Genomic DNA, 47,266 nt, shown 5'->3' on the forward strand with positions numbered 1-47,266 from the left:
GGAGGCTGGTGCCGTCCAGTTCGGCCAGTACCTTCCGGGCGTGGTCCAGCAGTTGGCCGGCCGTGTCGATCAGGTCGGCGTCGGTGCCGGGCCGAGGTGGGAGGGAGGCCGGGCCTTCCGTGAGCAGGCTGTTCAGCAGTGCGCGCAGGTGTGGGGTGCCCGCTTCGCGGACGGTGAGGGACAGATGGGTCGAGACGGTGCCTTCGACCGCCACCGCGCGGTGCGCGAACCCGCGTGGCACGTACAGCACCTGGCCGGGCTCCAGGCGGGTGGACAGCCGCAGCGGGCCGGGGGAGTCGGTACGGTCGGGGGTCCAGTGCCCGTCGGCGGGCGGGCCGTCGTGGATGTACCAGTCCTTGGCCCCGGTGATCTGCACCGCGAAGACGTCGGCGTCGTCGCGGTGCACCGGGCGGCCCTGGGTCCCGGGCGGGGTGACGAAGTAGAACGCTTCCACCTTGCGGCGCAGCGCGGTCGCCAGGTGCGCGCAGAAGGCGGTCACCGGAGCGTGCCAGTGGTCCACGTAGCGGAGCAGCAGGGTGTGCTGGTCGGCGACCAGGTTCCGTACGGCCGCGGGGTCGGGGTAGCCGTGGACGGGACGGCCCTGGACGGTGCGGGGAGGGCAGAAGCGTGACGGGTCCACGGTGCGCTCGGTGGTGACGAGTTCCAGGTAGGGCAGCCGCAGCAGGCGGGAGTCGAGTACGGCGTCGAGGTCGGTGAGGGTGAGCAGGTCGGTGGGCGGATCGGCGGGGCGGAAGACGCGCGGTTCCTTCCGCCAGACCGCCTCGAGCGGGTCGTCGCCGGTCAGCCGGTGCAAGGCGTCGGTCACGGTGGCTCCTCGGGCTCAGCGGGGTCGGTGACTCGGGCCGGGGCCGAGCCAGGTGCGTAGCGCGGCCGTCAGGCCCTCGGGGTCGCTTTCGCCGTCGGTCGCCCAGGCGACCACGCCGTCCGGGCGGGCGAGCAGTGCCGCGGGCCCGGTGGCGCTGTGCGCGGTCACCCGGGTCAGGCGGTCGTCCCAGGGCCCGGCCGGCAGGAGGCTGCCGGTACGGTCCAGCAGCACCGCCCGGCCCGGGTGGAAGTGGTCGGCGAGCCGGGTGCCGTCGTCGAGCGGTAGTTCCGGCACGGGCCGGCCGGTCAGCGGGTGGGTGCCCGGCAGGTCGTAGGTCTGCCACACCCCGGCGACCTTCTTGACCACATAGGTGGTGCCGGTGACGCTGTCGAGCAGATCGGCGACGATGTGGCGCAGTGCCCGGATACGGGGCTCGGGGCGCAGCAGCACCGATTGCGCCATGGTCCAGCGCTGCACCCAGGCGCCGACCGGGTGGCGTTCGGCGGTGTAGGTGTCCAGCAGTCCTTCCGGGGCCCGGCCCTGGACCGTCGCGGCCAGTTTCCAGCCCAGGTTGACGGCGTCGCCGATGCCGAGGTTGAGGCCCTGACCGCCGTAGGGCGGGTGGACGTGGGCGGCGTCGCCGGCCAGCAGGACGCGGCCGGCGCGGTAGTCGGCGGCCTGCCGGGTGGTGTCGGTGTAGCGGGAGGCGGCGTGCAGCGCGGTGACGCGTACCGCGGTTCCGCTGACCCGGTGCAGGGCGTCCTGGAGTTCGGCGGGGGTGACCGGGCGGTCGCGGTCCTCGGGGAGCCGGTCGAATTCGGTGACGGCGACGAGGCTGGTGCCGTCGGGCATCGGCTGACAGCCGACGGTGCCGCCGTCGGTGAAGGCCCGTACCGGAAGCGGGGCGTCGAGCTCGGCCACGGCCTGGATCGCGGTGAACTCCGGGTCGATGCCCGGAAACGGGAAGCGGGCGAGTTTGCGGATCAGGCTGCGTCCTCCGTCGCAGCCGACCAGCCACTGGCCGCGCATCCGCTGCGTTCCGGCGGTGACGGTGACTCCGTCGGGATCGGCGGACAGGTCGGTGAGTTCCGTGCCGTAGTGGAGGGATACGCCCAGCTCGGTGGCCCTGGCGGCCAGCATGGCCTCGAACTCCTCCCGTCCGACGAAACCGCACTCGGCCTCGGGGAAGCGGCCGGTGAAGTCGGGGTCGGCGGTGTCGAGTCGCTCGGCGCGCAGGAGGATCAGGGAGAAGTGCCCGATCAGCCGGGGGGCGTCGGCCGGCGGGTCATCCGGCAAGTCATCCGGCAAGTCATCGGGCAGGTCGTCCAGGCCGTACGCCTGAAGGGTGGCCTGCTGGGCCTTGCGCAGGTGCGGCAGCAGGCCGCGCCGGTCCAGGGCCTCGACCGTCGGTACGGTCAGGACGCGGGAGCTGAGCGGCCCGGCGCGGCCCGCCTTCTCCGCTTCGGTGAGCCGCTCCAGTACGGCCACGCGCAGTCCGGCCAGGCCCAGTTCGCAGGCGAGCATCAGCCCGGTCGGCCCGGTGCCGCTGATGATCACGTCGTAGTCGAGGGGATGCACAGTGTCGCTCCGTATCGCAGGGATGGTCGTCGAAGGGACGTCACGACGGAAAACGCCGGCCCTCAAGGCCCTTATGGGAAGGGGTGTGGGTGCGGGTTGAGCGAGGCCGGTGCGGGGTGTCCGAGCAGGCGCGGTACGGTGCGCAGCCGGGACAGGCCCTCCACGCGGCGGAAGCGGTGCCCGAAGGTCATCGGCACCGTGCCGGGCACGATGACCTTCGCGCAGGCGAGGCCCCCGGCCCGGTGCTCCGGTGAGGTCTGGTCCACGAAGATCACGTCGAGGCCGGTGGCCAGATAGCGGCGTACGAGTTCGGTGAGGTCGTCGTTGATGTCGTCGTACTCGGGCCAGGGGTCGGTGAACAGTTCGGCCAGCGGCCGGGGAGGGCCGCCGCGGGTGAGGAAGTCCAGCCGTTCGTGGGCGTCCGGGTGCCCGTAGAGCAGGGAGTGGTCGTCCATGGTGCGGACCTGGCCGGGGTCGGCCAGCAGGCGGCCGGCCGCGGCGCGGTCGTGGGGGCCGTCGAGGACGGCCAGCAGCCCGGTCAGTTCGCTCAGGCCGCGCAGCAGCGCGTGTTCGGGGTGCGGGTGGGCGCCCGCCCCGGACAGGGCGGCCAGGCGTCCGTCGGAGGGGTCGAGGGATTCGGCCAGGACCCAGAGGCTGGGGATGCCCTGCTCCACGGTGGTCGCGAAGGCGCGCAGCCGGTAGCCGAGCCGGTCGCGGGTGTGCTCGGCCAACAGCGGTATCCGGCGGTCCACGGCGGAGGCCAGGGCGACCTCGGCGGCCGGCAGCCGGGCGTACCAGGTCATCAGGAACGCGTCGCGTTCGGCGACTTCCAGCAGGCCGTGCAGGACGGCCTCGGCCAGGCAGCCGCCCAGCGCACAGCCGTTGGAGGTCTCGAAGACCGTGCGGTCCGCTTCCCGGCCCGGCCCGAAGTAGGCGATGGTCTCGGGGACCAGGACCGGCTCGCCCCGGCCGAAGGAGTATCCCCAGACCCAGCCCGTCTCCCGGTCGGGGGAGAAGGGACGGAACGGGAAGCCGGGCGACCGGTAGTCGGTGCCATGGTGCGTGCCCAGGTCCCGCGGGTCCAGCGCGGGTACGTCCAGGTCGCGGTAGCGGGCGCGGACGTGGCTGTGGGCGCCCCGGGGAGAGAGCCCGCCGAGCCGTTCCAGCGCTTCCAGCACCGCGGTCAGCCGGGCGCCGGGAAGGCTGAACGCGCGGCCGAAGGCGGTGTCGCGCTGGAACGCCGGGCTGTAGGAGGCGACCGCGCCCACCAGGGCGGGCCGGGTCACCGTGCGCAGCCGGGCGACGAGACCGCAGTACGGGTCGCTGTACCGCTCCTCGACCTCGGCGGCGGTGAGCGTGCGGGTGCGCAGCCCGGTCCGGTCCGTCTTGGGCGCCGGGCCGAGTCCGGCCGTGACCCGCTGCGGCCCGTCGGCGGGGAGCGTGCCGCAGTCGGGGCAGTGCGGGTCGGGCAGGATGCGGTGGTGGCTGATCTCGCCGGTCTCCAGCGCGATGCGGAGCTGGGCGCGGTCGGTGCGGAGCGGGCGCCCCTCGGCCAGCGCCGCGCGTTCGGCGGCGACCAGGTCGGCAACCAGGTCGGCGACGAACGGGTTGGCGTGCAGCGCGTCGGCGACGGCCGGGGGAGTGCTCGCCCACTCGGGCAGCACGGCGCGGTCGGGCAGGCGGGTGTCGTTCGCCTCCCGGCGTCGGGCGGCACAGGACGGGCAGCCGGGCACCCCCGGCAGGGCGGCCGGGCCGATCACGATCGCGCCGGGTTCGGCATGGACGGGAACGGTGTCAGTCATCGGTGAGCACAATCTGGACGAGGAACGGCAGCACGGCCGAGACCTGCGGGTCGTGGTCGAGGAGTACGGCGGCGGCCCGCCCATGGGGCCGTAGCACCCGCACCAGGTCGTCGGCGGTGACCGGAACGCACCGCGCGTCGGAGAAGGCGGTGCCGTCGGCGAGCGGGGGGACCGTCGAGGGCGCGTAGGCGGGCTGACCACAGGTGCGCGACTGCCAGGCGAGCAGGGCGCGCTCCAGGGCCCGGGTGGCGGCCTCGGTCAGGGTCCGCCCGCAGGCCAGCACGGTGTCGCTGCCCAGCCGTACCGCGCAGGCGGGCACCGACAGCAGTCCGCTGAGGTCATGGGCGGTCGGCGTGCCGACCGCGCCGGCCTGCCGGGCCAGGTGCTCGACGGGCAGGCCGGTCAGGTCCAGCCGGGGCGGGCGGTGGCCACCGTCGGTCAGCATGGTGGTCAGCCGGGCCTCGCAGTGCTGTGACAGCCCGTCGAACACCGCCTGCGCCCAGCTCAGTCCGGCCGCCGCGCCGACCGGCGGCCATGCGCTGGGCGCGGTCAGCGCGGTCAGCGCGGTCAGTGCCGGGAACGCCGCCTCGGCGGGGACGGTCCGGGTGCGGCCGGTCCGCAGGTCCAGTGCGGTGGTGCCCGCGGCGAGCCGCCGCCGGTCCACGGCCAACGCGGCGTAGCAGGCCAGGCCGGCCAGCAGGGCCGTCAGCCGGGCGGTGTCGCGATCCGGCCCGTATCCGCTCACCCGTGGCGGCCGCTGCGGCAGCGCCCCTGAAGGACCGGAGGCGGGCAGCAGTCCGAAGGGGTCGGAGACGGCCGCGGCGCAGACCCACAGCGGGAACTGGACGAAGTCCCCTTCGTCCAGGGCGGTGAGCGGCCCGGTACGCGCATCCACCAGGGCGGTGGCCCGGGCCAGCAGCGTACGGGGGGTGACCGGCTCGGCCGCCGCCACCTCGGTGACGGAGGCGGCCGGAGCGGCCGGCCGGTCGGCCGGGTGCGGGACGAGCCGGTGACGGCCGGTACGCAGGGTCCGCCCGTCGACCCGCAGCAGCCCGGGGAGCGGATCCAGGCCGGTCCCCCGCCGGAAGTGCTGGTGCAGCAGCTGGGTGGCCACCAGCCCCGGAGGGGGCGGCGCGGCGTCCTGGTCCGTCGCCGGCGCGGTCACGGCACGCAGCCGCCGCCAGGCCGACGTGGCCCCGGCCGGGTTCAGCCAGGCCTCACCATCCGCCAGCAGGGCCTGCACCAGCGGCGTCCCGGTGGCGGAGCAGCGCTCGGCCACCGCGATCAGCTCCGCCTCGCCGGCCGCCGCGCACAACTGCACGACGGCGTCGGCCGGTGCGCTCTCCTGCGCCGCCGAGAGCCGCTGTGCCGGGTCGCGGCGGTGTTCTTGGCAGTGCTCCCGCAGCGCGGCCAGCGCGGGGCGGGGCACCTGGATGTGCCGGCAGCCCGCGCGCAGCGCCGCGCGCACGAGCCAGGGCAGCAGTTCGGTGCTCCCGGTCAGCAGCACCGAACGGTCGCGGTGCTGCTGGAACCGGTGCTCGGCGGAGTCCATCCGGCGGCCGACCAGTGCGATCTCGCCGGCGTACGCGGCGCGTTCGGCGGGGCCCAGGCCGTGCGGGAGGGCGGGGCGGGCGTCGGTGACGAAGCCGCGCCGCCAGAGCAAGCCCAGCAGGCGGTGGACCACTTCGCGCTGGTCGCCCGGGAGCGCGGCGGTCAGCTCGGCCACGGTCCGTTCACCCGTCAGGTGCGGGACCAGCCGGTCCAGCAGCCGGTGGGCCTCCTGCCCGGACATCACCGACTCCCCGGTGGCACTGCGCAGATAGACGCCCTCGGCGCACCGGGTGTAGCGGGCGTCGGCGGCCCAGCGCGGCCGGGCGGGCAGCGGATGGTTCACCTGGCACCGCCGGGATGGGCCGCCGTGAACTGCCGGGCCCGCTCCACCGCGGAGACACCGTAGAAGTCCTCGACGGTGTTGGCGACCAGGTGGGCCAGAAGGAACCGCTGGGACGGCACGATGCCGAGGCGCCCCAGATGGGAGTAGAGCTCGTTGACCGCCAGCCGGTGACTCTGGAACCAGGTGGTGGACAACACCTGCTGCCGGTAGTCCTCGTTGCGGCTGAGCAGGTCGAGCAGTTCGCTGCGCGACGGGGTCCGGGCGTCCCCCGCCGACGCCCGCCGGTCCAGAGCGGCCCCGCCGGCCAGCAGCGGCTCGGCCGCCGCCTTCAGCCGGAGGGTGTGCGCCGCCCATTCCCGTACGTACGGCACCCGCCCGGCTTCGACGGCGTGCATGCGCTCGGCGAGACGGTCCTTCTGCCGCCGGTAGGTGGCGTCGAAGGCGGCCCGGACCGATTCCGCGTCGGCGCACAGCACCAGGAAGCCCTCGGAGTGCGACCGGAAGGACATGTATCCGCGGGAGATCGGCGGCAGACTGGTGTGCGCGAGGCAGAACATCAGATCCAGTGCCAGGCCCAGCCGGTCGGCGGCGCCGGTGCGGATGTCCTCCAGCATCGCGAAGGCCAGCGCGCTGCTCTCGGCGTACGCCGTGCCCAGCAGGTCCACCAGCCTGCCGTCGCCGAAGATGTGCGCCCGGTCGTCGAAGGGCTCGGCCTGCACGGAGTTGTCGGGGAACCAAGGGGACAGCGGCCCGCGTTCCTCCTCCTGCCGGGCCATGGTCGCGTGCCGTCGCAGCTCGGCGGCCACGTCCGGCACCGCCGTGGAGGGATGGTCACGCAGATAGCCGGTGAGGACGCGGCGGGCGGTGGGGAGCACGGACCGCTCCCAGTCCGGGTCGGCGGTGCGGAAGTTCAGCCTCACGTGAGGGCCCTGCCGCCAGTGGCGCTGGAAGTACGGGCTGCGCACGCCGTCGCCGAGCTCGGCGAAGAGCGGCCGTACCGCGTCCAGGATCAGGTCGTCCTTGTTTTGCTCGTAGTAGCGCGCCTGCACACTGCGCCAGGTCATGGAGATTCCTTCCCGGTGGCGAATTCGATCAGGGCGGCCCGTGCGAACAGCAGCAGCGACCGCTCCCGCGCGGGCCCGAGACCCAGGCGGTTGTGCAGCAGGTGGACGCAGCGCAGCAGCGTCACCAGCAGCGCGTACTCGGCCGCGGTCGCCCCGGCGTCCGGGGCCACCAGCGCGGTGCCGACGCCCTGGGGTGCGAACCGGCCGTGCCGCTGGAGGTCCGTCAGCTCGTCGCGGAGCCGGCGGATCGACCGCAGCCAGGCGGCCACGACGTCGTCCGGTTCCTCCGGCACGGCGCCGGTGCCCAGCCGCCAGTAGCGGTCCACCTGCGCGAGGAGCCCGGCACGCTGCCGGGGGTAGCCGGCAGGTGTGCCGGGGGGCCGGCCCGTGGGTGCGGCGGTGCCCCAGCCGGTGGACGAGGCACTGATGAGGCCGGCCACCCGGGCCGGGTCCGGCTCCCATGCCGCCAGCGCCAGAACCAGCGCGGCGAAGGCGAAGCCGGTCCGCCGGCCCTGCGCGGCCCCGCGCGCCAGCAGCCCCAGAGCGATGTCGCTCGAGGCGGTGAAGTGGCGCTCGGAGGCGCGCACGGCCTCCCGGCCGCCGAACGCCCGCTCCTCGGGGCGGTAGAGGATGTGCTCCACGCCGGGCCGCAGGCGGACCCGCCGGTCGTAGTCGGCCAGCCCCTCGGCGGCGGCCAGCCGCCCGGCCAGCTCCCGGTAGGCGCCGGCGTCCGGCACCTGCGGGACGGGCCGGCCGTCCAGTGCGCCGGCCAGCCTGTCGTGGGCCAGCCGGCGCAGCGCCTCGGCCGCCGGCGGACTGCCAGCCCGCATCCGCAGCCGCACGTGCGGGCCGCCCTCCCAGTAGCGCAGGAAGAAGAAGTCCCGCATCAGCCCTTGTGACCGCAGCTCGGCCGTCAGCGGTGCGACGGCCTCCGTGAGCAGCGGATCGGCGGAATCCCAGTGGAACGCGTGCAGACTGACCCAGTCAGCCGTCATGGCGCACCTCGGGAGCGGACAGCTCCACCACGTACTCGGTCACCCGGCGCCCGGCGTCCGGGAACCGGGGGGCGGCCTCCGGCACGGGCAGCACCTCGTGGAAGACGACGAGGTGTCCGGGGTCCTGGAGCTGCCGCTCGAAGAGCGCCACCAGGCTCCAGGCGGCCAGGTCCAGATACATTGGCTTGGGGTCGCGCGGCTTGGGGTCGCGTCCCGCCACCGGGTCCGGGCCGCCCAGTGTCCGTACGAAGCACCGGGTGGGGATCCCGTTGTCGGCGAACCAGGCCGCCAGCCGCACCAGATAGCCGGCGTCGGCCTCGCCCGGGTGCCGGACCGGGACGCCGTCGGCCCGTACGCACCAGGAGGCGCGCGCCACGGTGACCCTGCCGATCGCCAACCGGGGCCTGGCCACCACCTTGCGCGGTGGTTCCGCGGGCAGGCCGGCGAAGACGCTCCAGGTCGCCGCGGCCGGGTTCGGCGTTTCCCCGAAGGTCTGCACGAGCAGTCGCAGCAGCGGCGGCAGCAACGGCCCCGCCATCGTTCCCAGATGCAGCGGACGTACCCGGGGCCCGTCCGGTCCGTGCGAGAGCCGCAGCGAACGGGAATCCTGGTCGTAGGAGACGACCAGCTCCCGCAGCGGGATGAGCTCTTCGGGCTTCCGGTCGCTCACCGCGCCGGGGCAGTCGAGTTCCACCGGCACGGCGGCGGGCCGGAGGTTGAGGTTGCTGCCGTGAATGCCGCCGCTCTCGGCCAGCAGCACCCCGTCCCGCCGGTGGCACGGCCCGGGCGCGGGTGCGCCCACCCTCGCCAGCATCCGGCGGACGCGGTTGGCGGCCTGCCCGTAGCCGGCGCCCACCCCGTTGAGCACCAGGGAGACCGGGCCGTTCGGCGCGGTGTCGGTCCGCTGGACGTAGAAGGCGACCGAGTCCGCCGGGGGCGGCCCGCCCGGCAGCAGCTCGGGGTCGATCCGTGCCGTCCCGTCCGGGCCGGGCGCGACTGCGCGCAGCGCGGCGAGCGTACGGGCGCGCAGCGCGGCCAGTTCACGGACGGCGGGGACCGCGCTGTCCGCCGGCGCATACTGGGCGTCCGGCGCGGGGAACAGTACGGTCCGCAGCTCGGCGAGGGCGGCGGCCGGCTCGTCGGCCAGCTCGCGGTAGAACCGCACGAGCGGAACGCGGGCCCCGGGGCCGAAGTGCTCCGCGAACGCGTGGGCGGCGACCAGCTTGACCAGGGTGTCGTGCTGGAAGACGGGCAGCAGCCGGCGCACCTGGTCAAGGTCGTCGAGGGCGTCCTGCCAGTGGTCCGGCACGCAGTGCAGCACCTGCTCGGTCAGCACGGCGTTCTCGTGGAAGAGGTTCCGCTCCGGAAGCTCCTGGCCGGGCAGCGCGGCGGCGAAGCCTGCCGCGATGTGCTCCCGTAACTCGGCGCGCTGCTCGGCGCAGCGTGTTTCCGGGTAGGCGGCCAGATCGGCGTGGAGCTGTCGCAGGGTTGCCCGTACTACTGGTGAGGGCGGGGTGTCGGCGGAGGGCTGGGCGTCCGCTGCGGGCTGGGCGTCCGCCGGGGACTGGGCGTTGGCCGGGTGTTCGGCCCACCGCAGCAGTTCGCCCAGGTGGTCGGGGGACTGGTCGGCGAACGGCGGCAGGAGTTCCAGCAGCCCCAGCCGCAACAGCCCGGCGACGTAGTCGCGGACCGTGCCCGCGTCACCATGGCGGCCCAGGAGCGCGTACAGCTCGGCCAGGGTTCCGTCGAAGGCCAGGCACTGCAGGACCGGCCCCCGGGCGTGCACCCCGGCGATCCGCTCCCCGACGAACCACAGCCGCTCCCCGTCCCGGGTGGTGCTGGGGTTGACCCGCACTCTGACGTGCTCGGCACGGCCGGGGCCGGTCAGCAGGTGGTGGGCCAGTTTCCGCACGAGCCAGGCGTTGGGCTCGACGGCGCTGCGCCATACCGGCGGCCCGGCGATCCTTACGGCCGGGCCGTGGCCGGTCCAGTGGCCGAGGCCGCTGAGCGTGAAGGTGGCGTAGGGGCTGGTCTTGACGGCGGCCCGGGTGAGGTATTTGGTCAGCCTGAGCTCGGCCTTGCGGCCGAGGGGCTCCCGGGGCGAGTGCAGCCACTTGCCCAGTTCGACCGCGAGGGCGGGGCTTCCTTGCACCAGACCGTGCCGGAAGGCGTCCTGGGCCGCATGGGCACGCAGGCTCCCGCGGACGTCCCGCAGGTCAGCTGTCAGGAGGCCGCCCAGGCCGTCCAGCAGTTCCCGGTGGCGGTCCCACGACCGGGTCCACTCCTCGGCCCGGGCCAGCAGGGTCCGGGGCAGGCCCAGCAGAGCCCGCTCCGACCAGATCGCCCGGTTGGGGCGGCGGCGGTTGAAGAAGGCCCGGCGCAGGGCCACCAGCCGGGGCCGGCGCACGGAGCCGGGCCCGGCCAGGGCGATCACCGGGTGCAGCTCATCGGCGAGGGCGCGCCCCTCGGCGGCCAAGTGCCGCCGGACGGCGAGTATTTCCTGGACGGCCCGCCACGTCGCCTCGCAGCGCAGGCCGTCGACGGCGGTGACCGGAAGTCCGGCCACGCGGACGACAATGGTTTCGGACAGACGGCAGTTCGGTCTCATGGACACTTTCGGCACCCCCGAGGCCATCGATCCGTCCTGCCCTGCTCGGCAGAACGGATCGGTTGGCGCGCGACAGATTCAGCGACACCCATGGGGCGATGTCAGATCACGTAGCTGCAGTGGTAGCAGAAGCGGAAACACGAGGCCCCGATCTCGCTGTGCGCCGAACCGTCGGCCAGCGAGTCGAAGACCTGCTCGTCCTCGGGCAGCTCGATGTTGGTGATGTCCAGCGCGTCGAAGTCCAGCTGAGGCAGCATGGCATTCCCTCCTGTATGCATCCGGCCGGATTCCGGCCGTACCGGCCGCGGCGGATCCGCGGGCTGTCGGTGGCATCAGGAAAGCGGTGCTTGTTCACCGCGGGATAAACGGGCGATCTATAGCCACGGGCGCCCGCTATCCCGCGCCCTGCAACGAGGTCAACTCGACGGCGGGCTCGCGCTGCATGCCGGGAGGGCGGACGGTCATCTGAGGCCGTCGACGAGCCGCTGTGCCTGCGAGGCTTCGGGCAGTCTGGCTCAGGCGAAGACCTCCAGCGCCTCCCGGGCACAGGCCCGCCCCTGCTCGGCGTCGCGGCGTCGGACAGGACACGTGCGTACACCAGCAGGGCGTAGCCTCGGTTCCCGGTGGTACTCCACGTCATCCCGGTAGGAGATCGTTCCGGGGGCGGGCCGGTCCTCTGATCCGGTCGATGCAGCCGGAGACGAACTAGGCGGTGCGGGCTTCGAGATCTGCGGTCTGCAAGCGGATGCCGTCGGGAACGGCGTACCTACTTGTCCATGTTCAACCCGATCACCACCATCGCGCCGAGTACCACGATGACGAGGCCCACGATCCAGGCCAGGCAGCCGGCGGTCGTCTTCACCGTCTTTCGTGCTTCGGCCCGGCGGCCCAATTCCTCTGGTGTCGCGGCCGGCCCGAAGGCCCGCCACAGCGCTCGGACGGACCAGAAGGGGCTCATGACGATTCCGTAGACCAGCAGGCAGAGGTAGTAGAGCAGCTCCAGGAACTGGGCGACGAACGCAACGACCGCCAGCAGGGGAAGCAGCAGAATGCCGACCAGCAGGCCCTTGTCGTCGAGGACCCTGTCGAGCTGCGGCTTGGGTATGCGACGTCGAGGTCGGCGCAGACCAGTCCTTCCGGCAGTGGCTGCGGGGACGTCCGTGGGTGGTGCGGTGGCTGGTGGTGCTGGGTACATGTGCTGCTGATCCATAGCGGGCGAGACTACCGGACCTGTCCGCTCCGCTCATTGACCACCAGGATGGTCCACGGGTCAGCTCTGACGTGCCCGGTCCCGGTGACGGGACGCGGTACGGCCCGGTTGCCCCTGCCCGTGCACCGCGACTGTCAGGCTGCCCCAGGGATGCGGCGGTTGGCTGGCTCCTCGGCCGGGGAGAGCCGGCTTTCGGCCCGTGATGGTGCAGGGCCGGACCGCTACTGCTTCGGCATGCTCTTGAGCATGTCCGCCATGGAGGCGACCTCATCGGACGGAGGCGCCTGGACCTTCACCTCGAGTCCGTACTCCAGGTACTCCATGATGGTGATGGTCTCGCCCTTGGAGCCCTTTGCCGATTCGCTGGTCTTCGCCGGCAGGCCCTCCTTGTCCACCCAGACATCCATCTCGAGCGACTTCACGTCGTCGATCTTGGAAGTACGGACGTAGGCGTCCCTCTGCTTCTCCGTCATCAGGTCGCCCTTGTATGCGGCGAGATCCGAGAGGACGACGGTTCCCTTGTAGTGGGTGGTCTTGCGTCCTCGGACCGATTCGTCACCGGCCTTCTTGAGGTTCTTGGAAGTGGTAAGGACAGCGGCCTGTAGGCCCGCTGAACGAAGGGAATCCCCCTTCGGAATCTCCGCCAGCTTGCCGCCTTGGAACTTCATCCACGTTTTTCCGCCGACGGGTTCACCGCTCTTGACGTAGAGGGTGTCGCCGATGTGCACCATGCGAACCTCGCCGCTCGGGTTGTCGGCCGTCTTGGGCCCGGTTCCCCTCAGGTCGGAGGCCGCGGGCTTCTCCGAATACGACGCCTCGATCGAGGTTTCGCCCTCATGGTCCTTGCTCAGGCCCTTGGCCTTGTACGAGTTCTGCTTCGCCGCCTTCTCGGCAGCTGCTGCCAGCTCGAAGACGGGATCCTGCTTGTCGCCCTCGTCGCCTCCACATGCCGTCAGACTGAGTGCGAGTCCGGCGACCAGGACCACCAGGGCGTTTCTGCTTAATATGTGCAAGACGCTGCCAATCTTTACTCGCTGCGAAGAAACTCGTCGACAATACCCCATGGACCGGTTTGGGCGATTGGTCAACGTTGGCTCGGGTCCGTGACGGTCACTCCTGTCGGGCCATGCTGTCTGGGCGCGTGGCACAGCCAGGGCCGGCCGCTACCAATACCAGTCGTCTCCGTCATCAGCGAGAGACCGGCCGAGGTAGTCCTGCAGATCCTGGGCGACCCACCGACGGCTGTCGTCCTCGTGCTCCCACACGACCACCTCCAGCGGTCCAGTCGCCTGGACGGCTGGACCACCGTGGCTGGCCTCCGTATCGCTGCCCGCCGACACGCCCACCGACGCCGCGACGGCGTGCCGCCCTGGCGCCCGGCCTTCGACCAAGCGCGGCAGTGGGCCCGTTGCACGAACTGATCATTCGACCCGCCAGGCTACGGCGGCGAGAGCCAGTACTGTCCCCTTTGTGTATCCATCGAGGGGACAACCCACCGAACGCCTGCTCCTCCTGGACCTCGACAACACCATCGTCAATCGCGAGGCGGGGCTGCATCGCTGGGCGGAGGAATTCACCCGGGAGCTCGGTCTCGGCGCAGACGCCGTCGACTGGCTTATCGCTGCCGATGGCGACGGCCTCAAACCTCGCGATCGCTTCTTCGCCGAAGTCCGGCAACGCTTCATGCTTTCAGGCACCCCGGACGAACTGCACCGCGCCTATCAAGCCCGGTACCCCCGGCACATGCACTGCCCCCAGACCGTCCTCGACCAGCTCACACAGCTGCGCCACTCCGGCTGGAAGGTCGGGGTCGTCACCAACGGCCTCACCGCGACCCAGGAGGCCGTGCTGAAACACACGGGCCTGGCTCGGCACCTCGACGGCTGGAGCATTTCCGAGGCCGAGGGGGTACGCAAACCGGACACAGCGCACTTTGATCGCGCGGCATCCCGCTGCGGATGCAGCCTCGCCGACGGAGGCTGGATGATCGGCGATTCGGTCCACGCCGACATCCGCGGTGCCGAGCAGGCCGGCCTGCACACCATCTGGATCCGCCGTGGACGCCCTTGGCCAGAGGGCATGCCGCCCCCTGACCAGACCGCAGACGATGTCGCTGAAGCGCTTCAGTTCCTCACCGGTTGAGGCCGCCGCCGAGCCCCAAGACGCCCCCGATGCCAGAGGCGCACTGCCGGGTCTGCACGCACGCGTTGGTGCGGCTGTGCGTGGCGTGAAACGTTGTGTCGCATGGCCATCGCGAAGAGGGGCACACGGGTAATCGTTGTCGACGGGGAACGCTATCGCTGGGTGGTTGCTCCCAATGACGAGCCCGGTCTGGCAATCGTCGTCCTGCACGAGGAGGTTGACGGACAGCGTCTGGTGACGTGGGTTGAGCACGGCGTGGTGATCGGACCCGGGTTGGTTGCGGGAGTCATCCGGGATGCGTTGCTTCACCATGGCTGGACACCTCGGCAACGTCGCGAGCAGCTCACGTTGCGGTGCCTGGACAGGAATCCGGATTCGGCGAATCCCAGGTTGGTCACCTGGCCGCCCACGGTTCAGGCGAGCGGCTCGTCGATGAGCTGAGCTCGGTCAGGCAGCAGCGGGCGCGGGCCGCTCGACCAGCTGACCGCGCTCGAAGCAAGCTCCGGCGCGGACGAGCGAGACGAGGTGGGCACCGTGGACGGCCCGCTGGCGCTCCTGAGCCGGACTCGATGGTCTTGAAGGCCATTGCGAGCCCGTCCGAGCGCGAGCCCGCGCCCTTGGTGACCGGATGATGCCCTCCCGGTGAGGCGAACGGCGCGGCCGAACCCGGCGAACCGGCCCCCGAGGCCGCCTCCTTCCCGGCAATGGGTTGGGCGGGCGATCGAGCCTGGTGATTTCCCCGCCCGGCTGACTGGTAGCACAGGCAGGAGCCGCGCCGCGGTCCGAGGCCTCGCACCAGCAGCCCTGCGCCGAAACAGTGAGAGAGCCTGTCTGTTGTGCCATGGTGTGGTCGCCTGTGAGATGGTGCGTATCTGACTTACGAAGGCTGCTTCGGGAAGCCGAAGGGACCTGTGCCGGGTTGGGGCCGTGACCGCTGCCACCCGGAAGGTTCTGGGCGCGTAGTGCCCTTGGCAGCGTTGATCCGTACTTGGAAGGGTGTAACAAATGGCTCGGGCTACCGCGCGTCACATCTTGGTCGCCAGTGAGGAAAAAGCGTCGGAGCTGAAGGCGCAGATCGAGGCCGGAGCGAATTTCGCCGAGATTGCCAAGGCGTTTTCCACGTGTCCCTCGGGGCGCCAAGGTGGTGACCTCGGATCGTTTGGGCCGGGCCAAATGGTCAAGGAATTTGACACGGTCGTCTTCTCTGCCCCGGTCGGCACAGTCGAGGGGCCGGTGAAGACCCAGTTCGGGTTTCACCTCATCGAGGTCACCAGCCGAGAGGACTGATGCGTGTGCCGGGCTGCGTCGTTGAGTTATGGCCCGGGTACGCCTGAGAACGGCGGCCAGAAAGCCGCTGTGATCCCCGCATCGGGACGGCGGCGTGTTGACTGATGCCTCCAGGAGCTAGGGGGTGTCCGGTGGGTCGTACGCGATTCACCGGACATGTCCCCCCCCCGGGGGGTGGTGGGTTCAGAGCTCGACCATTTCGAATTCTTCTTTGCGCGCTCCGCAGTCAGGACACGTCCAGTTGACAGGGACGTCCTGCCACCGAGTCCCCGGCGCGATCCCATCCTCTGGAAGCCCTGCCTCTTCCTCGTAGATCGATCCAGAGATCAGGCACATCCAACGCTTGTATTCCACGGAGCCTCCTCCTGCATCGTGATTGATCACGATCACGCGCGAAGGTAGCGTGTCAGCGCGTTCGAGCCGACCAATTCACACAATGGCGCCGACGTGTTTCGAATACGCCCATACCTCGTTGCGGAGCTTGTGCATCGCTCTGTCGAAGCCTACGGGTCGGCCGCCTGGGCTGCCTCGGCGCTCGCCAAGGGGCTCGTCGTCCCGGTGCTGCGCAGGCCGGCCTCTGCTCACCACGTATGGATGAGCTGGAACTGCGGGTCGCGGAGGCGAGGCCGGCGGGCGCCGCCAATGCGGTTGGGTGGCAGACGGGTACCACCGTACCGATGTATGGAGGGGGACCTGCCCTGTGCGAGACATGGAGGTGACTTGCATGAACTGCCCCGAATGCGGCGCTTCGACGGTCAATGGCCCGGACGGTAAGTCTTCCTGCACGCAGTGCTCATGGCAGTCTGGGTGACATGAGCCAGCATCGACAGGCCGAGGGTGTGCCGTACTACACCCGAGACACGTGCTCCGGGTGCGGGTCCATCGTGGATGGTCTGCACGGCCGGTGGACGTGCGCCGCATGTGGGACCTGTAGCCCGTACCAGGAACCCCCCGGGGGTTGGGCTACTGAGATCACAGCGGCTGAGCGGGAAACCAACACAGTGCAGTACGACGAGTAGGGCGACGCCCACCCGTGCGCATTCCCAGATGCGTGCGGGTGGGCTTGCGGTCCGCGGACGGGCGCGGGCAGGCGGCGCCGACCCATCGACAGCTGCGCCTGCGCGGCGTCCATAATCTGACACCGCCCCGGTGCCACCCTCCTCGCCAAGCGCCCACTCTCGCATCGGCGTGCGGTCGATGACGATGGCCCGCCCGCCGCGATCGGCCACACCAGACGTGATCAACTTGAGCAGAACGCTCTTGCCCGCTCCCCCTGGCCGGCGTCGCGCTGCCCGGCAGTGACAAGGCGAACAGTCGCGCTGCGCGCGGAGTACTGCTGTCCCTCACCTGCGCCGTTAGGGGGACGCCAGATCGCCCTGGCGGCGATCCCGCTGCTCTTTCCCCGCTCCGCAGGAGTCCGATTCCTCTCCGGTCTGAAAGCCGGGGCATCCTCGGTGTGCGCGTACGGGGAGAAGGCGGGTTCGAGATCGCGGACCATCGTCACGCATCTAGGGGCGTCGATGGCGTGGGCCAGAGCGGGGGAGCGAGTAGCGTTCTTACCAGGTCACCAGTCCTGCTGTGTGTTCACGCGGCTATGGAGTTGCATGGTCAGCTTGTGGTCCTCGCCCAACACACGTTGGGCGTCGGCCAGGGCCTCCCTGTAGTACGCGAGCGCGCTGTCGAAGTCGCCGGCTCTTCGATAGGCGCCGCCGAGGGTGCCCCGGGAGGTGATCGAATGCGGATGATCGCGGCCCAGTACGTGGACGCGATCCTGAAGGACCGCGTGCAGGAGGGGGATCGCCGTGTCCAGGTCGCCGGCTTCCGCGAGGGCGCAGGCGAGGTTGTTGCGGGCCATGAGCGTGTCGGGGTGGTTCGGGCCCAGGACCCTTGTGCGGTCGCGAAGGACTTCCTCGTACAGGGCTATGGCCTTACCCGTGGCTCCAACCGCGTCGTAGCAGCTGGCGAGGTTGTTGAGGGAGGTCAGAATGTCCGGGTGGTCAGTGCTCAGGACGCGCCGCCGGTCGGCGAGGACCGTTTCGGCCAGCGGGATCGCCCGCTCCCCGTCGCCGGCGTCCTGATATATGAGGGCGAGGTCGCTGCGGGAGGTCAAGGTGTCCGGGTGGTCCGGCCCCAGCACCCGTGCGCGGTCGTCGGCCGTCTTCTTGTACAGCTCCGTCGCCTGCGCCAGGTCGCCCAGTGACCTATAGGCGGACGCCAGGTTGTTGCCGGTGCTGAGGGTCTGTGGGTGGTCCGGGCCGAGCACCCGTTTCATGTCCTCGATGAGTTCGGTGTACAGCAAGATCGCCAGGTCCGGTCGGCCTGCCTCGCCACGCGCGTACGCGAGGTTATGGCGCGCGGTCATCGTGTTCGGGTGATCTCGGCCCCGAACGCCCTCGTGATCGGCCAGGACCTCGGTGTACAGCGGGATCGCCAGGTCCGGCCGGCCCGCCGAATCGAAGGCGTGGGCCAGGTTGTTGCGCGCCATCAGGGTGCACGGGTGGTTGCGGCCGAACACCCGCTCGGAGTCGTCAAGCGCCTGACCGAGCTGCTCGATCGCCAGGTCGAGCCTGCCCGCTGCCTCGTAGGCGCTGGCGAGGCGGACCCGGGACGTGTGGGTCTCCGGGTGGTCCGGACCCAGCACATCTCGGCGATCGGCGAAGGCCGTCTCGAACAGCGGGATCGCGTGCGCCAGGTCCCCGGACTCCTCGTAGGCCGAGGCGAGTGCGACGCGCATGGTCAGGGTTAACGGATGCTTCGGTCCGAAGTCCCGGGTGTGGGCCTGCAGGGCGTGCACCAGGTAGGGCACCGCGCGGTGCTGCTGGCTCTGCTGGATCAGGTATATGGCCGTGTTCATGAACAGGGCGTCCGCGAGAGGGAGCGGATCCTCGGCGGCCGATTGCGCGAACAGCGCGTCGATGTGGGGCAGCAGCAGGCGCCAGGTGGCCGCGTCCGCCAGGGCATCCTCTGCGGGGAAGGCGGCGGACAGCAGTGCGACGGCGTTGGTCCACCCTTCGCGGACGGCTTCGGGGCTGCGGTGCGGGTTCCCGGCTTCCGGCGTGCGGGTGACGGCCTGTACGAGGCGGTGCACCGAGATCCGGGCGCCGGCAGGGTCCCCGTCGTCGTTCTTCAGGGTGATCATGCTGTAGGCGTTCAGCCGACCGACGGCGCGGTTCGCCGCGGCCTGGTCGGGCATCGGGTCCAGCAGGCGTCGCGGGATCCCGGTCGGCGCGAACCATGCCAGAGCCCGCAGGAGTTCCACCGCGAGCGGTTCCTGCTCGGCCAGACGGTCCAGCGTCACCGACCAGACCGCGGAGACGGTCCGGTCCCGGGCCGTGCCGTTCGCGGCGTCGCGCAGCGTGTTGGCGCGGTCGTCGGCCAGTAGCTCGAGATATTTCCGGGCCTCGGTCCCGGTCTCCTCCAGATAGGCGCCGGCCTGATCCAGAGCCAGCGGTAGGTGTCCCAGCGCACGGCACAGCTCCTCGGCCGCGGCGTCGTCGAGCTCGGCACCTGCCCCGCGCAGCACTTCCGTGGCCGCCTCCGGCGCCAGCGTGCCCACGGCCAGGGTCTGGATTCCGCGCCAGCCGGTCGCCAGCCTTGTGGTGATCAGGAACCGGCCCTCGGGCAGTCGGGCCAGCAAGGGGGTGATGTGGCTTCGGTCGTTGACGTTGTCCAGGATCAGCAGCCACCCGCGATGCGCGCCCAGCCAGGTCGTGGCCCAAGCGGCCGCCAATGGCGGGGCGGTCTCCGCCCAGCGCGCGTCAAGCCGGGTGGCGAGACCCGCGAGGCCGGCCTCGATCGCGTCCGGGTTCTCCGCACTCAGCCAGTGGATCAGGGCGTGGTCGCCCCGGTGGACGTCGGCGTAGTGGTTGGCCAGCGTCGACTTGCCCACGCCACCGAGCCCGGTCAGCGCCCTGACGATCAGGCCCGGGCCCGCAGCCTCCGACAGCGCCGCGCGGAGCTCGGCGATCTCCGCCTCACGTCCCACAACCGGCACCCCTGCCACGTGAGCCGGGGACAGCGAGACCAGCAGCGACGGAAACCCGGTGTCGACGGGGCTCGGCGGCGGCCCGTCGAAGATCACCAGAACGTTGGTGGCGTCGTCACCGGTGGAGATGATGCCGTAGTTGTCCGCTCCGAGGGTCACGGCGCGAGCCGCGGCTCCCTCCGACTCGGTCATCCAGGGTTCGCGATGCCGTTGCGGACGTTGTCTCCCAGCGACACGATGCCGTGGTTGGTCGTCATCCACACCGACCGGTCCCCGGAGACCGTCGCCGGGCGGATGCCCGACTCGGCGAGCAGCGCAGCCAGGTCGCCGGCCAGACCGTCCTCGCGACCGAGAGCCTTCTCGACCTTGGCCCGCAGTACAGCTGTGTAGTCCTCGTCCTCCGGATCGTCGGCAACCGCCAGGACCGCTCTGGAGATCTGCGCGTCGGAGTCGGGATTCCGCCGCAGCCGCTCCAGCAACCGCCGCCCCAGTCGTACGGTGGCCTGTTCCGCAGCTACCTCGCCGTGGCCAAGAACATTCTGACCGTAGGTCGCCGCAGCGGCGCTCACGGCCACGACCACTCCGTCAATCATCGAGCCGTCCATCGAACCCCCCAATGCCCTCGGACACCGGCAGCACGCCGTGGTCGGAATATTATTAATGAAGAGCCCCGGCAGAAGGGGCGTCTTGGTGATTCCGGCGCCGGCCGGTTCCGCCGGTTCTCGCCGGTTCTCGCCGGTTTCCGGGCCGGGAGGGCGTGCAGCGTCTGGTGATCCCGGTCCGGAGACTCGCACCGCCCGCTGTGGGCAGTGCCGCTCCTGCGCCGCGTGCTGACTGGCTACGACCCGACCCATGTCCGTGAGTACGCCCCCCGCTTCAACAACGCCGACCAGTCCCAGTACTGGGAGCCCGAGACCACCTGACCGGCTGGCCGCTGCAGGCACTACCGATCGCCACCTCCGGGGCCCAAGCACACCAAGGCTTGGGCCCCGGCCCGGAAAAGAGTGCGCGGTGCCCGGCAAGGCGGACCTCGAGGTGATACGGACGGCCAGGACCGGCCCCGGCACGACTGAGTACCTCGCTTTCGACGCCCGGTCCTCCAGACGGCATGTGCCCTGCGACGGGCAGGACCCGCTCGACGGGCCGGCCGGGCGCAACCCCTCACTGAGAGGCTGACCAGAGCGGTCCGTCGTCCGGGCAGTCGCTCGGAGGCGCCGGGCGCGTGGGCTGGCTCGGCCAGGTGGTGTACTCGTGGTTCTCCAGATGGATTCGGTACTGCCAGGAGGCGGCAGGGACCTGTCCCTGGACGAGCAGCATCCTGGCCAACACGGCTACCGTCTGCTGGTGGCCTGAGGGCCCGGCGTCACTTCAGGTGTCGGGTGAAGAACTGGGCCGCGGCGTCCCCCGCGAACTGCGGGACTCCGATGTGCCCGCCCATATTGGCGTGCAGCGTTTTCTCCTTGGAGCCGAAGGCGTCGAACAGGTCCAGGGCCGCCTGCCGGTCGTTCCCTTCGTCGTCCCACTGCAGCAGGACGTGCAGAGGAATGGTGACCTGGCGGGCCTCCTCGAACATGGCGCGAGGGACGAAACTCCCGGCGAACAGAACAGCGGCCGAGATGCGCGGCTCGACCACCGCCAGCCGGGTCCCGATGGAGATCACTCCCCCCGAGTACCCGACCGGGCCGCCGATCTCGGGCAGCGACAAGAGGGCGTCCAGGGCGGCCTGCCATTCCGGGACCGCCTTGTCGACCAGGGGGAGGATGAGGGCGTCGATGATCTCGTCGCTGACCGGCTCGCCGGCCTCCATGGCCCGGCGCAGGTCGGCGCGGGCCTGTTCGGCGGCGGGCCAACGGGGCCGGTCGCCGCTCCCGGGGAGCTCGATGGTGGCCGTGGCGAAGCCGTCCGCCGCGGAGTGCCGGGCGCGGGCCACCAGTCGGGGGTACGTCTTGCGCAGCCCGAGAGGAGGGGGGCTGAGCAGGATCAGCGGCGCCGGTGCGGATGCGGATCCGGGCGTCCATAGGATGCCGGGGATCTCGCCGAGGGTGAATTCGCGCTCGAGGACAGCGTTGTCGAGACGCCGTTCAGAAGTGAATTGCATGGTCGTGCCTTTCGGGAGTGCCATTGAACGGCGCTCCCGGACGACCTATCGCCCGACCGTGACCCCGGAGGGGAGCACCCATGTCGATACGTTCACGGGTACCACCTCCTCGCTCTCTCGCACGGCCTCCGGAAACGTAGCAGTGGCTGCCGTGGTTCCGCCAACGGGTTTTTGCGGAGGCTCTGTGGCCGAACACCACGCCCCCCAGCGCGGACAGCAGGACGCAGCCGACCGCGCCCAGGGCGACCGACGTCGGCTGCCTGTACCCGAAAGGCTCCAGCGCCAGGCAGCGTGACGCTCCTTGCCGGGCGGACCACGCCGCCGGACGCTGTTCTTCGGATCGATCACCCGCAGCGTCACGAACCAGGTGGCTGCGCCGGATCCCCGGGCGTGCTGAATTTCAGCAGCTCCCGCGCAGTCGCACTCGGCCCCCGCCCACTCCCGGCCGAACCTCGAACCTGTGCTGTTGTCGTTGCCATCCGCTGGTCGGCAGGTTCTCGAGGCCGGGATCCGGAGCCATGCCGTTATCCTGAATTCTTTTGCTGGGAGGCATTGGGCAGATGGAATTCCGGTTGCTCGGAGCGGTGTCAGTCGTCACCGAGGCCGGCGGTCTGCCGCTCGGTCCTGTCAAACGGCGCAGTCTGCTGGCCGCCCTGCTGTTGCGCCCCAATTACCCGGTGATGGTCGATCAGCTGACGGCCGCTCTGTGGGAACAGGAGCCACCGGCGCGCGCCCGCGGTGTCATCCAGGGCCATGTGTCGCAGCTGCGGACCTTGCTGGTCAGTGCCGACGCCGGGGCATACGGGGTCGAGTTGATCACCCAGGGCACGGCGTATGTCCTGCGCATGCCGAAAGCGCTGCTGGACGCGCACCGCTTCGAGGATCTGGTGGCTCAGGCTCGTGATCAGCGCGGCCCGGCCGCGGCTGTGACGATGTACCAGGAGGCGTTGTCGCTGTGGCGGGGGCCCGCGCTGGCCGGCGTCTGTCCGAGCCCACCGCTGCAGGCCGCCGCGCAGGCGATGGAGGAGCTCCGGCTGGCCTCGGTGGAGCAGCTGGCGGCGGGCTACGTGCAGTTGGGCGAGCATGCCCGGGCCGCCGCTGTCCTGCGCGCCGAGGCGGTTGCCCACCCGCTGCGCGAATCGCTGTCCGCCGCCCTCGTGACGGCGCTTCACAGGGCGGGCCGCCGGTCGGAGGCGGTCGACTGGTTCCACCGCACCCGGCGTCTGCTCGCCGACGAACTGGGGATCGGCCCGGGCCACGAGCTGGCGGACGCCTACGCGATGGCCCTGCGCGAGGAAGCGGACGACGCGGCGACGGAGGCAGCGGCTCCGTCCCGTGCCGCCACGGTGGACGCCGCGCCTCTCCCGCCCGTAACACCGACCATCTTCCACTCCGGCGCGGCCGACCTGCTCCCGCGCGCGCCACGTGGCTTCCACGGGCGGGCGGCAGAGCTCGCCGCCCTGTCCCGGGCCGCCGCGGGCGAGGGGCCCGTCTGTCTGGTCACCGGGCCTGCCGGGGTCGGGAAGACGGCGCTCGTGCTGCAGTGGGCACACCACGGCCGTGCCGGTTTCCCCGACGGGCGGCTCTACGCCGACCTGCGCGGCTTCGGCGACACGGGCGAGCCGGCCCTCATCGAGGTGCTGCGCGAGTTCCTGCTGGCGCTCGGTGTCGCGCAGCGCCGGATACCGGAGTCGGCGAACAGCGCGGCCGCGCTGTTCCGGTCGCTCGCCGCCGACCGCCAGCTCCTCGTCGTACTGGACAACGCACGTGACTCCGAGCAGGTCAGGCCGCTCCTGCCGGGCGGTCCCCACTGCGTCACCGTCGTCACCAGCAGGCACCGGCTGCCGGGGCTGATCGTCACCGACGCCGCCCGGCCCGTTCCCGTGGACGTACTCACCCCGGAGGACGGCACGGCGCTCCTCGCCGGGGTGCTCGGCGAGGAACGGGTGCACGCGGAGCCGGTGGCCGCGCGACGACTGGCCGAGCTGTGCGACGGGCTGCCGCTCGCGCTCCGGGTGGCCGCCGCCAGGCTGGCGCAGCGCCGCGGCTGGTCGCTGGGCGCGATGACCGCCGAGCTGTCCGACGAGACGCGCCGACTGAGCCTGCTGGACGTGGAGGACACCGGCGTGCGGGCGGCGCTGCGCCTGACGCTGCAACAGCTGCCCTGGCATGTCTCCCATCAGTTCGCCCATCTCGGCCGCCACCCCGGCACGCACGTCGACCGGTACGCGGCGGCGGCCCTGGCGGGCACGGACCCGGCAGCCGCCGAGACCGCCCTGGAGCGGCTGGCCGTCGCGCACCTCGTCACGGAGACGACGCCCGGCCGCTGGACGCTGCACGACCTCGTACGGCTCTACGCGCGTGGCCTGGACTCCGGGCCTGATGCGCTCAAGCGCGTGCTGGACCACTACATCGCCACCGCCCTCGCGGCTGTGGCGGCGGCCGAGCCCGGCAACGAGGAGTGCTTCCCGCTGCCGGCGGATTTCCTGCCACCCGCCGCCGTGCGGGAGTTCGGCGACCGGTCCGCCGCCGTGGCCTGGTACGCGGCCGAGAGGGACGACCTCACGTTGGCGGCGGCCGCGGCGCGTGCCGCCGGACTGCACGGCAGGACCTGGCGGATCGTCCTGACGCTGTGGCCGCTGATGGTGTGGCGCGTGCGGGACGGCTGGGTCCCGCTTCTGGAGACCGCGCTCGAGGCGGCCCGGGCCGACGCCGACCAGTACGGCGAGTCGCGGGTGCTGAACGTGCTCGGCTGGGTGCTGATCGAGGAGGGGCGCATCGAGGATGCGCTGACTCACCTGGGCGCCGCCTCCGCGCTCGCCTCCCGGGCGGGCGACCTGGTCGCCGAGGCGAACGCGCTGATCGTCCTGGCCATGGCGCAAGCGGCGCTCGGTGGCCCGGACGAGGCTGCGCAGGTGTGCGAGCGGGCGGTGGAGCTGGCGCGCAAGGCCGGCGACCGGACCAGCGAGCGACTGGCCCTGCAGCACCTCGCCCGGCATCAGGTCGACGCCGGGGAATGGCGCCCGGCCCTCGACACGGCGACCGAGGCCCTCGCCTTTGACGAGCGATCGGCCACGGCCGACGTGCCCCGGATACTGCTGCTCATCGTGAGGGGAGAGGCCCTGATAGGGCTCGGGGACGAGGCCGAGGGCATCCGGCAGCTCGACCTGGCGGCCCGGGAGGCGGAGTCCTCCGGCTACGAGGACGGCGCGGTACGGGCACTCGGTGCGCTGCTGCGGGTATCGGCGGACGAGGGGTTCCGGGCACGGTACGACACGGCGCTGGGGCGGCTCACGGCCCGTCCGTGACCGTGCGTCGGCGGGAATCCCGATCAGCGGCTCCAGCCGCAGCCGGAAACGGTGTGGCTGTGCGTCAGCGTGCCGTGCGTGCCGCGTCGCGCAGCTTGCGCCACGTGCGACGGACGGACGCCGGCCCGGCGCGCCTGGCGCCGGATCCACCGGCCCCCCAGTTTTGGGCCGTCTCGGTGAACGTCTCCGCCCTCGTCGTCGCGAACGGTTGCCGCGCCTGCGCGGCTCGTGCGGCGAGCCGCAGGTCCTCCGGTTCGATCGTGTCGAGCTTCGCCCGGACGTGGCTGAGCAGCGTGGCGCAGGCGTCGGCGATCGCGGCCTCGCCCAGCGGGCGCGCCGGGAGGTCCAGACCTTCGGACAGCCGCTGCTCCAGGGCCGTGCGCAGGTCCTGCAGGGAGATGTCGCGGATCGTCAGCGACAGGTGGGCGGACAGTCCGGCGGCGCCCACCGCGCGGTGCGCGAAGCCGCGCGGCACGTAGAGCACGCTGCCGGACTCTAGGACGCTGTGCAGGAGTAGCGGGGAGTGCTCGTTCTCCGGGAGCTCTCCCAGCGACCAGTCCGCCACCGTCGGTGCGTCGTGGACGTACCAGGTCTTGCGTCCGGCCACCTGGAGGACGAACACGTCGGCGTCGTCACGGTGCACCGCGAGGCCCTGACCGCCGGCGGGTGTGACGAAGAAGAACGCCTCTACGCGCCGGCCGAGCTCCTCGGACAACCGCGCCACCAGCTCGCCCGTCGGGCGGTGCCACTGGTCGACGCATCGCAGGAGCAGCGTCGCCCCGGCGCGCAGGAGTGCGACGACTTTCGCGCGATCGGCGAAGCCGTGGTGCGTTGTGCCGTTGACCACGCGTGATGTGGTGTAGGCATCGGCCGGGACGACGACCTTGTCGGAGCGGACCATCTCCAGGTAGGGGGTGCGCAGCAGCCCTCCGTCGAAGGCGGTGTCCAACTCGGCGAGGTCGAACGGCGAGGCGAGTGTCTCCGGCGTGAAGAGCGCAGGCCGGCGCTGCCACTGGTGGCCGGTGAAGCTCTGGACGTCGCCGACCCAGGCGGCCAGCGTGGGCGATTCCATGGTGTTTCCCGTGGTGTCAGGGTGTTCGGTGTCCGGTGCTCGCAGCCGGCGGCGACTGTCCGGGACGGGCGTGGGTGGCGGGTTCCGGGGCGGGAGGTTTCCGCGTGGTGGTCACACTGTCCTTGTCCTTGTCCGGGTCGCCGGGAAGGGCGGGCGGCGCAAGGGCGCTGCGCCAGGTCACGCTGCGGCTTCCGCGTCGAACCGTACGGAGAGCAGGGAGCGCAGGGGGACGTGCGCCTCCTGCCGCGGGCTGCGGATGACGAGTCCGTTGTCGAAGGCGACGGTCAGCAGGCTCTCGGCCAGGGGCACGACCAGGTGTTTGGCCCAGCAGCGGGCACCGTCGAACCCGAACGGCATGAACGCGGGCGTCTTCTCCGGGTCCGCCACCCCGGCCCACCGCTCGGGTCGGAACTCCAGGGGGTCGGACCAGTAATCCGGGTGACGGTGCATCAGCAGCGGGAAGAGCGCGACGTTGTCCGTGGGACGGATTTCGGGGTGCAGTCCGGTATACGCCTCTCCGCCCTTGCGGAACAGCATCCATGCGGGTGGGAGCAGTCGCAGCGTCTCCCACAGGACCGCGGTGAGGTCGTCGCGGGCTCCTTCTTGTTCCCGTGCCGGCCCCATGAGCCACAGGGCGTTGCCGGCCAGTGCGGCCACGCCGTCGCAGAGGGTGGCTGTCGCTCGCCGGTACAGCGCGATGGCCTGCTTCCTGTCCCGGGTGCCGGAAGCGCCGCGTATCTGCTCGGCCAGCGCGGTGCACTTGCCCTCGGCGTCGGATCCCGGCCAGAGCGTGACGGCGCGGTCGACGATCCGGGAGACCGTGTCGGAGCGTGTGACGCCGCGTTTCGACAACAGGGAGACCGGCAGGGGGTCGGACGCGAAGAGCCACCGGCGCAGGTAGGAGGTGGCCGCGTAGGGCCAGGCGCCCGACAGCGCGCGTGCCGGGGGCGGCGGAGTCCGGACGCCCGCCATGACGTCCTGCCCCAGCGCGCGGATCGTCCGTGTCGCGCTGTCGTGGGGGATGTCGGCTCCTGCAGCGGGCTTGTAGACCGAGCGCTCCGTCGCCAGCACAGGGCGCCCCGCGACGATTTCGGCCATCAGGTGGCAGTCGGAGACGCCGACCGTGGTCGCGTCGATCCGGAATACTTTCTCTTCCCTGCCAAGCAGGTCCTGCATCCGCGGGGCGTACACGACAGAATGGTCGCGCACCACTGCCGGCACCATTTCTTCCACGAGAATCCCGCCTCCATTGGAATGGCGATGAAATGCGTTCCCCGCGGCAGGAGGAGAACTCCGGGCAAGGAGCGGGCGGGACCGCCACTCCACGCCGCGGTCCGGCCTGCGGCGGAATCCGACACGGTCGTGGCCGCCGCGGACCGCGGCAGCCAGGAGTACTCTGCGGCGTCGGCGGAGGCAGCGGCATGACCGCCTCCTCCGCCGACGCCGATGCGTCAGATGACGTGCAGCACCCACGCGTGGTTGGCGAGGTCCTCGTCCTTCTTGAACCGCTTCATGAACGCCTTGACCATCTTCATGATTTCTCCATTCCAGAATTGCGGGTTCGATCACGTGGCGCCGCAGTACCAGCCGGCCTGCGGCGACCCGAGCCATGCTGGCTGCCTCTGCTCACGTTCGGCTCACGTTTCGCTAACGCCTGCAAGCTGTGCAGGGCGTGAATGGCAGCCCGAACCGCCCCGGCTCGTCGATTTCGGTGCCCCAGAGCGCACGCGACGGCGTTGCTGATTTCGTTCCGCTGAGGGGGGCCAGTCAGGCCTCCTGCATGCACAGGGCCAGCAACCGCAGCAGTTCGCAGCGGTCGGCCTTTTCAGCCTGCGCAGTACAGCTGGCTGTTCCGGACCCTTCAGCTGCTTGGATGCGTCGTCCCAGCCGGACACCAGCGGGTCCACGGCGTGCCCGTACACGCCCCGCCGGGTGGCGGGGCAGCTCCTGCCGTCGTCCGGTGATCGACAGGATGGTGAGCAGGATGGGGTTTCCGGCGAGTTCGCGTACAGGCCGGGAGGAAGCCGCGGCGTCGTTGAGGCGTCTGCGCAGGTGTGCACGGCCGACTCCGGGATCGCCCAGCAGCACCACCCATCCCTGCTCCGGATCGGAGAGCACCTGCAGGAAGCTTGACCGGCGGCCGGTCGCGGTAGGCCTGGCCCACTGGCTCCAGCCACTCCTCGTCGACCCCCGGCCCGTGATCGGGGGCTGGGGCGCGCACACGCGAGGCGCGAGCTCATGCCTCGCGGACGAGGTCAAGGTGTCGGCCCCTCTTGGTGGTCGAGAAGGAAGGCAATGCCGCGCACCGCAGGGTCCGTGCCCGCGTCGAGCACGCCTTCGCCCACATGAAGAACTGCAAGATCCTCCGTGACTGCCGACAGCGAGGCGACAAAGATCAGTCACCGCACGATCTATCAAGGCCGCGGAGGTGACAACAGGAGTCGAGCCATGAAGCCAGACCGCAACGAGCGCATTGTCCCGAACTTTATCGCTACGACACCGGTCGATCGCTTCAATTATCGAATCTGAACCAGACTCTGCCAGGGCAATAGACCGAATATGCTCATAGAGCAAGATAAATGTTTCGGCAAGGCGCTGGTAACTGGCGATTTTTTGGCCACGGTGCCATCGAGAAGCTTCGGACCAGCGGTCCCAAAGCCTACCCAACGCGATACCAACAACTCCCGCAACGGCAGCCATAAATGCCGCTCCCATATCGCCCCCCTACGCAACCGCCGGTCCAGCTGCCACTTCCTGCCCCGACACGCCGACGAGCAGAACATCGCATCAGGCTGGGCTCCGTCCGAAGCCGGTTCACCGACAAGCCCGACAGTTCTCTCCTCAGCCCGCCCGGCGCCCTCGGGCACCCTTCCAGCCTAAAGCGCTCAAGCCACTCAGAAGCGGGATCGGAAACATCCCAGGGTCGAACGATGAGCTGTTGAAGAAGCGGCTCAGGTCCTCGCCGCCTACGCCGGCCTCGCCCCGGCGACCCGCAGCTCGGGTTCCTCGATCCGGGGCGAACAACGGACGGGGATGCGCCGATCGGTGCGTGATCGCGGTGGGATGCGCGACGGACGGCGGGTGACCCACCGGGTGACGACCGTGAGGATGGTCGTCATGGATCCCGAGCTCGAAGCATTCATCCCGTTTCTTCCGCAACTCGACATGAACGACCCGGTCACCTCGCGCAAGAACTTCTCCGAGCGTGCCGCCGCGGCGCCGCCGCCCGACACCTCGAACATGGAGGTCGAGGACCGCACGGTGCCTGCCGACCTGGACGTGGCGGTGCGGGTCTACCGCCCGCACCAGGCGCAAGGCGCCATCGTCTGGCTGCACGGCGGCGGCGGAGTCTCGGTGACCTGGACACCGAGCATCCCTGGGCCGCCCGGATCGCGGACCTTTCCGGAGCGACGGTGATCTCGGTGGGCTACCGCCTGGCGCCCGAACACCGTTTCCCGGCCGCCCTCGACGACGCCTATGCCGTACTGACCTGGACGGCCGAGCACGCGGGTGAACTCGGCATCGACCCGGCGCGGATCGCGGTCGGAGGACACAGCGCCGGCGCGAACATCGCGGCCGCGGCGGCCCTGCGGGCGCGCGACGAGCAGGGACCGGCGATCCACTTCCAACTGCTCAACCAGCCGGGACTGGACGACCGGCAGGAGACGTGGTCGGCGCGGAACTTCACCGACACGCCCTGGTTCAACCGCGACAAGCTCGCCGCCGCGTGGTCCCAGCCCGCCACACCGTACGCCGCCCCGGCTCGGGCCGCAGATCTCTCCGGCCTGCCACCGGCCTACCATCGCCACCGCCGAGTTCTGCCCGAACCGTGACGAGGGCATCGCCTACGCGCTGCGCCTGATGCAGGCGGGCGTGTCGGTCGAACTCCACCAGTGGCCCGGCACCTTCCACGGTTCGCAGGCGCTCCTGTCCGCCGAGGTCTCACAGCGGCAGAACGCCGAACTCGGCGCAGCCCTGCGCCGTGCTCTGGCCAAGTGAGCCGTGGATACCGAAAGACACGGGGAGAGTCCCCGTTGCACTCATTGATTACGAAAGGACGGATGTCTTGAAGATCCGACTGGCGATATGTGGAAGCGTGGCCGCGCTGAGTGTCTGTGCGGGCACGCTGGCGGCAGCTCCCGCGCCCGACGCGACCAGGGCCGCGCCGGCCGCCGGCACGAGCCCGGCAACCGGCCTCGATCCCGTAAAGCTCAAGGCCGCCATGGACGGTGTCCACCGCGCCGGCGTGCCGGGGGTGTACGCCGAGGTACGCGATGCCGGCCGGACATGGCGTGGTGCCTCCGGGGTCGCTGATGTCACGACCGGCCGTCCCGTCACGCCCGACATGCGCCAGCGCATCGGCAGCGTCACCAAGACCTTCACCGCCGCCGCAGTCATGCAGCAGGTCGAGCAGGGGCGCATCCAGCTCGATGCACCGATCGGCGGCTACCTGCCGCAGCTGGTGCCGGGGGAGCGCGGCAAAAAGATCACGGTGCGCATGCTGCTCAACAACACCAGCGGCCTCCCCGACTACATCCGCTATGCGTTCCCGTCTCTGCAGGACATGTCGCCCAAGAGCCTGGACGACAACCGGTTTAGGCAGTTCCGCCCGGCCGAGCTGATCGAGATGGGGGTCAATGCGCCTCCCGCAGGCGAGCCCGGAGCCACTCCGGGGGTGTACTCCAACACCAATTACCTGCTCCTCGGTCAACTCCTCGAGCAGGTGACCGGTACAACGGCCGAGGAGTACATCACCCGGAATGTCATCAAGCGTGCTGGGCTCCGGCACACCGAGTTCCCGGCCGGGCCGCGTATCGAGGGACCGCACTCGCGGATGTACGAGGCTCTGTGGGGCCTGAACGACCCGCCGCGCGACTACAGCGTCTACAACATGTCCTGGACGGGGACGGGGGCCGCTCTCGTATCGACCATGGAGGATCTCAATCGTTTCTACGGCAAGCTGCTCGACGGCGAGATCGTCAACCAGTCGTCGCTGGCGCAGATGCAGCGCACGGTTCCGGTCGTCGCCCTGGACGGATCGATGATCGAATACGGCCTCGGTCTGCACAAGGTCGACATTCAGGGTTGCGGCACCTTCTGGGGTCACGACGGCACGGTGTGGGGGGCCGGAACCATCTCCCTGACCCGGGCCGACGGCAAGCGCCGGATGTCCGTCGCGGTCAACCTTCAGAGGTGGAACAAGCCGGACTCCTCGGGGAAGCCGCAGCGCCACCCCATCGACGACGCGCTGAAGACGCTGTACCGGCAAGCGATGTGCGGTGACGTAAACACCCAGGCCAAGAATGCCTCATAGGTCCCGGCATTCGTCCCGTAGCCGGCTTGCCGCACGCTCGCTGACCAAGGACGCTGGATGAACGGCGGCAAGGCCGCCGCGGTGGGGGCGGCACTACCTGGGCTCCGCTTCGGCCTCGCGGTACGCCGTCCCGGCTCGGGCCGCGGCCCTGCCCAGCCTGCTACCCGCCTACATCACCACCGTGGAGTTCTGTCCGAACCACGACGAAGGCATCACCTACGCGCCGGCCGAGTGAGGTAGCCGCGGTCGACCAGGCCGACACCCCATGCCACAACTCATCAGATGCAAGACCACCGCAGGAAGGACATCTCGGCATGACTGTTACCCCGATCGATCTCTTCGCGTCCTTCATTCACCTTCACCAAGGCGGTCAGGTGCACGCCGAGCAGCCAGTGTTCGACCCCGAGTGGGACGGCTGGCAGCTGATGGCCTTCCACGTGGAGACCGATGCCGACGTCCATGCCGACCACTGGGAAGTCCATCCTCACGCGGATGAACTCGTCTCCGGCCTCACCGGCGGAATACGCCTCTACCTTCGTCCGGAACAGCCGGAAGGAGAAGAGGAGGAGATCAAGCTGGCGGCCGGAAATGCGGTCATCGTGCCGCGCGGACGGTGGCACCGCATCGAACTGGACACGCCTGGCGACATCGTGTCCATCACCCTGCCACGTGGCAGCCGCCTGGAGAAGCGGACCGAAGGGTCTGCCGAGTCAGACGTCAACCGCAGACTAACCGCTGGGTAGCTTTCGTATTGCCACGGAACGGTGCCCCGGCCGGGTCAGGATGGCCCGTCATGGGAGACCGGGATGCGTGCGGGCACGCTATCTCGGGCTGGATGCTTGGGGGTTCTGCCCGGAGTTCCGTGAATCCGCAGGTCGGGCTCCAGGGAACGTCGCATGCGCCGGAAGATCGCCGCAGGAAGGGGCCAGGTTAGAAAGGCAGTTGCCAGCCGCCCCAGTGCGTCTTGTGGCCGGGCTGGGGCCAGGATCCCGTTTCACCTGGATGAGGCCACAGACGGCCCACCCATTCGCACTCCGGGATCGGGCCTTCCCAGTCATCGGTGCACCGGTCGGCCCAGGTCCGGCCCACCATGACCGGCCGGGTCACCACGACACTGGCAACCTCCTGCACCCGCACCACCAGACCGAGCCCGTTGACTCCAGGGTTCCCCCGCGGACCGTAGGACATCTCGAGCACCCCACACCCGTCAGCGTGCCAGAGGAACCGTTCTAGGGCGTGTATCGAAAGCACGGACAGGCCGGGCGGGGTGATGCCCGGTCCGGCCCGTCCGCTCTCTGCTAAAGGTCGAGCTGATACTGGTGTGTCGTGTGCGTGGGTGTGTAGCCGAGGCCGTCGTTGACCCGTCGCATGTACGCGTTGCTGTCGGCGGTGTACGTCAGGGGGCCACCGAGGTCCGGATAGTCCCTGTGGGCCTGTCGGATCGACTCGGCCTTCATCCATCGGCCGAGGCCGTGACCTCGGTGCTCGGGCAGCACCCCCGTGCCGTAGTGCTGGCCGTCACCTGTGCCGTTGCCGGGGATGACGAGTTCGGTGAAGGCGGCGATCGAGCCGCAGAGTTGAGCTCGGCCGCCTCTTGACTGACCCCTGACCTGACACGATCTCTGAGACGGCGAAACGCCGCGGCGTGCCGGGGCGTTTCGTGCGTGTGCTCAGTTCAGCGCAAGCCGTCTGTGTCGTCGTGCTCTTCGCCGACTGGGAGTGGCCGACGGTCCTCCACCGGGTCATCGCTGTAGATGACCGCGGAGACCGCGCTGTCGTAGGCATCGTCGAGGCCGTTACCGCTTGCGCCGAGCATGTTCTCCCAGTCAATTCCCATACCTACGAGCCTACCCGTAGTGTTCGAGGAACCGAGCGATGTGGGCGTTGAGCTCGTCCGCCTGGGCAAAGATCGCAGCTTCCTCTTCTGGGAGGATGGGCGGCGCGCAGGGCCTCGCCGAGCCCTAGGTGTTCTGCCTCGGGAGGTTGTGGACGGCTGGGCAGTTGAGTCCTATGGGTCGGTACAGTCGCGTGCATGCTGAAGCCAGTGCTGCGTGTAGTTGAAGCGGGCGGTCGTACCGTGGACGATCCGACCGAGGAGGTTCTGCACGACCTGCTGTCTGAGATGATGGCGGGAGGCGTTGCCGTGGACCCCGATGCCTTTTCAGTGAAGGATTACAGCCACTCGTTGATCGCCGCGACCAGGACTGTCGCCTCGTAGCGGACAGCGAGCTTGTCGTACCGCGTGGCGACAGCGCGGTTCCTCTTGAGGCGGTTGATCCCACACTCGACCGCGTGGCGCTCGCGGTAGTCGGCCGGGTCGAAGCGCGGCGGCCGGCCGCCGCGGGAACCGAGCCTTCGGCGGTTGCGGGCCTGGTCGGCCTTGTCCGGGATGGTGCAGCGAATCCCGCGGCGGCGCAGGTAGCCGCGGTTCCTGCGGGAGGCGTACGCCTTGTCGGCCCGCACGCGGTTGGGGTGGACGCGTGGCCGTTCCGGACCGATGCGGGGCACGCGAACCTTGTCCAACACGGGTTCGAACTGCGGCGAGTCGCCGCGCTGCCCGGCCGTGATCACGATCGACATGGGTTTCTGACCCTGCTCGACGGCCAGGTGCAACGTGGTGGTGAACCCGCCGCGTGAGCGACCCAGTCCGTGATCCTCGGGTTCGGTGAACACACCGCCTGGCGGTTCCTTCTGCAGGTCACCCTGTTGCCTGCGGGCCCCAGCCGCATGCTGATGAGCACGACAGACCGTGGAGTCGACGCTCAGGTCCCACATGATCCTCCCCTTCGCGTCGGCCAAGGACTGCAGCCGGGTGAAGACCTGATGCCAGGTGCCGTTCCGCTGCCACCGGCGGAACAAGTCGTAGACCCGGCCCCACGGCCCGTACTCGACGGGCACGTCCCGCCACGGAACCCCTGTACGGACCCGAAACCGTATGCCATCGATCAACCGCCGCCGAGGCCAGACAGGTGGCCGACCCGCCTTCGAGCCCTTCGGCAACAACGGCTCCAGCACCGCCCACTGCTCGTCCGTGAGATCTCCCCGACCCATGAACCGTGATCATCCACAGCACAAGATCCACTTTCGACACACAGCCTAGATCCGCTGGGACGCAGGCGGTCAACTCCCGGCCCCAGAGCGTCACCTGGGGTCCGTGGACCGCGTCGACTGCGATGCAGAACAATCGGCCGTCGACGAAATAGGCGTAGACGGCAGGCTCCCCACGCCCTGTGCCGAACTCCACCCCGAGGGTCTCCCGAAACGAGGGGTCAGCCTGGAACCGACGCAGCTCGGTCATGCCTGGCAGCACTGCGGCGACCTCAGTGATACGCATGCCGAAACCCAGCGGCCCGACGCCTTCCAGGGGCATCAGCTCCCAGTCCAATCGCGCCGGCCCTTCGCGACACGACGAAGCGCTGCTGCCGCCATCTCTCCACCCGTCCTGTCCACCACCGAACCGCGACGATTGCCGACGCTCAGCATCACTCTGGTATTACATCAAGCTCAAGATCGTTCACGGAACTCCGGACAGAGCCGATTCCAGAGGTCCTCGTCACCCACAGTGGATTCGAGGGGGGATGGCGAAATCCTGCCGATGGGCCTATCGGCGTTCTCATCCCGCGCGCGAGGAGCCAGACTCCGGCCATGAGACGACTCGTCAGAGCGTTCGCCGCAGCGACCCTGCTCTTCGGGGCGCTACAGGCGACTCCCGCAGCCGCGGCCGACGGAGGAAACGTACCGAGCGCCGCCTTGGCGGTCGGGGCCGGGGCTCCAGCGGCCCGCACCCTGCCCGCAGCCCGTCCGGTGAAGGTGACCGGACAGGACCCGACCATCGCCACAGCGGTCGCTGCCCTGAAGGGCGCCGCCAACCCCGGCCCCAACCTGCGCATGGGCCGGTTGTACATGCACACGCCGCAGCTCCAGGCGTGCACCGCTGCCCTGGTGCCGAGCCCGGGGCACAACCTGGTGGTGACGGCAGCCCACTGCCTGCACCCGGGACTCGGGGGGAAGTACTACACAGGATTCAGCTTCATCCCGGGGTATCGGAAGGGGCAGGCGCCCCCGTTCGGGGTGTTCGAAGGCAGGCAGCCTCTGGTCAATCAGGGCTATGCGGCGAAGGAGAAGGGCGACGGTGAGTTCGACTTCGGGTTCCTTGTCCTGAAGCCGAACGCGCTCGGGCAGCAGGCCGGCGACGTCGCCGGCGAGAACACCATCGCCTTCGGGGAGCCCGTCGTGGCGTCCCGGACGGTCTGGGCCTATCTGCTCAACGACACGCCCGCCGAGTGTTTCGGGCAGACCCAGGCGTATCTCTTCCTCTTCGACAGCAGGATACGAATCGACTGCAGATTCGAACCCTCATCCAGTGGCGGCCCCTGGCTCGCCGATTACGACGCCATCACCCAGAAGGGCACCGTCAACGGCGTGATCAGCGGTCCGGTCCCCGGCCACGAGACCGAAGCCGCCGTACTCTCGCCTTATTTCGGCATCTACGCCCAGTATCTCTACCAGCAGGCTCTGGCTGAGTCATAGGCGGCAGGTGAGCACTACTGACGGTCGGTCGCCTGCGGTCCGACCACACCACGCTTCGCTACTGCCTCGCCGGAGGCAGTTGGCCCGCTCGTCATCTGGTTTGATGATGGCCGCCTTGATGTGGTGTTGCGCAGGTGGCTGCGGTTGGCGCGAACCGGTACGCCTTGCCGACTGGGATCAGTCCGGGCGGGTGCGCCGTCGCCCCCTGTCCGGAACCGGGCGAGGCCAGTCAGGGTGGTCGGTAGCGGTCATCGGACAGCAAATGGATCAGGCTGCCATACCGCCGAGGTCACAGCCGCTGACGGCGACCAGCACGCAGCGCTGGAACGGGACTTCCATCGCGCCGACACCCTCAATGCCTTCCCTACCTTCACCAGCACTTGGATCGCCTACCGCGCCGGCTCCGGCGCATCCGCATCGAGGGGACGACATCACCTCCAAGCCGCGGTCGGCGACCCGGTTGTTGCCATAGAAGGTGACCATCAGCGAGAAGAAGGGCACCTACCTGTTCAACTGCCAGGTGACCGAGGGCGTCAGCTATCCGGCCGAATCTTCGAATACGGCGCGCAGCCCTTGCGCCTCGAGGAAACCCTCCGGCGGCAGGCCGGCCGCTGCCCACGTCGCCGTTGCCTGCTCGGTGCTGCCGGCCAGCCGGACCGCCATCTTCTGAGCCGCGCGGGTGTCTACGGGGCCGATGTCCTCTATGGCAGACACCACCCTGACTTCCTTCCACCCTCCCCGGCGCATGGTCACTCTCAGCAGGATGGCCGGGAACGGCTTGGCAGTCCACATGCTGCTGAGCCACCACCGCGGGCCGGATGTCAGCCGCAACCTTCTGTGTCACATTGTTGGGCAGGCCTGCGAGCGCCTGTACGCGGTTCGCCCATATGGGGACGCTGGCCGGGCAGGCGTGGTCGTCCAGTCACCGAAGCCGGCAGAACTTGGAGCGCACATGGCGCGGGGCGGGGTTGGGCAGCGCGCCGGCGAGTGGGGGCATTCAGCGCATGCTCCATGCGCTGAACCACGGACAGCGGCACTCGGAAGAACTTGCCCAGCATGATGGGAAGGCTGCTGGCCCCCGAGACCAGTCGGCATCTGTCCGGCTGACCACCGTCCCCGCCGCCAGCCAGACCGGCTATCTGGTCACTATGACCGGCGCCATCACCCAGGAGCCCGGCCCGGTCGGCTTGTACGCCTCCGCGCTGTACGGCTGGGCCCAAGCGGTGGCACGCACGGGCCGTAGCCCTGATCGGCGAGCGGACGGTGACCATCGCCGAGCTGCCGCCCCGCCACTGAACCTGGACACCGTCGAGGCATGGTGCCCGTGCAGACGACGAGCTGGTGCAGGTTCGGCTCCGGTGTTCCTCTCGGATGACCTCTTGCTGACAACGGATAGCCGCCGCCCGATTCGGATAAGGCAGAACGCCGACGCGCCTTACGGTTTCGAAGAAATCGGCGTTCTGGAGGCGTACATGGACAGCTATCGCGGTGCGCGGACGGCCGTGATCGTGGGTGCGGGCGTGGCTGGTCTGACAGCGGCCACTGCCCTGGCACGCAGCGGATGGCAGGTTGAGATCGCCGAGATCGGGCCGCCGGAGGCACCTTCCGGATGGGGGTTGTGCCTGACCGGTCCTTCGCTGCGCGCGCTGGACGAGCTGGGGCTTTCGGGCGCATGTCTGGCCGAGGGCTACGGCATGAGCACGATCACCTACGTGGACGTGAACGGCGAGCCCGCGGGCGAGGTCCGGTTACCGCGCCTGATCGGTGCGCGGCGGCCGGCGATGGTCGGTATCGCGCGCCCCGTACTGCACCGCATCCTGCACGCGGAAGCCGAGCGGTGCGGCGTAGCGGTACGCCACGGAGTGACCGTTGCCGCGGTGGATCAGGAGGGGGAGCTGGTCCGCGTGCGGTTGTCGGACGGGACGGTCCGCAGGGTCGCGCTGCTGGTGGGCGCGGACGGGATCCGCTCGTCGACGCGGGGCCTGCTGGGGCTCGAGACCTCGCTCGACTTTCACGGGCAGATGGTCTGGCGGGCTCTGGTGCCCCGCCGGCCGTGGGCCACCGGGATCCATCAGTTCGCCGGGAAAGCCCACACGGCCGGCCTCGTACCCCTCTCGGACAGGCAGGCGTACGTGTTCCTGACGGAGAACGCAGTGGAACAGAGCGTCCTGCCCGATGCCGAACTCGCCCCGCGCCTGCGGCAACTGCTGGAGACCTTCCCGGGCCGGGTGCAGGAGATCCGCTCCCTGGTGTCCGAGTCGGAATCGGTGGTGCGCCGCCCGGTCTTTACGGCGCTCCTGGAGGGCGCCTGGAACCGCGGCAACGGAGTGGTCATCGGTGACGCCGCGCATGCGCCCGCACCACAGATGGCCAGTGGCGCTGCCCTGGCCGTCGAGGACGGGCTCGTGCTGGCCCAGGAACTCGGGCGGCACGTTTCCGTCGGGGCGGGGCTCCGAGCGTTCGTCAGCCGGCGCACGCAGCGGTGCCGAACGCTCGTCGAGACGTCGGTGGCGATCGTCGGCCGGGAGCAGGCGCAGCGTCACCACGAGGCGTATCCGCTGGCCGATTCCTGCCACCGGCTCATGGCCGAGCCCGCGTAACGCTCATGGCCGAGGCCGCGTGACCATCCGGCGCGAAGGGCGGCCCCGACCTGCCGCTCGTGCGACGGACAAGGAGAGACACATGCCCGCTACAACTTCCCGAACACGAACCCTGCCCGAGGCACAGACTTCGCGACCCGGGCGCGCCGGGCCGAGGAGAGCGGCGATCGCGAGGAGGCCCTGGAGAACTGGTGGCAGGCGTACCAGTTCGCGTTCCTGGGCCGCTATCCCTCCCCGCTGCACCCGGCGAAGCTCCACGCGTACGACCAGGCCGTGGAGTACTGCGGCCGGGTGCCCGCGCCACGCGGACCGGGTGGCGGCACTGGGCCTCTCGTTCGGCGGCTACTGGGCGATGAAACTCGCCCACACCCACCGCGAACAGCTGGCCGCCGCCGTCAACTGGGGAGGAGGCGGCCACCTGACTTTCCAGCCCGAATGGCAGGAGCGCAGCCGCGACACCTCGTCCTACCTGATGGACCTGATGCCGGCCAGGGCCCGCATCTTCGGCAGCAGCACCTTCGAGGACTACGTCGACTGCTGCCCCGGGCTGTCCCTGCTCGACCAGGGCGTCCTGGCCATGCCGTGCTACCCGCTGCTTCTGGTCAACGGCAAGGACGACCAGCAGAACGCCTCGGCCGACTTCTGTTTGGCCCTCGAGCACGGGGCCCCAAGACGGCCCGGATGTTCCCCGGCGGCCACATGGGCGAGGGCCCCGTGCTGCCCACCGTCCTCGACTGGCTGACCGAACGACTGAGCTGACCAGCGCAGCTGTGCAGCTGTGCAGCTGTGCAGCTTAAGGGAGTGCACCATGAGCAACAGCAGTCTGATCACCCACCTGCGGCACATCGACATCGCCATGCCCAACTTCGCCGAGCAGCGCCGGTTCTACACCGAGCTGTGGGGGCTGACGGAGACCGCCGGAGACACCGGTGTCTCCTTCCTGGCGGCCGAAGGCTCCCCGGAGCAGTACGTGCTGCGGTTGCGCGAGGACGCCCGCAAGCGCACCGACCTCATCGCCTTCGGTGCCGCCGGCGCCGACGACGTCGACACCCTGGCCACACAACTGACCACTCAGGGCGTGCGGTTGGTCCACGAGCCGAAATCGCTGGACACTCCCGGGGGCGGCTACGCGGTCCGCTTCTTCGACAACGAGGGCCGCGTGGTCGAGGTCTCCGCCGACGTCTCCGCCCGCCGGCACCGCAAGGTCGCGGCCCGCGAATCGGTCCCCGTGCGTCTCTCCCATGTGCTGATGAACTCTCCCACCCCCGAGGCCACGGTTGCCTGGTACATCAAGCACCTGGGGTTCCGTCTCTCGGACACGATGCGGCTGGGCGACCGCGGCGAGATCATGTGGTTTCTGCGGTGCAACGCCTTTCACCACAGCTTCGGCATCGTGCGCGGGCCGCACGCGGCCTTCCACCACGCCTCCTTCGAGATGCGCGGAATCGACGAGTTCATGCGCGGCACGGGCCGGATGCGGCGCCTGGGCATCGAGCGGCTGTGGGGACCGGGGCGGCACCGGGCCGGTGACAACTCCTTCAGCTACTTCCTCGACCCGGCCGGCAATACCGTCGAGTACACCACCGAGCTGGAGATCCTGGACGAGGACACCTGGCACCCTCACATCTTCGACCTGCGCGAACCCGCCAACGCGGATCAGTGGGGCACGGCCGAGGAGATGAACGAGTTCATCGCCGCCAAGTCCCACAACGACGTCGACCCGGGGCTGTTCAGGGCCCCGCCGATGTGATGTGAGCGGAGAGCCCCGTGGAGCGTCTGCGCACCCGGCAGCTCGATGTGTACGCCCGCCACGGAACCCGCCGACCGCCATGGCTGACAATGGGCCCCAGGCCCCAGGCCCCTAGGGACGTGACCCCACCATCGTGCCGACGCCGCTGCGCAACCACCTCATCACCAGATCTCGGAACCCCGCCGACCTGCTCAACGCCGCCACCCGCCTGTTCGGCGGCTCGATCGCCGCATCGCCCCTGGACGAGCTGTGCGGCGGCGATCACGAACTGCGCGGCGTCGCCGCACACGGCTTCGCGGTGGGCTACTTCGTCTCGCCGCTCGATGTGCGCGTCGTCTCGGCCGAGTGCCGTAACCGCGGCTCCTACTTCGTCAACATCGGTGTCTCCGGTGCCATCTCGGCATCGCGCGGCGAATCGTGCGGCGACCTGAGGGCGACCCTCGACGAGGCGACGGCGGGAATCGCCAACCCCGGAGACACCCAGGAACTGCGGCCCCTGCGCAGCCGGAAGGCGCGGTTCCTGGGCCTGCGGATCGACGCCGTCCTGGTCGACCAGGCATTCGCCGCGCTGACCGGGCATCCGCCGGTGTCCACCGTGCGCTTCGATTTCGCCCTCGACCTGGCCAAGCCCAAGGGCCGGGCGGTGCGGCTGCTGTTCCGTTCCCTCCTCGAACAGCTGGACTCGGGAGACCCCCTGTTCCAGCACGCGGAGCTGCAGCGCAGCCAGCTGCGTTGCCTCGTCACCGCCCTGCTCCTGGCCCAGCCGCACTCGCACACCGGCGAGCTGCACGACGGTCCGCAACCCGGCTACCCGCGCTCCTTGCGGGCAGCCCTCGCGTTCATCGAAGCGAACCTCGCCGAGCACATCAGCCTCGGCGGCATCGCCGATGCCGCAGGCTGCAGCCCGCGGACCCTCAGCTCCGCATTCCGCGGCCGGCTCGGCCTTTCGCCCATGTCCTACGTCCGCAACCTGCGGCTCGACCGGATTCGTGAGGACATCCTCGCCTCCACCGACCCCATCGGCACGATCGCCTACCGATGGGGCGTTACGCACCTCGGCCGCTTCGCCGGCGAGTACCGCGACCGCTTCGCCGAACTGCCCTCCGACACCGCAGCCCGCAGGTAACCGGGCCCCCGGTGTCCTCCCTCGCCCGCCTGCACGTAGGTCAAGTCAGGCGCTGGGCATAGGCTGCATCTCGATTCCGTGCCGCTTGCCGATCTCGATGAGGCGATCAACGTCCGGGGGCGCCTCCGACCTGGGTGGCAGCTCACGTCGTTGGGCCGGTTCGCCTGCCTCGGCGAAGAATTTGTCGACGTCGCCCGGAGTGTAGGTGACCAGGAGCCGTACCGTGCTGGTGGGCTCGAACCGTTCCAATGTGCCCTCGGGGATGTGGAAAAAAGACCCCGGGCCGCCTTCGACTGTTTCGTCACCGATGTGGTAGCGCAGAGTCCCCTCGATGACATAGACGCTCTCGGTTCCGGGGTGGGTGTGGGGCGGTGGGCCCATCCCTTCCGGGATGGTCATCTCCATGACGGTCATCGCACCGTTGGTCTCGTCACTGGATGCCTTGACCTCGTAGAGGCCGTTCAGCATCCAGAATGCCTTCCCGTCACCGCTGTGACGCACATGGGCGTTCTTCGCCATGGGCCCGCTCCCTTCTGTTGCTGACCTTCTCAGGTGTTCCCAGCAGCGGGGAGACGGAAGGCGACCATCCGGGTGTGTCTCCCGGAGGTCGCGAGTGCACCATGAGTCGTGAGGCCCCAGCGGTGCGGAGCTGGGAAAAGGTTCTCAAACGCGGACTGTGTGTCGGGCCTTGGCCATGAATTCCCCTGAGATGGACATGGTCAACGTCACTGCAAGTGAGTGAAGTGTTCCGCCATGCCTCCGGAGAAGAAGTTGAGAGTAGATCCGGAACGTACGGCGCACTCGGACGGAGCATGATCGAGCTCTCCTTCACCGCAGACTCGCCGGCGAAGACCCGCTTCGAGATATCCCCGCTGATGCAGGCGGGAGTGTTGCTCTACCCGGGCCACCCCGCCGCTCCGGAGCCGCGGGAACGGCGGCTGTATCTCCTGGACGCCATGCGCCGTGACGTCGGCATCTATGCGCCGGACTTCCTGACCCCGGCCCTGGGGCCGAAGCCGGCCGGATTTCCGGACATCGACGCGGCCGGCCCTGCACCGGGTCGCCAGTACACCCGCCCACGTCGTCGCCCGGCAGCTGAGAAGACTCGTCGATAGCCGGGGCGGCGAGGACGGCTCGGCGGTGTGCCGGTATCTGGAGCTCGGCGAGCGTGAGTTCGCACAGCGGATCGCCGGCGCAATGGAGGCCTTCTGGAAGCTCGGCATCGGCCCCCGGTGGGCCTCCATCGTGGCGCGGGCGGAGGACGACATCGAGCGCCGGGCGGCCGTCATCGTCCGGCACGGGCTGAGCGCGGTGCTCGACGCCCTGCATCCGGGGATCGCCTACCGCGACGGTGTACTGACCCTCGAGAGAGTGCCCGCCGTCGCCGGAACGCCGGCGGTGGGGCCGGTCACCCTCTTCCCCTCGCCGGTGGCGACCGGCTGGCTGGTCAACGTGGACCCGTGGGGAGAGCGCGGCCCCTACCTCGTCTTTCCGGTACGGCGCCCCGGCCGCGGCCCGGCTTCGCCACCGTCTCCGCCGCCGGCGCTGGCGAATGTCATCGGCCACTCCCGGCTCGCGCTCCTGGCCGACCTCGGCGCGGCCGCCCGTACGACCACCGAGCTTGCGGAACTCCACTGTCTGAGTGTCTCGACGGTCTCCTACCATCTGGGGCAGTTGCACCGGTCCGGCCTGGTGAGTCGGGCCCGGTCCGGCAAGCGTGTGTACTACCGGCGTACGGCCAAGGCGAACCTGCTTCTGGAACGGCCCTTCAAGGAGCGGGAGTTCGCATAGCCCGTCGCGCTCGTAGTGGGCCTGTACGCCGCACCGCGCACAGGCGGCAGCCGAACGCGACCGGCCCCACGGCCGCGCCACCGCCGTGGCTGCAACGTCACGCGGGGGCGGCTGCGTCACTTCGAGGGCGTCGGCCACCTTGCGCGCCATCGCCGCTACCGGGGGCGGGAGATAGTTGTCCCGCGCTGCCCAGCAGCCCGGCCAGGTGCGCCCGCTCGTCGTCCTGGGGCCCGGCTGCCCGGCTGCCCGGTTCTGCTGCTGGCTGGTCTGCAGGTACGACCGGAGCGTGTTCTCGCCCATGCCCGCATGCCCGCATGCCGGCAGTACGCGGCGATGAGCAGGGACACCATGTTCGAGCGGGTCTTTCCGGTGTCACCGCCAAGATCGAGCCAGCTCTTCCAGTCCCTCGTGGCCCACGTTCGGGGCGCTCATGGCCAGCCAGCCGTGGCCGCGAATCTCGGTGTCGGCGTCCACCGGGCTCGGGTGTACGGACAGGTACTCGCACGCCGTCATGGCGTCGGCTGTGCCCTCGTTGGGCTCCGCCTCGTCGAACTCCGGGTCGAAATCCTCGTCGTCGACAGCCAGCGTCTCCCACGGCAGGGGCTCGCCCACCCACTCGGGGTTGCTCTCCCGCGCGTACCGACGCCGGATGCGACCCGCTTGAGCGACCACCCAGATATCCGCGCCGCCCGCGATGTCCTCGAAGAACATCTGCGCCTGGCCGCACCGGGCACTCAGCCGCTCCACGGCCCCCATCATGTCGTCCCAGCCCCAGCCGATGACATTGTCGAGGTTTCCGAATATCAGACGCCAGCCGTCGATTTCGGGCGTGACGAAGACGGGGTAGGCGTCCGGCCGGGCCGACAGGTCGGCCACGTCGAGTCCCTCGCGGAAGGTGACCGGGACCCGGTCGTGGAGGTCCAGCGCCGCGAACAAGCCCTCGTAGTTCTCACCCGGTACCACGTACCACCAACTGGTCGGAAGGTAGAACGGCGGCTTCTCGCCCATGCCCTTGAGTGAGGCGCGGCGCGCCAGCAGCTTCCTGTCCCGCTGTCCCAGCCGGTCGGTGAATCCGGCCTCCAACAAGGCATCCAGTCGGTTCTCGCGCATGATCGAGAAGCTTACGGTGGACTGTGAGGCGGCGATTCCCAGGCCTTCGCGGGTCCGGTGGAGGAGCTGGGGCTCTCCCGGTCCCGGAAGACCTTGGCGGCATCGGCGGAGAGCCGCGCATGGTGGCCGCGCATGGTGATGGAAGTCGATCCGTCCCTGCTCGTCGCCCGCTGTGCTCGCGGGTCCGCTCGAGGAGGAACGCCGCACCGCGATCTCGCCGGTTACGGTTCCTCGGGCTCGATGCCGCTGCGTCGGGCCAGCACCCTGGTCCCCGGTCCGGAGGCGGCGCCCGGGCCGGGCAGTGCCGTCACATTGGCGGTGGTCACCGGTTTCGCGCACGCCGAGCAGCACACCTGTGGCGTGAATTCCGCGCCGCATTCGTGGTGCATCAGGCGCACCGGCGGACCGGCCTCCGGTGTCGCCCATTTGTCGCCCCAGGCCATCAGCGCCATCAGTACCGGCACGAGTTCACGGCCGGCCTCGGTGAGGTGGTACTCGTACCGCAGGGGCCGCTCCTGATACGCCCGGCGCTCCACGATGCCGTCGGTGATCAGCGTCCCGAGCCGGCGGGTGAGCAGGTTGCGGGAGATGCCGAGGTTCTCCGCGATGTCGTCGAACCGGTGCAGGCCGAGGTTGATGTCCCGCACGATCAGCGGCGTCCACCACTCGCCGACGCGTTCCAAGGCCTGCCCGATCGAGCAGTGCATCTCCGCGAAGCTGGTCCGTTGCATGGCTCCAGTGTAGAGGGTTGATTGATTGAACTCACAGTTGTACGTTGCAGACAGCGAGAGTTCAATGAAAGGACTGACTCGTGCCGTTCGTGGAGTTGTTCGTCCCCAAAGGCTCGCTCGATCAGGAGCAGCGGGAGAAGATCGGTGGGCAGCTGGTGCTGGAGGTGATGATCGCCGAGGGTGCCCCGGACACCGAGGCGGCCAGGTCCATCTCGTGGCTGGTGGTGAACGAGATCGATGCCTGGTTCGTGGGCGGCCGGCAGCTGCCGGCCGGGGAGAAGCCGAAATACGTGGTGCGGGTGGGGGTCCCGGCCGGTTCGATGAACGACGACAAACGCCGTGACATCGTGCGGCGCGTCACGCGCGTGCTCGCGGACGCTGACGCGGACCCGGGACGGTTCACCCAGGCCGGCGCCGCGTGGGTGCACATCAACGAGGTTCCCGAGGGTAACTGGGGAGCCCGTGGGGAGATCGTGCGCATTGAGGACATCGAGGCCTTGGTGACCAGCAGCTAGCTCGTACCTCGATCGACAGCCCGCTCCTGTCGGTGCTTGTGATGGCGGGCTGCGGGGGCCCTGGCCCGCGTCGGCCCTCCCGCGGGGAGGTCGGGAGGGACGACGCGGCCCCGCCCACAAGAGCCAAAGAATTTCGGACGACGATGTCGAGAACCCGTGGCTGGCTCCGTCCCCGCAGTGAACGCGACCACAATGGGTCGCACCAGCACCGAGGAGAAACACGATGGCCAAGTACCTGCTGCTCAAGCACTACCGCGGCGCCCCGGCTGCGGTCAACGACGTGTTGATGGACGAGTGGACGCCGGAGGAGATCTCGGCGCACGTGCAGTACATGAACGACTTCGCGGCCCGGCTCGAGGGGACCGGCGAGTTCGTCGACGGTCAGGCGCTCGCCCCCGAGGGGATGTGGGTCCGGTACGACGGCGAGGGTCGCCCGCCGGTCACCGACGGCCCGTTCGCCGAGACCAAGGACCTCATCGCCGGCTGGATGGTGATCGACGTCGACAGCTACGAGCGCGCCATCGAGCTGGCCGGGGAACTGTCGGCCGCCCCCGGGGCAGGCGGGAAGCCGATCCACGAGTGGCTCGAGGTACGCCCGTTCCTGACCGCGCCGCCCACCATCACCGAGTGACCTAAGTGACCTTCCAGGTGAACGAGGCCCTGCTCCGGAGCCTCACGCCGAGCGTGCTCGCCGTCCTCGTCCGCCGCGGAGCCGACTTCGCGGCGGCCGAGGACGCCGTGCAGGACGCCCTGGTCGAGGCGGTCCGCGTCTGGCCGGCCGACCCGCCGCGGGATGCGAAGGGCTGGCTGATCACCGTCGCCTGGCGCAAGTTCCTCGACGCGACCCGCGCGGACGCCGCCCGCCGCCGACGTGAGGGCCTCGTCGACGAAGAGCCGCCGCCCGGGCCCGCACCCGCGGTGGACGACACGCTCCAGCTCTACTTCCTGTGCGCCCACCCGTCCCTGACACCGTCGTCCGCAGTCGCACTCACGCTGCGCGCCGTCGGCGGGCTGACCACCCGCCAGATCGCCCAGGCCTACCTGGTGCCCGAGGCGACCATGGCGCAGCGCATCAGCCGGGCCAAGCGCACCGTCTCCAGCGTACGGTTCGACCAGCCCGGCGACGTCGCCACCGTGCTGCGCGTCCTCTACCTGGTCTTCAACGAGGGCTACTCCGGCGACGTCGACCTCGCCACCGAGGCCATCCGGCTCACCCGGCAGCTCGTGGCCGCGATCGACCACCCCGAGGTGGCGGGGCTGCTCGCCCTGATACTGCTCCACCACGCCCGGCGCGCCGCCCGGACCGCGCCCGACGGCAGCCTGGTGCCGCTCGCCGAACAGGACCGCGGCCGGTGGGACACCGAGTCGATCGCCGAGGGCGTCGAGATCCTGCAGTCGGCCCTCGCCCGCGACCGGCTGGGCGAGTACCAGGCCCAGGCCGCCATCGCGGCACTCCACGCCGACGCACCCACCGCCGAGGAAACCGACTGGGTGCAGATCGTCGAGTGGTACGACGAGCTCGCCCGCCTGACCGACAGCCCGGTCGTCCGGCTCAACCGCGCGGTCGCCGTCGGGGAAGCCGATGGACCGCGCGCGGGCCTGGCGGCGCTCGCGGCGCTGGACGACTCACTGCCCCGCCACACCGCGGTGGCGGCGTACCTCCACGAGCGCGACGGCGACCTGACGACGGCGGCACGGCTGTACGCCGAGGCGGCCCACAAGGCGCCCAACCTCGCCGAACGCGACCACCTGACACGCCAGGCCGCCCGGCTCAACGCCCGCCGGTGTCGCTGACGGAACGGCTCCTCGGACTTGCCCTCAACACTTGCTGGCCCTGGCCCTGGCCCTGGCCCTGGCCCTGGCCCTGGCCCTGGCCCTGGCCCTGGCCCTGGCCCTGGCCCTGGCCCTGGCCCTGGCCCTGGCCCTGGCC

44 protein-coding genes and 3 pseudogenes (1 of these 47 running past the window's edge) are annotated in these 47,266 nt (G+C 70.2%); 21 read left to right on the top strand and 26 right to left on the bottom strand.

Features of this window, described 5'->3' with window-relative positions; translation table 11 throughout:
- The 10 genes from AB0G59_RS05960 to AB0G59_RS06005 form a co-directional block, all read right to left on the bottom strand.
- On the bottom strand, positions 1–826 hold the 5' portion of the coding sequence (locus tag AB0G59_RS05960) for a cupin domain-containing protein (protein ID WP_360908451.1). Its footprint begins 197 nt before the window's first position; the window shows 826 of its 1,023 coding nt (coding positions 1–826); the start codon lies at positions 824–826; the stop codon falls past the left edge of the window.
- 15 nt (positions 827–841) lie between these two features.
- Entirely contained in the window at positions 842–2,404 is a 1,563-nt protein-coding gene (locus tag AB0G59_RS05965; RefSeq protein ID WP_360908453.1) for an FAD-dependent oxidoreductase, read from the bottom strand.
- Positions 2,405–2,475: 71 nt separating this feature from the next.
- Positions 2,476–4,206: a TOMM precursor leader peptide-binding protein gene (locus AB0G59_RS05970; protein ID WP_360908455.1), complete on the bottom strand. Its 1,731-nt coding sequence runs from the start codon at positions 4,204–4,206 to the stop codon at positions 2,476–2,478.
- Entirely contained in the window at positions 4,199–6,100 is a 1,902-nt protein-coding gene (locus AB0G59_RS05975; protein ID WP_360908457.1) for a hypothetical protein, read from the bottom strand. Before AB0G59_RS05975 ends, AB0G59_RS05970 begins: the two co-directional genes overlap by 8 nt.
- Positions 6,097–7,164, bottom strand: a complete 1,068-nt coding sequence (locus AB0G59_RS05980) for a thiopeptide maturation pyridine synthase (RefSeq protein WP_360908459.1) — start codon at positions 7,162–7,164, stop codon at positions 6,097–6,099. Before AB0G59_RS05980 ends, AB0G59_RS05975 begins: the two co-directional genes overlap by 4 nt.
- A complete protein-coding gene (locus AB0G59_RS05985) occupies positions 7,161–8,159 on the bottom strand; it encodes a lantibiotic dehydratase C-terminal domain-containing protein (RefSeq protein ID WP_360908461.1) in 999 nt (332 codons plus the stop codon). Before AB0G59_RS05985 ends, AB0G59_RS05980 begins: the two co-directional genes overlap by 4 nt.
- Positions 8,149–10,725 (bottom strand): lantibiotic dehydratase, encoded by a 2,577-nt coding sequence (locus AB0G59_RS05990; protein WP_360908463.1) that lies wholly within the window; start codon positions 10,723–10,725, stop codon positions 8,149–8,151. The genes AB0G59_RS05985 and AB0G59_RS05990 overlap by 11 nt, the downstream gene beginning before the upstream one ends.
- Before the next feature lie 143 nt (positions 10,726–10,868).
- Entirely contained in the window at positions 10,869–11,024 is a 156-nt protein-coding gene (locus tag AB0G59_RS05995; RefSeq protein ID WP_177338624.1) for a hypothetical protein, read from the bottom strand.
- Between the two features lie 509 nt (positions 11,025–11,533).
- Positions 11,534–11,977 carry a hypothetical protein gene (locus tag AB0G59_RS06000; RefSeq protein ID WP_360908465.1) on the bottom strand — a complete coding sequence of 148 codons (444 nt, stop codon included), beginning with the start codon at positions 11,975–11,977 and terminating at the stop codon, positions 11,534–11,536.
- Positions 11,978–12,198: 221 nt separating this feature from the next.
- Positions 12,199–12,963 (bottom strand): LppX_LprAFG lipoprotein, encoded by a 765-nt coding sequence (locus AB0G59_RS06005; RefSeq protein WP_360908467.1) that lies wholly within the window; start codon positions 12,961–12,963, stop codon positions 12,199–12,201.
- A 484-nt stretch (positions 12,964–13,447) separates the two neighbouring features.
- On the opposite strand from AB0G59_RS06005, the gene AB0G59_RS06010 reads away from it, so the two are divergent.
- Complete coding sequence (locus AB0G59_RS06010; RefSeq protein WP_360908469.1) at positions 13,448–14,119, top strand: HAD family hydrolase; 672 nt, start codon at positions 13,448–13,450, stop codon at positions 14,117–14,119.
- A 102-nt stretch (positions 14,120–14,221) separates the two neighbouring features.
- Positions 14,222–14,560, top strand: coding sequence for a hypothetical protein (locus AB0G59_RS06015; protein ID WP_360908471.1), 339 nt, complete (start codon positions 14,222–14,224; stop codon positions 14,558–14,560).
- Between the two features lie 6 nt (positions 14,561–14,566).
- Here AB0G59_RS06015 and AB0G59_RS06020 read toward each other — a convergent pair.
- Positions 14,567–14,744, bottom strand: a pseudogene (locus AB0G59_RS06020) (IS256 family transposase); the annotation flags it as partial.
- A gap of 380 nt (positions 14,745–15,124) precedes the next feature.
- Between AB0G59_RS06020 and AB0G59_RS06025 the strand changes: the two are divergent.
- Positions 15,125–15,406 (top strand): peptidylprolyl isomerase, encoded by a 282-nt coding sequence (locus AB0G59_RS06025; protein ID WP_360908473.1) that lies wholly within the window; start codon positions 15,125–15,127, stop codon positions 15,404–15,406.
- A 183-nt stretch (positions 15,407–15,589) separates the two neighbouring features.
- Here AB0G59_RS06025 and AB0G59_RS06030 read toward each other — a convergent pair whose 3' ends face one another.
- The 4 genes from AB0G59_RS06030 to AB0G59_RS06045 form a co-directional block, all read right to left on the bottom strand.
- Positions 15,590–15,742 (bottom strand): rubredoxin, encoded by a 153-nt coding sequence (locus AB0G59_RS06030; RefSeq protein WP_360908648.1) that lies wholly within the window; start codon positions 15,740–15,742, stop codon positions 15,590–15,592.
- Positions 15,743–16,970: 1,228 nt separating this feature from the next.
- Positions 16,971–19,550 (bottom strand): tetratricopeptide repeat protein, encoded by a 2,580-nt coding sequence (locus AB0G59_RS06035; protein ID WP_360908475.1) that lies wholly within the window; start codon positions 19,548–19,550, stop codon positions 16,971–16,973.
- Positions 19,551–19,579: 29 nt separating this feature from the next.
- Positions 19,580–19,984: a hypothetical protein gene (locus AB0G59_RS06040; RefSeq protein WP_360908477.1), complete on the bottom strand. Its 405-nt coding sequence runs from the start codon at positions 19,982–19,984 to the stop codon at positions 19,580–19,582.
- 770 nt (positions 19,985–20,754) lie between these two features.
- Positions 20,755–21,489 (bottom strand): alpha/beta hydrolase, encoded by a 735-nt coding sequence (locus AB0G59_RS06045; protein WP_360908479.1) that lies wholly within the window; start codon positions 21,487–21,489, stop codon positions 20,755–20,757.
- 560 nt (positions 21,490–22,049) lie between these two features.
- On the opposite strand from AB0G59_RS06045, the gene AB0G59_RS06050 reads away from it, so the two are divergent.
- Positions 22,050–24,797 carry a BTAD domain-containing putative transcriptional regulator gene (locus tag AB0G59_RS06050; protein WP_360908481.1) on the top strand — a complete coding sequence of 916 codons (2,748 nt, stop codon included), beginning with the start codon at positions 22,050–22,052 and terminating at the stop codon, positions 24,795–24,797.
- A 64-nt stretch (positions 24,798–24,861) separates the two neighbouring features.
- On the opposite strand, the gene AB0G59_RS06055 is transcribed toward AB0G59_RS06050, so the two are convergent.
- The 3 genes from AB0G59_RS06055 to AB0G59_RS06065 form a co-directional block, all read right to left on the bottom strand.
- On the bottom strand, positions 24,862–25,869 hold the full coding sequence (locus AB0G59_RS06055; RefSeq protein WP_360908483.1) for a cupin domain-containing protein: 1,008 nt from the start codon (positions 25,867–25,869) through the stop codon (positions 24,862–24,864).
- 177 nt (positions 25,870–26,046) lie between these two features.
- Positions 26,047–27,045 carry a cytochrome P450 gene (locus AB0G59_RS06060; protein ID WP_360908485.1) on the bottom strand — a complete coding sequence of 333 codons (999 nt, stop codon included), beginning with the start codon at positions 27,043–27,045 and terminating at the stop codon, positions 26,047–26,049.
- Between the two features lie 591 nt (positions 27,046–27,636).
- Positions 27,637–27,987 carry a hypothetical protein gene (locus AB0G59_RS06065; protein WP_360908487.1) on the bottom strand — a complete coding sequence of 117 codons (351 nt, stop codon included), beginning with the start codon at positions 27,985–27,987 and terminating at the stop codon, positions 27,637–27,639.
- Positions 27,988–28,830: 843 nt separating this feature from the next.
- On the opposite strand from AB0G59_RS06065, the pseudogene AB0G59_RS06070 reads away from it, so the two are divergent.
- The 6 genes and pseudogenes from AB0G59_RS06070 to AB0G59_RS06095 all read left to right on the top strand — a co-directional run.
- A pseudogene (locus tag AB0G59_RS06070) lies at positions 28,831–28,899 on the top strand (hypothetical protein); the annotation flags it as partial.
- Positions 28,900–28,986: 87 nt separating this feature from the next.
- Positions 28,987–29,286, top strand: a complete 300-nt coding sequence (locus AB0G59_RS06075) for a hypothetical protein (RefSeq protein ID WP_360908489.1) — start codon at positions 28,987–28,989, stop codon at positions 29,284–29,286.
- Positions 29,259–29,702 carry an alpha/beta hydrolase fold domain-containing protein gene (locus tag AB0G59_RS06080; RefSeq protein WP_360908650.1) on the top strand — a complete coding sequence of 148 codons (444 nt, stop codon included), beginning with the start codon at positions 29,259–29,261 and terminating at the stop codon, positions 29,700–29,702. The genes AB0G59_RS06075 and AB0G59_RS06080 overlap by 28 nt, the downstream gene beginning before the upstream one ends.
- A 40-nt stretch (positions 29,703–29,742) precedes the next feature.
- Positions 29,743–29,868 (top strand): hypothetical protein, encoded by a 126-nt coding sequence (locus AB0G59_RS06085; RefSeq protein WP_360908662.1) that lies wholly within the window; start codon positions 29,743–29,745, stop codon positions 29,866–29,868.
- A gap of 223 nt (positions 29,869–30,091) precedes the next feature.
- Entirely contained in the window at positions 30,092–31,183 is a 1,092-nt protein-coding gene (locus tag AB0G59_RS06090; protein WP_360908652.1) for a serine hydrolase domain-containing protein, read from the top strand.
- 314 nt (positions 31,184–31,497) lie between these two features.
- Positions 31,498–31,926 carry a cupin gene (locus tag AB0G59_RS06095; RefSeq protein WP_360908491.1) on the top strand — a complete coding sequence of 143 codons (429 nt, stop codon included), beginning with the start codon at positions 31,498–31,500 and terminating at the stop codon, positions 31,924–31,926.
- A 555-nt stretch (positions 31,927–32,481) separates the two neighbouring features.
- Here the strand turns inward: AB0G59_RS06095 and AB0G59_RS06100 are convergent.
- A pseudogene (locus AB0G59_RS06100) lies at positions 32,482–32,754 on the bottom strand (GNAT family N-acetyltransferase); the annotation flags it as partial.
- A gap of 104 nt (positions 32,755–32,858) precedes the next feature.
- On the bottom strand, positions 32,859–33,020 hold the full coding sequence (locus tag AB0G59_RS06105; RefSeq protein WP_173864715.1) for a hypothetical protein: 162 nt from the start codon (positions 33,018–33,020) through the stop codon (positions 32,859–32,861).
- Positions 33,021–33,215: 195 nt separating this feature from the next.
- On the opposite strand from AB0G59_RS06105, the gene AB0G59_RS06110 reads away from it, so the two are divergent.
- The gene (locus AB0G59_RS06110; protein WP_144440679.1) at positions 33,216–33,401 is read left to right on the top strand and encodes a hypothetical protein; all 186 of its coding nucleotides are present in this window, start codon (positions 33,216–33,218) and stop codon (positions 33,399–33,401) included.
- Here AB0G59_RS06110 and AB0G59_RS06115 read toward each other — a convergent pair.
- Positions 33,356–34,234: an IS5 family transposase gene (locus tag AB0G59_RS06115; RefSeq protein ID WP_360908494.1), complete on the bottom strand. Its 879-nt coding sequence runs from the start codon at positions 34,232–34,234 to the stop codon at positions 33,356–33,358. The genes AB0G59_RS06110 and AB0G59_RS06115 overlap by 46 nt on opposite strands.
- A 594-nt stretch (positions 34,235–34,828) precedes the next feature.
- Here AB0G59_RS06115 and AB0G59_RS06120 point away from each other — a divergent pair.
- Complete coding sequence (locus tag AB0G59_RS06120) at positions 34,829–35,713, top strand: hypothetical protein (protein WP_360908496.1); 885 nt, start codon at positions 34,829–34,831, stop codon at positions 35,711–35,713.
- 267 nt (positions 35,714–35,980) lie between these two features.
- Here the strand turns inward: AB0G59_RS06120 and AB0G59_RS06125 are convergent, their stop codons facing one another.
- The gene (locus tag AB0G59_RS06125) at positions 35,981–36,214 is read right to left on the bottom strand and encodes a hypothetical protein (RefSeq protein WP_360908497.1); all 234 of its coding nucleotides are present in this window, start codon (positions 36,212–36,214) and stop codon (positions 35,981–35,983) included.
- 36 nt (positions 36,215–36,250) lie between these two features.
- Positions 36,251–36,505: a hypothetical protein gene (locus AB0G59_RS06130; RefSeq protein WP_360908499.1), complete on the bottom strand. Its 255-nt coding sequence runs from the start codon at positions 36,503–36,505 to the stop codon at positions 36,251–36,253.
- 566 nt (positions 36,506–37,071) lie between these two features.
- On the opposite strand from AB0G59_RS06130, the gene AB0G59_RS06135 reads away from it, so the two are divergent.
- The 4 genes from AB0G59_RS06135 to AB0G59_RS06150 all read left to right on the top strand — a co-directional run bounded on the left by AB0G59_RS06135 (position 37,072) and on the right by AB0G59_RS06150 (position 41,189).
- Positions 37,072–38,313, top strand: a complete 1,242-nt coding sequence (locus tag AB0G59_RS06135; RefSeq protein ID WP_360908501.1) for an FAD-dependent monooxygenase — start codon at positions 37,072–37,074, stop codon at positions 38,311–38,313.
- 313 nt (positions 38,314–38,626) lie between these two features.
- Positions 38,627–39,055, top strand: a complete 429-nt coding sequence (locus AB0G59_RS06140) for a hypothetical protein (RefSeq protein WP_360908503.1) — start codon at positions 38,627–38,629, stop codon at positions 39,053–39,055.
- Positions 39,056–39,121: 66 nt separating this feature from the next.
- Entirely contained in the window at positions 39,122–40,063 is a 942-nt protein-coding gene (locus AB0G59_RS06145; RefSeq protein ID WP_360908505.1) for a VOC family protein, read from the top strand.
- Between the two features lie 133 nt (positions 40,064–40,196).
- Entirely contained in the window at positions 40,197–41,189 is a 993-nt protein-coding gene (locus AB0G59_RS06150) for an AraC family transcriptional regulator (RefSeq protein WP_360908507.1), read from the top strand.
- A 45-nt stretch (positions 41,190–41,234) separates the two neighbouring features.
- Here AB0G59_RS06150 and AB0G59_RS06155 read toward each other — a convergent pair whose 3' ends face one another.
- Positions 41,235–41,708: a cupin domain-containing protein gene (locus AB0G59_RS06155; RefSeq protein ID WP_177338756.1), complete on the bottom strand. Its 474-nt coding sequence runs from the start codon at positions 41,706–41,708 to the stop codon at positions 41,235–41,237.
- Positions 41,709–42,001: 293 nt separating this feature from the next.
- On the opposite strand from AB0G59_RS06155, the gene AB0G59_RS06160 reads away from it, so the two are divergent.
- On the top strand, positions 42,002–42,304 hold the full coding sequence (locus tag AB0G59_RS06160; protein WP_360908510.1) for a hypothetical protein: 303 nt from the start codon (positions 42,002–42,004) through the stop codon (positions 42,302–42,304).
- Positions 42,305–42,329: 25 nt separating this feature from the next.
- The gene (locus AB0G59_RS06165) at positions 42,330–42,980 is read left to right on the top strand and encodes a helix-turn-helix domain-containing protein (RefSeq protein WP_360908512.1); all 651 of its coding nucleotides are present in this window, start codon (positions 42,330–42,332) and stop codon (positions 42,978–42,980) included.
- A gap of 372 nt (positions 42,981–43,352) precedes the next feature.
- On the opposite strand, the gene AB0G59_RS06170 is transcribed toward AB0G59_RS06165, so the two are convergent.
- Positions 43,353–44,090 (bottom strand): hypothetical protein, encoded by a 738-nt coding sequence (locus tag AB0G59_RS06170; RefSeq protein ID WP_360908514.1) that lies wholly within the window; start codon positions 44,088–44,090, stop codon positions 43,353–43,355.
- Between the two features lie 221 nt (positions 44,091–44,311).
- A complete protein-coding gene (locus tag AB0G59_RS06175) occupies positions 44,312–44,821 on the bottom strand; it encodes a helix-turn-helix domain-containing protein (protein ID WP_360908516.1) in 510 nt (169 codons plus the stop codon).
- Between the two features lie 80 nt (positions 44,822–44,901).
- On the opposite strand from AB0G59_RS06175, the gene AB0G59_RS06180 reads away from it, so the two are divergent.
- The 3 genes from AB0G59_RS06180 (at position 44,902) to AB0G59_RS06190 (ending at position 47,130) form a co-directional block, all read left to right on the top strand.
- The gene (locus AB0G59_RS06180) at positions 44,902–45,336 is read left to right on the top strand and encodes a tautomerase family protein (protein ID WP_071967784.1); all 435 of its coding nucleotides are present in this window, start codon (positions 44,902–44,904) and stop codon (positions 45,334–45,336) included.
- Between the two features lie 223 nt (positions 45,337–45,559).
- On the top strand, positions 45,560–45,967 hold the full coding sequence (locus AB0G59_RS06185) for a YciI family protein (protein WP_360908518.1): 408 nt from the start codon (positions 45,560–45,562) through the stop codon (positions 45,965–45,967).
- Between the two features lie 17 nt (positions 45,968–45,984).
- Complete coding sequence (locus AB0G59_RS06190) at positions 45,985–47,130, top strand: DUF6596 domain-containing protein (RefSeq protein WP_360908654.1); 1,146 nt, start codon at positions 45,985–45,987, stop codon at positions 47,128–47,130.
- The last annotated feature ends 136 nt before the right edge of the window (positions 47,131–47,266 follow it).

The sequence above is a fragment of the Streptomyces sp. NPDC021096 genome (genome assembly GCF_040641275.1).
Classification (GTDB): domain Bacteria; phylum Actinomycetota; class Actinomycetes; order Streptomycetales; family Streptomycetaceae; genus Streptomyces.

Excerpts from the sequence above, each read along its gene's own strand:
- AB0G59_RS05970 (WP_360908455.1), bottom strand. The coding sequence starts at position 4,206 with ATGACTGACACCGTTCCCGTCCATGCCGAACCCGGCGCGATCGTGATC.
- AB0G59_RS05980 (WP_360908459.1), bottom strand. The coding sequence starts at position 7,164 with ATGACCTGGCGCAGTGTGCAGGCGCGCTACTACGAGCAAAACAAGGAC.
- AB0G59_RS05985 (WP_360908461.1), bottom strand. The coding sequence starts at position 8,159 with ATGACGGCTGACTGGGTCAGTCTGCACGCGTTCCACTGGGATTCCGCC.
- AB0G59_RS05995 (WP_177338624.1), bottom strand. The coding sequence starts at position 11,024 with ATGCTGCCTCAGCTGGACTTCGACGCGCTGGACATCACCAACATCGAG.
- AB0G59_RS06000 (WP_360908465.1), bottom strand. The coding sequence starts at position 11,977 with ATGGATCAGCAGCACATGTACCCAGCACCACCAGCCACCGCACCACCC.
- AB0G59_RS06015 (WP_360908471.1), top strand. The coding sequence starts at position 14,222 with ATGGCCATCGCGAAGAGGGGCACACGGGTAATCGTTGTCGACGGGGAA.
- AB0G59_RS06025 (WP_360908473.1), top strand. The coding sequence starts at position 15,125 with ATGGCTCGGGCTACCGCGCGTCACATCTTGGTCGCCAGTGAGGAAAAA.
- AB0G59_RS06030 (WP_360908648.1), bottom strand. The coding sequence starts at position 15,742 with ATGTGCCTGATCTCTGGATCGATCTACGAGGAAGAGGCAGGGCTTCCA.
- AB0G59_RS06040 (WP_360908477.1), bottom strand. The coding sequence starts at position 19,984 with ATGATTGACGGAGTGGTCGTGGCCGTGAGCGCCGCTGCGGCGACCTAC.
- AB0G59_RS06045 (WP_360908479.1), bottom strand. The coding sequence starts at position 21,489 with ATGCAATTCACTTCTGAACGGCGTCTCGACAACGCTGTCCTCGAGCGC.
- AB0G59_RS06050 (WP_360908481.1), top strand. The coding sequence starts at position 22,050 with ATGGAATTCCGGTTGCTCGGAGCGGTGTCAGTCGTCACCGAGGCCGGC.
- AB0G59_RS06055 (WP_360908483.1), bottom strand. The coding sequence starts at position 25,869 with ATGGAATCGCCCACGCTGGCCGCCTGGGTCGGCGACGTCCAGAGCTTC.
- AB0G59_RS06060 (WP_360908485.1), bottom strand. The coding sequence starts at position 27,045 with ATGCAGGACCTGCTTGGCAGGGAAGAGAAAGTATTCCGGATCGACGCG.
- AB0G59_RS06075 (WP_360908489.1), top strand. The coding sequence starts at position 28,987 with ATGGATCCCGAGCTCGAAGCATTCATCCCGTTTCTTCCGCAACTCGAC.
- AB0G59_RS06090 (WP_360908652.1), top strand. The coding sequence starts at position 30,092 with ATGGACGGTGTCCACCGCGCCGGCGTGCCGGGGGTGTACGCCGAGGTA.
- AB0G59_RS06095 (WP_360908491.1), top strand. The coding sequence starts at position 31,498 with ATGACTGTTACCCCGATCGATCTCTTCGCGTCCTTCATTCACCTTCAC.
- AB0G59_RS06105 (WP_173864715.1), bottom strand. The coding sequence starts at position 33,020 with ATGGGAATTGACTGGGAGAACATGCTCGGCGCAAGCGGTAACGGCCTC.
- AB0G59_RS06110 (WP_144440679.1), top strand. The coding sequence starts at position 33,216 with ATGCTGAAGCCAGTGCTGCGTGTAGTTGAAGCGGGCGGTCGTACCGTG.
- AB0G59_RS06115 (WP_360908494.1), bottom strand. The coding sequence starts at position 34,234 with ATGGGTCGGGGAGATCTCACGGACGAGCAGTGGGCGGTGCTGGAGCCG.
- AB0G59_RS06120 (WP_360908496.1), top strand. The coding sequence starts at position 34,829 with ATGAGACGACTCGTCAGAGCGTTCGCCGCAGCGACCCTGCTCTTCGGG.
- AB0G59_RS06130 (WP_360908499.1), bottom strand. The coding sequence starts at position 36,505 with ATGTGGACTGCCAAGCCGTTCCCGGCCATCCTGCTGAGAGTGACCATG.
- AB0G59_RS06145 (WP_360908505.1), top strand. The coding sequence starts at position 39,122 with ATGAGCAACAGCAGTCTGATCACCCACCTGCGGCACATCGACATCGCC.
- AB0G59_RS06155 (WP_177338756.1), bottom strand. The coding sequence starts at position 41,708 with ATGGCGAAGAACGCCCATGTGCGTCACAGCGGTGACGGGAAGGCATTC.
- AB0G59_RS06160 (WP_360908510.1), top strand. The coding sequence starts at position 42,002 with ATGATCGAGCTCTCCTTCACCGCAGACTCGCCGGCGAAGACCCGCTTC.
- AB0G59_RS06170 (WP_360908514.1), bottom strand. The coding sequence starts at position 44,090 with ATGCGCGAGAACCGACTGGATGCCTTGTTGGAGGCCGGATTCACCGAC.
- AB0G59_RS06175 (WP_360908516.1), bottom strand. The coding sequence starts at position 44,821 with ATGCAACGGACCAGCTTCGCGGAGATGCACTGCTCGATCGGGCAGGCC.
- AB0G59_RS06185 (WP_360908518.1), top strand. The coding sequence starts at position 45,560 with ATGGCCAAGTACCTGCTGCTCAAGCACTACCGCGGCGCCCCGGCTGCG.